At 46.9% G+C, this 57671-nt stretch carries 51 protein-coding genes, 2 tRNA genes, 2 rRNA genes, 1 other RNA gene and 1 riboswitch (2 of these 57 cut by a window edge); of the genes, 27 read left to right on the top strand and 29 right to left on the bottom strand.

Translation table 11 applies throughout. The features are described 5' to 3' along the window. From ACZ5LF_RS00545 to treP, 9 genes are all read right to left on the bottom strand, one after another. A 23S ribosomal RNA gene (locus ACZ5LF_RS00545) occupies positions 1 to 1594 on the bottom strand (it extends 1283 nt beyond the left edge of the window). A 262-nt stretch (positions 1595 to 1856) separates the two neighbouring features. Further along, positions 1857 to 3409 (bottom strand): 16S ribosomal RNA (locus ACZ5LF_RS00540). The 16S and 23S rRNA genes sit together here, the layout of an rRNA operon. A 316-nt stretch (positions 3410 to 3725) precedes the next feature. Continuing rightward, the gene (gene recR / locus ACZ5LF_RS00535) at positions 3726 to 4322 is read right to left on the bottom strand and encodes a recombination mediator RecR (RefSeq protein ID WP_344702021.1); all 597 of its coding nucleotides are present in this window, start codon (positions 4320 to 4322) and stop codon (positions 3726 to 3728) included. Continuing rightward, positions 4323 to 4646: a YbaB/EbfC family nucleoid-associated protein gene (locus ACZ5LF_RS00530; RefSeq protein ID WP_380569680.1), complete on the bottom strand. Its 324-nt coding sequence runs from the start codon at positions 4644 to 4646 to the stop codon at positions 4323 to 4325. A gap of 78 nt (positions 4647 to 4724) precedes the next feature. Next, on the bottom strand, positions 4725 to 6383 hold the full coding sequence (gene dnaX, locus ACZ5LF_RS00525) for a DNA polymerase III subunit gamma/tau (protein ID WP_380569679.1): 1659 nt from the start codon (positions 6381 to 6383) through the stop codon (positions 4725 to 4727). Positions 6384 to 6506: 123 nt separating this feature from the next. After that, positions 6507 to 6773: signal recognition particle sRNA large type (gene ffs, locus ACZ5LF_RS00520), an RNA gene on the bottom strand. A 45-nt stretch (positions 6774 to 6818) separates the two neighbouring features. Next, the gene (gene treR, locus ACZ5LF_RS00515) at positions 6819 to 7547 is read right to left on the bottom strand and encodes a trehalose operon repressor (protein WP_380569678.1); all 729 of its coding nucleotides are present in this window, start codon (positions 7545 to 7547) and stop codon (positions 6819 to 6821) included. Positions 7548 to 7602: 55 nt separating this feature from the next. Further along, entirely contained in the window at positions 7603 to 9246 is a 1644-nt protein-coding gene (gene treC, locus ACZ5LF_RS00510; RefSeq protein ID WP_380569677.1) for an alpha,alpha-phosphotrehalase, read from the bottom strand. A gap of 23 nt (positions 9247 to 9269) precedes the next feature. Next, positions 9270 to 10718 (bottom strand): PTS system trehalose-specific EIIBC component, encoded by a 1449-nt coding sequence (gene treP / locus ACZ5LF_RS00505; protein ID WP_380569676.1) that lies wholly within the window; start codon positions 10716 to 10718, stop codon positions 9270 to 9272. A 166-nt stretch (positions 10719 to 10884) separates the two neighbouring features. Between treP and ACZ5LF_RS00500 the strand changes: the two genes are divergently transcribed. Both ACZ5LF_RS00500 and ACZ5LF_RS00495 read left to right on the top strand, forming a co-directional pair. Further along, a complete protein-coding gene (locus ACZ5LF_RS00500) occupies positions 10885 to 11262 on the top strand; it encodes a cytochrome-c oxidase (protein ID WP_380569675.1) in 378 nt (125 codons plus the stop codon). Between the two features lie 23 nt (positions 11263 to 11285). After that, a complete protein-coding gene (locus ACZ5LF_RS00495) occupies positions 11286 to 11786 on the top strand; it encodes a flavin reductase family protein (RefSeq protein WP_380569674.1) in 501 nt (166 codons plus the stop codon). 201 nt (positions 11787 to 11987) lie between these two features. Here the strand turns inward: ACZ5LF_RS00495 and guaA are convergent, their stop codons facing one another. Beyond that, positions 11988 to 13538, bottom strand: a complete 1551-nt coding sequence (guaA, locus tag ACZ5LF_RS00490) for a glutamine-hydrolyzing GMP synthase (RefSeq protein ID WP_380569673.1) — start codon at positions 13536 to 13538, stop codon at positions 11988 to 11990. Between the two features lie 15 nt (positions 13539 to 13553). Further along, a complete protein-coding gene (gene guaB / locus ACZ5LF_RS00485) occupies positions 13554 to 15023 on the bottom strand; it encodes an IMP dehydrogenase (RefSeq protein WP_380569672.1) in 1470 nt (489 codons plus the stop codon). Between the two features lie 77 nt (positions 15024 to 15100). Then, a riboswitch (purine riboswitch) is annotated at positions 15101 to 15201 on the bottom strand. Positions 15202 to 15347: 146 nt separating this feature from the next. On the opposite strand from guaB, the gene ACZ5LF_RS00480 reads away from it, so the two are divergent. Then, positions 15348 to 15749 carry a hypothetical protein gene (locus ACZ5LF_RS00480; RefSeq protein WP_380569671.1) on the top strand — a complete coding sequence of 134 codons (402 nt, stop codon included), beginning with the start codon at positions 15348 to 15350 and terminating at the stop codon, positions 15747 to 15749. A gap of 41 nt (positions 15750 to 15790) precedes the next feature. On the opposite strand, the gene ACZ5LF_RS00475 is transcribed toward ACZ5LF_RS00480, so the two are convergent. Both ACZ5LF_RS00475 and ACZ5LF_RS00470 read right to left on the bottom strand, forming a co-directional pair. Beyond that, on the bottom strand, positions 15791 to 16414 hold the full coding sequence (locus ACZ5LF_RS00475) for a YfbU family protein (RefSeq protein ID WP_380709827.1): 624 nt from the start codon (positions 16412 to 16414) through the stop codon (positions 15791 to 15793). A 200-nt stretch (positions 16415 to 16614) separates the two neighbouring features. Next, positions 16615 to 17466, bottom strand: coding sequence for a helix-turn-helix domain-containing protein (locus tag ACZ5LF_RS00470; protein ID WP_380569669.1), 852 nt, complete (start codon positions 17464 to 17466; stop codon positions 16615 to 16617). A 200-nt stretch (positions 17467 to 17666) separates the two neighbouring features. Between ACZ5LF_RS00470 and ACZ5LF_RS00465 the strand changes: the two genes are divergently transcribed. The 3 genes from ACZ5LF_RS00465 (at position 17667) to ACZ5LF_RS00455 (ending at position 19615) form a co-directional block, all read left to right on the top strand. Beyond that, on the top strand, positions 17667 to 18458 hold the full coding sequence (locus ACZ5LF_RS00465; protein WP_380569668.1) for a general stress protein: 792 nt from the start codon (positions 17667 to 17669) through the stop codon (positions 18456 to 18458). Between the two features lie 130 nt (positions 18459 to 18588). Then, entirely contained in the window at positions 18589 to 19329 is a 741-nt protein-coding gene (locus ACZ5LF_RS00460) for an SDR family NAD(P)-dependent oxidoreductase (RefSeq protein WP_380569667.1), read from the top strand. A 58-nt stretch (positions 19330 to 19387) separates the two neighbouring features. Next, the gene (locus ACZ5LF_RS00455; RefSeq protein WP_380569666.1) at positions 19388 to 19615 is read left to right on the top strand and encodes a hypothetical protein; all 228 of its coding nucleotides are present in this window, start codon (positions 19388 to 19390) and stop codon (positions 19613 to 19615) included. Positions 19616 to 19847: 232 nt separating this feature from the next. Here ACZ5LF_RS00455 and rpsR read toward each other — a convergent pair whose 3' ends face one another. The 16 genes from rpsR to rpmH form a co-directional block, all read right to left on the bottom strand. Continuing rightward, positions 19848 to 20090 carry a 30S ribosomal protein S18 gene (gene rpsR / locus ACZ5LF_RS00450; protein WP_344702029.1) on the bottom strand — a complete coding sequence of 81 codons (243 nt, stop codon included), beginning with the start codon at positions 20088 to 20090 and terminating at the stop codon, positions 19848 to 19850. A 204-nt stretch (positions 20091 to 20294) separates the two neighbouring features. Beyond that, positions 20295 to 20975, bottom strand: a complete 681-nt coding sequence (gene modB, locus ACZ5LF_RS00445) for a molybdate ABC transporter permease subunit (RefSeq protein WP_380569665.1) — start codon at positions 20973 to 20975, stop codon at positions 20295 to 20297. Next, entirely contained in the window at positions 20956 to 21711 is a 756-nt protein-coding gene (gene modA / locus ACZ5LF_RS00440; protein ID WP_380569664.1) for a molybdate ABC transporter substrate-binding protein, read from the bottom strand. Before modA ends, modB begins: the two co-directional genes overlap by 20 nt. Before the next feature lie 202 nt (positions 21712 to 21913). Then, the gene (gene ssb, locus ACZ5LF_RS00435; RefSeq protein ID WP_380569663.1) at positions 21914 to 22408 is read right to left on the bottom strand and encodes a single-stranded DNA-binding protein; all 495 of its coding nucleotides are present in this window, start codon (positions 22406 to 22408) and stop codon (positions 21914 to 21916) included. Between the two features lie 21 nt (positions 22409 to 22429). Then, the gene (gene rpsF / locus ACZ5LF_RS00430; protein WP_344701983.1) at positions 22430 to 22729 is read right to left on the bottom strand and encodes a 30S ribosomal protein S6; all 300 of its coding nucleotides are present in this window, start codon (positions 22727 to 22729) and stop codon (positions 22430 to 22432) included. Between the two features lie 115 nt (positions 22730 to 22844). Next, the gene (gene ychF / locus ACZ5LF_RS00425; protein WP_380569662.1) at positions 22845 to 23945 is read right to left on the bottom strand and encodes a redox-regulated ATPase YchF; all 1101 of its coding nucleotides are present in this window, start codon (positions 23943 to 23945) and stop codon (positions 22845 to 22847) included. 12 nt (positions 23946 to 23957) lie between these two features. Next, on the bottom strand, positions 23958 to 24152 hold the full coding sequence (locus ACZ5LF_RS00420; protein WP_380569661.1) for a DUF951 domain-containing protein: 195 nt from the start codon (positions 24150 to 24152) through the stop codon (positions 23958 to 23960). Further along, positions 24136 to 25083 carry a mechanosensitive ion channel family protein gene (locus ACZ5LF_RS00415; RefSeq protein WP_380569660.1) on the bottom strand — a complete coding sequence of 316 codons (948 nt, stop codon included), beginning with the start codon at positions 25081 to 25083 and terminating at the stop codon, positions 24136 to 24138. The genes ACZ5LF_RS00420 and ACZ5LF_RS00415 overlap by 17 nt, the downstream gene beginning before the upstream one ends. A 24-nt stretch (positions 25084 to 25107) precedes the next feature. After that, positions 25108 to 25878 (bottom strand): ParB/RepB/Spo0J family partition protein, encoded by a 771-nt coding sequence (locus ACZ5LF_RS00410; RefSeq protein ID WP_380569659.1) that lies wholly within the window; start codon positions 25876 to 25878, stop codon positions 25108 to 25110. Positions 25879 to 26032: 154 nt separating this feature from the next. Further along, positions 26033 to 26845, bottom strand: a complete 813-nt coding sequence (locus tag ACZ5LF_RS00405; RefSeq protein WP_380569658.1) for a ParB/RepB/Spo0J family partition protein — start codon at positions 26843 to 26845, stop codon at positions 26033 to 26035. Between the two features lie 13 nt (positions 26846 to 26858). After that, complete coding sequence (gene rsmG / locus ACZ5LF_RS00400; RefSeq protein WP_380569657.1) at positions 26859 to 27575, bottom strand: 16S rRNA (guanine(527)-N(7))-methyltransferase RsmG; 717 nt, start codon at positions 27573 to 27575, stop codon at positions 26859 to 26861. Then, positions 27572 to 29455: a tRNA uridine-5-carboxymethylaminomethyl(34) synthesis enzyme MnmG gene (mnmG, locus tag ACZ5LF_RS00395; RefSeq protein WP_380569656.1), complete on the bottom strand. Its 1884-nt coding sequence runs from the start codon at positions 29453 to 29455 to the stop codon at positions 27572 to 27574. Before mnmG ends, rsmG begins: the two co-directional genes overlap by 4 nt. Positions 29456 to 29468: 13 nt before the next feature. Then, entirely contained in the window at positions 29469 to 30848 is a 1380-nt protein-coding gene (mnmE, locus tag ACZ5LF_RS00390; protein WP_380569655.1) for a tRNA uridine-5-carboxymethylaminomethyl(34) synthesis GTPase MnmE, read from the bottom strand. Between the two features lie 14 nt (positions 30849 to 30862). After that, on the bottom strand, positions 30863 to 31654 hold the full coding sequence (gene jag, locus ACZ5LF_RS00385; RefSeq protein ID WP_380569654.1) for an RNA-binding cell elongation regulator Jag/EloR: 792 nt from the start codon (positions 31652 to 31654) through the stop codon (positions 30863 to 30865). A gap of 16 nt (positions 31655 to 31670) precedes the next feature. Beyond that, positions 31671 to 32006, bottom strand: coding sequence for a ribonuclease P protein component (gene rnpA / locus ACZ5LF_RS00380; protein WP_344702027.1), 336 nt, complete (start codon positions 32004 to 32006; stop codon positions 31671 to 31673). Positions 32007 to 32119: 113 nt separating this feature from the next. Next, positions 32120 to 32257 carry a 50S ribosomal protein L34 gene (rpmH, locus tag ACZ5LF_RS00375; RefSeq protein ID WP_000240855.1) on the bottom strand — a complete coding sequence of 46 codons (138 nt, stop codon included), beginning with the start codon at positions 32255 to 32257 and terminating at the stop codon, positions 32120 to 32122. A gap of 447 nt (positions 32258 to 32704) precedes the next feature. Between rpmH and dnaA the strand changes: the two genes are divergently transcribed. From dnaA to ACZ5LF_RS00270, 21 genes are all read left to right on the top strand, one after another. Next, positions 32705 to 34027 carry a chromosomal replication initiator protein DnaA gene (dnaA, locus tag ACZ5LF_RS00370; protein WP_380569653.1) on the top strand — a complete coding sequence of 441 codons (1323 nt, stop codon included), beginning with the start codon at positions 32705 to 32707 and terminating at the stop codon, positions 34025 to 34027. Positions 34028 to 34188: 161 nt separating this feature from the next. Then, positions 34189 to 35322, top strand: coding sequence for a DNA polymerase III subunit beta (dnaN, locus tag ACZ5LF_RS00365; RefSeq protein ID WP_380569652.1), 1134 nt, complete (start codon positions 34189 to 34191; stop codon positions 35320 to 35322). Positions 35323 to 35520: 198 nt separating this feature from the next. After that, the gene (gene yaaA / locus ACZ5LF_RS00360; RefSeq protein WP_344701958.1) at positions 35521 to 35736 is read left to right on the top strand and encodes a S4 domain-containing protein YaaA; all 216 of its coding nucleotides are present in this window, start codon (positions 35521 to 35523) and stop codon (positions 35734 to 35736) included. After that, the gene (recF, locus tag ACZ5LF_RS00355; RefSeq protein WP_380569651.1) at positions 35733 to 36830 is read left to right on the top strand and encodes a DNA replication/repair protein RecF; all 1098 of its coding nucleotides are present in this window, start codon (positions 35733 to 35735) and stop codon (positions 36828 to 36830) included. Before yaaA ends, recF begins: the two co-directional genes overlap by 4 nt. Positions 36831 to 36844: 14 nt before the next feature. Next, complete coding sequence (gene gyrB / locus ACZ5LF_RS00350; protein ID WP_380569650.1) at positions 36845 to 38764, top strand: DNA topoisomerase (ATP-hydrolyzing) subunit B; 1920 nt, start codon at positions 36845 to 36847, stop codon at positions 38762 to 38764. A gap of 20 nt (positions 38765 to 38784) precedes the next feature. Further along, positions 38785 to 41286 carry a DNA gyrase subunit A gene (gyrA, locus tag ACZ5LF_RS00345; protein ID WP_380569649.1) on the top strand — a complete coding sequence of 834 codons (2502 nt, stop codon included), beginning with the start codon at positions 38785 to 38787 and terminating at the stop codon, positions 41284 to 41286. A 137-nt stretch (positions 41287 to 41423) separates the two neighbouring features. After that, positions 41424 to 41855 carry a hut operon transcriptional regulator HutP gene (gene hutP / locus ACZ5LF_RS00340; protein WP_380569648.1) on the top strand — a complete coding sequence of 144 codons (432 nt, stop codon included), beginning with the start codon at positions 41424 to 41426 and terminating at the stop codon, positions 41853 to 41855. Positions 41856 to 41953: 98 nt separating this feature from the next. Continuing rightward, positions 41954 to 43459, top strand: a complete 1506-nt coding sequence (gene hutH, locus ACZ5LF_RS00335; RefSeq protein WP_380569682.1) for a histidine ammonia-lyase — start codon at positions 41954 to 41956, stop codon at positions 43457 to 43459. Beyond that, positions 43452 to 45110: a urocanate hydratase gene (gene hutU, locus ACZ5LF_RS00330; protein WP_380569647.1), complete on the top strand. Its 1659-nt coding sequence runs from the start codon at positions 43452 to 43454 to the stop codon at positions 45108 to 45110. Before hutH ends, hutU begins: the two co-directional genes overlap by 8 nt. Beyond that, positions 45110 to 46345: an imidazolonepropionase gene (hutI, locus tag ACZ5LF_RS00325; RefSeq protein WP_380569646.1), complete on the top strand. Its 1236-nt coding sequence runs from the start codon at positions 45110 to 45112 to the stop codon at positions 46343 to 46345. The genes hutU and hutI overlap by 1 nt, the downstream gene beginning before the upstream one ends. Before the next feature lie 283 nt (positions 46346 to 46628). Continuing rightward, positions 46629 to 47906 (top strand): serine--tRNA ligase, encoded by a 1278-nt coding sequence (gene serS / locus ACZ5LF_RS00320; RefSeq protein ID WP_380569645.1) that lies wholly within the window; start codon positions 46629 to 46631, stop codon positions 47904 to 47906. A gap of 62 nt (positions 47907 to 47968) precedes the next feature. After that, the gene (locus ACZ5LF_RS00315) at positions 47969 to 48886 is read left to right on the top strand and encodes a DUF2232 domain-containing protein (RefSeq protein WP_380569644.1); all 918 of its coding nucleotides are present in this window, start codon (positions 47969 to 47971) and stop codon (positions 48884 to 48886) included. Positions 48887 to 48891: 5 nt separating this feature from the next. Beyond that, a complete protein-coding gene (locus tag ACZ5LF_RS00310; RefSeq protein ID WP_380569643.1) occupies positions 48892 to 50868 on the top strand; it encodes a DHH family phosphoesterase in 1977 nt (658 codons plus the stop codon). Next, positions 50865 to 51311: a 50S ribosomal protein L9 gene (rplI, locus tag ACZ5LF_RS00305; protein ID WP_380569642.1), complete on the top strand. Its 447-nt coding sequence runs from the start codon at positions 50865 to 50867 to the stop codon at positions 51309 to 51311. The genes ACZ5LF_RS00310 and rplI overlap by 4 nt, the downstream gene beginning before the upstream one ends. 39 nt (positions 51312 to 51350) lie before the next feature. Next, on the top strand, positions 51351 to 52721 hold the full coding sequence (gene dnaB, locus ACZ5LF_RS00300) for a replicative DNA helicase (RefSeq protein ID WP_380569681.1): 1371 nt from the start codon (positions 51351 to 51353) through the stop codon (positions 52719 to 52721). A gap of 113 nt (positions 52722 to 52834) precedes the next feature. Continuing rightward, complete coding sequence (locus ACZ5LF_RS00295) at positions 52835 to 54121, top strand: adenylosuccinate synthase (protein ID WP_380569641.1); 1287 nt, start codon at positions 52835 to 52837, stop codon at positions 54119 to 54121. A gap of 106 nt (positions 54122 to 54227) precedes the next feature. Then, positions 54228 to 54299 (top strand) — tRNA-Glu (locus ACZ5LF_RS00290). Between the two features lie 25 nt (positions 54300 to 54324). Then, positions 54325 to 54397 (top strand) — tRNA-Asp (locus ACZ5LF_RS00285). Between the two features lie 133 nt (positions 54398 to 54530). Beyond that, positions 54531 to 55241, top strand: coding sequence for a response regulator YycF (yycF, locus tag ACZ5LF_RS00280; protein WP_380569640.1), 711 nt, complete (start codon positions 54531 to 54533; stop codon positions 55239 to 55241). 6 nt (positions 55242 to 55247) lie between these two features. Then, positions 55248 to 57089: a cell wall metabolism sensor histidine kinase WalK gene (gene walK / locus ACZ5LF_RS00275; protein ID WP_380569639.1), complete on the top strand. Its 1842-nt coding sequence runs from the start codon at positions 55248 to 55250 to the stop codon at positions 57087 to 57089. Next, positions 57082 to 57671: the 5' portion of a YycH family regulatory protein gene (locus tag ACZ5LF_RS00270; protein WP_380569638.1), read on the top strand. It continues 724 nt past the right edge of the window; only the first 590 of its 1314 coding nucleotides appear in the window; its start codon is at positions 57082 to 57084; its stop codon lies off the right edge, out of view. The genes walK and ACZ5LF_RS00270 overlap by 8 nt, the downstream gene beginning before the upstream one ends.

The raw sequence follows: 57671 nt of genomic DNA, 5'->3' as shown, positions 1-57671 counted from the left end.
TTTTCTTGGCAGTGTGAACCCACAGCTTCGCCTACTATTTTCGGCTCCCCATCACACCTCGTCGTTACACAGGGCGGATTTGCCTACCCTGACGACTCGATGCTTGGACGTGCTCTTCCTTCCGCACGCTCTGCTTCTCCTCCTGCGTCACCACATCGCTCAAACACACATCACCGGTACAGGAATTTCTACCTGTTATCCATCGCCTACGCAGTTTCGCCTCGGCTTAGGTCCCGACTAACCCAGAGCGGACGAGCCTTCCTCTGGAAACCTTAGTCGTTCGGTGGACGGGATTCTCACCCGTCTTTCGCTACTCACACCGGCATTCTCACTTCCGATCGCTCCACATGTCCTCACGATCATGCTTCACTGCCACCGGAACGCTCTCCTACCATCAATATCATTGATCCACAGTTTCGGTAATATGTTTAGCCCCGGTACATTTTCGGCGCAGCGTCACTTGACTAGTGAGCTATTACGCACTCTTTAAATGATGGCTGCTTCTAAGCCAACATGCTAGTTGTCTGTGCAACGCCACATCCTTTTCCACTCAACATATATTTTGGGACCTTAACTGGTGGTCTGGGCTGTTTCCCTCTCGACAACGGACCTTATCACCCGCTGTCTGACTCCCGTGCATCACATAGGTGGCATTCGGAGTTTGTCTGAATTCGGTAACCCGGGATGGGCCCCTCGTCCAAACAGTGCTCTACCTCCACGATGCTAACACGAGGCTATACCTAAATATATTTCGGAGAGAACCAGCTATCTCCAGGTTCGATTGGAATTTCTCCGCTACCCACACCTCATCCGGTCACTTTTCAACGTAAGTCGGTTCGGCCCTCCATCCAGTGTTACCTGGACTTCAGCCTGGACATGGGTAGATCACCTGGTTTCGGGTCTGCAACCCCATACTAGACGCCCTATTCAGACTCGCTTTCGCTACGGCTCCACATTCGCTGCTTAACCTCGCATGCAATCGCAACTCGCCGGTTCATTCTACAAAAGGCACGCCATCACCCATTAACGGGCTCTGACTACTTGTAAGCACACGGTTTCAGGTTCTATTTCACTCCCCTTCCGGGGTGCTTTTCACCTTTCCCTCACGGTACTGGTTCACTATCGGTCACCAAGAAGTATTTAGCCTTGGGAGATGGTCCTCCCGGATTCCGACGGAATTTCTCGTGTTCCGCCGTACTCAGGATACACCGCCACGCCTCCTCGCTTCGCATACGGGACTGTTACCCCCTATGGTGCGACTTTCCAGTCGCTTCTGCTCGCTCGAAGCCGCTTTTTCGGTGTCCTACAACCCCAGTCAATGACTGGTTTGGGCTCTTCCCGTTTCGCTCGCCGCTACTCAGGGAATCGATCTTTCTTTCTCTTCCTCCGGGTACTAAGATGTTTCAGTTCCCCGGGTCTACCTCCCTCAGGCTATGTATTCACCTGAGAGTCGCACTAATGTGCGGGGTTCCCCCATTCGGAAATCTTTGGTTCAACGCTTACTTACAGCTCCCCAAAGCATATCGGTGTTGGTTCCGTCCTTCATCGGCTCTTGGTGCCAAGGCATCCACCGTGCGCCCTTCATTACTTAATCGCAATGAATTTGTGAGTGTGTCCCAGTCCAGCTGCAGTGGATGTCCACTTTCGCTTTCTTGCGACACAACGCGTGTTTTATGAACTCTTCAGTTCTCGGTTTCTACGCTTGATTTCGGTTAAAATCATTTTTCGCATTGCTTCTATACGGTTTTCAATGTGCAAGGGGTTGAATCGTCAATGAAGACCATTCAAAACTGAATACAATATGTCAAACGCCAATTCCGCCGCCCCAAAACGGGGCGTTCCGTTATATTCCTTAGAAAGGAGGTGATCCAGCCGCACCTTCCGATACGGCTACCTTGTTACGACTTCACCCCAGTCATCGGTCCCACCTTCGACGGCTGCCTCCATAAAGGTTGGCCCACCGGCTTCAGGTGTTACCGACTTCCGTGGTGTGACGGGCGGTGTGTACAAGACCCGGGAACGTATTCACCGTGGCATTCTGATCCACGATTACTAGCGATTCCAGCTTCATGGAGTCGAGTTGCAGACTCCAATCCGAACTGAGAACAGTTTTATGGGATTCGCTTGGCCTCGCGGCGTAGCTGCCCTTTGTAACCTGTCCATTGTAGCACGTGTGTAGCCCAAATCATAAGGGGCATGATGATTTGACGTCATCCCCACCTTCCTCCGGTTTGTCACCGGCAGTCTCATTAGAGTGCCCAACTGAATGCTGGCAACTAATGATAAGGGTTGCGCTCGTTGCGGGACTTAACCCAACATCTCACGACACGAGCTGACGACAACCATGCACCACCTGTCACTCTGCCCAAAAGGGAAGCCATGTCTCCATGGCGGTCAGAGGATGTCAAGATTTGGTAAGGTTCTTCGCGTTGCTTCGAATTAAACCACATGCTCCACCGCTTGTGCGGGTCCCCGTCAATTCCTTTGAGTTTCAGCCTTGCGGCCGTACTCCCCAGGCGGAGTGCTTAATGCGTTTGCTGCAGCACTAAGGGGCGGAAACCCCCTAACACTTAGCACTCATCGTTTACGGCGTGGACTACCAGGGTATCTAATCCTGTTTGATCCCCACGCTTTCGCACATCAGCGTCAGTTGCAGACCAGAGAGCCGCCTTCGCCACTGGTGTTCCTCCATATCTCTGCGCATTTCACCGCTACACATGGAATTCCACTCTCCTCTTCTGCACTCAAGTTCGCCAGTTTCCAATGACCCTCCCCGGTTGAGCCGGGGGCTTTCACATCAGACTTAACGAACCGCCTACGCGCGCTTTACGCCCAATAATTCCGGATAACGCTTGCCACCTACGTATTACCGCGGCTGCTGGCACGTAGTTAGCCGTGGCTTTCTGGTCAGGTACCGTCACCCGATGGACAGTTACTCCCACCGGCGTTCTTCCCTGACAACAGAGTTTTACGAGCCGAAACCCTTCTTCACTCACGCGGCGTTGCTCCGTCAGACTTGCGTCCATTGCGGAAGATTCCCTACTGCTGCCTCCCGTAGGAGTCTGGGCCGTGTCTCAGTCCCAGTGTGGCCGATCACCCTCTCAGGTCGGCTACGCATCGTCGCCTTGGTGGGCCCTTACCCCACCAACTAGCTAATGCGCCGCAGGCCCATCCATCAGTGGCAGTCAAAGACCGCCTTTCAACTCATCCCCCTGCGGGGATCAGGGTTATCCGGTATTAGCCACGGTTTCCCGCGGTTATCCCAGTCTGATGGGTAGGTTGCCTACGTGTTACTCACCCGTCCGCCACTCGCAGACCCCAGAGCAAGCTCCGGGGCTGCGCGTTCGACTTGCATGTATTAGGCACGCCGCCAGCGTTCATCCTGAGCCAGGATCAAACTCTCCATAATTGGAGTGCTCTGACTCGTTGCGGTTTTACTTGTCGCCCAAGTTGGATGGATTAACCATCCGGTTTATTGGAATTAACGTTGACATATTGTCATTCAGTTTTCAATGTTCTCTCGTTGACTGCTTTACTATTATAGCATGTCGCATTTTGGAATGCAACACTTATTTATATCTTTTTTAACTAAATAGTAACGTTTGTTGTGTCGGTATGTGTTTCGTCCGACAAGATATAACTATACAGGGTCTGTTCAATTAATGCAAGGGGTTTTTTTAAAAAAGTTCCAGGAGCTTCAAATTGTTTTGAAACCCCCGACCTTTCTACAGTTCCGTCCGGTATTCTATCGCCTTCGACAGTGTCACTTCATCTGCATACTCCAAGTCTCCGCCTACAGGAAGACCGTGGGCTAGACGCGTTATCCTAACCCCTATCGGTTTTACGAGTCGCGAGATGTACATCGCTGTCGACTCGCCTTCGATGTTCGGGTTCGTGGCCAGGATGATTTCTTTTATCTGTTCATCCTTCAAGCGTTCTATTAGCGTAGCTACATTGATATCTTCAGGGCCTATGCCATCCATTGGACTTATTGCCCCATGCAGGACATGGTACAACCCTTGATATTCACGCATCTTCTCCATAGCTATAACATCTTTCGTATCTTGAACGACACATACTATGGAACGATCCCTACTCTTATCTTGGCAGATGTAGCATGGATCTACATCGGTGATATGTCCACAGATAGAACAGAATTGGAGGTCTCTTTTCACCTCCATAAGGCTCCGCGAAAAATTGACTACGTCGTCTTCCTTCATATTAAGTACATAAAATGCCAGACGCTGGGCAGTCTTCGGCCCAATGCCCGGCAATTTCATGAAACTGTCTATCAGCTTGGATATTGGTTCTGGATAATGCATCTACATCATTCCCGGAATGTTCATGCCTTTAGTATGTTTTCCTAGACGCTCGCTTGTAAGTTCATCCGCTTTCGTCATTGCTTCGTTGGTTGCGGCTACGATCAGATCCTGGAGCATTTCGATGTCTTCAGGATCCACAACCTCTTCCTGCACCTCGACATCCAATACTTCTTTATGTCCGGAAACAGTCACTTTGACCATGCCGCCGCCAGCTGTACCTTCAATTTTTTCTTCTTTCAGTTTTTCCTGTTCTTCCTGCATCTTCTTTTGCATTTTCTGCATTTGCTTCATCATGCCTTGCATATTGTTCATTCCGCCAGCCATATATATTCTCCTCCAATTAGTTTTAAATTTCTTCTATAATAGTATATACGAAATGAAAGCTTTTATAAACAGATATCCTTAACGGGTCTCCACTATATCATCGCCGAATATCTCCTTGGCGACATCGGAAGGTTTCTTCTCTTTTGTTATAGAAGCTTCAGGTCCCTCTTTTTTCCGGTTCGATTTCTTCTCCTGGATATAATCATGTCTAACCTGCAGCCAGCTGGAGTCGGGGACGCCAACCACCTTTACATCCTTCCCTATAATGGAAGGAATGACTTCCTCCAACTCCTTCCTTTTCTTCTCATCCTTGTTTATCAGATCACTGTGCAGGTCGCTTTGAAACTTGAGCAATACATGTGTATCGCTCGCAGCAACGGGTTCTGAATCTTTAATGAGTGAGCGGAGCGCATGGTATCCCTTTTCCTCGACATGCTGATAGACCTTGGGCCAGTCATCTTTAAGTTTAACAAGATCGTCTTTATTGGCATGATCCAGCACTTTTTCTATCTGACGAAGCGAGAACCCTTTAGCCATTTGGTTTGATGTCTTTCTTGGTGGCTCTGCCGTTTGCGTTCTTGGTGTATCCTTTGGCTGATCCGCCAATTTTTTATCGATTTCAGCCAATCTCTGTTCAATGTGCGAAAGGTCGACTGCCTGAGGTACGTTCGCCTGGTCATTACGGTTGAGTACCTGAATCAGTTTAACGATGACTACTTCAAGATGTACACTGGTGTTGACGGAAAAGCGCATCATCACCATGGCATCATTGAGCACATCTATCATTTCATATAACATCTTATCCTCAGTGTGCACAAAGGCAGTATCCTCGTCGATATCGCCTTCATGCTTCATCAGGATAATATCCCTTATATAGTAGACCAATTCATGAACCAGCCGCGTAGGGTCCTTACCCTCTTCGATGAACTGATGGTATCTGATGAATGCCTGCCTTGAATCCCGCTGGTCAATCATTTTGAGCCAAGTGTTCAGCTCTTCGGATTTGATTCCGCCCGTGATCATGATGGCATCGTCCAACGTTATGACATCATTGCTGTAGGCGATGACCTGATCCATGATGCTCAACGCGTCCCGCATGCCCCCTTCTGAGGCGCGTGCAATATATTCGATTGCTTCTTCCTCGTACTCCAGCGTCTCGCTTTCAGCCACATACTTGAGTCGTTCTGTAATCTCCCTCATTTCAATTGACTTGAAATCAAAGCGTTGGGCTCGGGAAATGATGGTAGCTGGTATTTTATGGGGTTCAGTCGTCGCCAATATGAATATGGCGTGACCGGGTGGTTCTTCCAAAGTCTTCAAAAGGGCATTGAATGCACCCGTCGTCAGCATGTGCACCTCATCTATGATATATACTTTGTATCTTGTTTCAGAAGGTGCATACTTCACCTTTTCCCTGAGGTTCCGGATTTCATCTACACCGTTGTTGCTTGCAGCATCTATTTCAATGACATCGTTCGCACTGCCTTCTGTAATGCTCATGCATATATCACACTCGTTGCACGGTTCCCCATCAGTACCGAAGTTGCAGTTCAATGCTTTTGCAAATATTTTCGCAATGCTGGTCTTACCCGTGCCCCTCGGTCCGCTGAACAGATAGGCATGGGATTCCTTATTCCTGATTATTGCATTCTTCAAAGTTTTCGTTACGTGTTTCTGACCGACGACATCTTCGAATTTCTGCGGTCTGAATGCCCGATATAACGCCTGGTATTCCATTCAGCAGCACCTCCGTAATGATTCTTCCATGCCAATAATTATATCATATATAAACACTGTCCACCTTTAAAGGAAAACATTAAAAAATGACTGCATCATCAGATGCAGTCATACATTATGTAACCGTGCACCGCTTCCTTGAATTTTCGGCACAAGCGTTACTCAAAACATCAGCTCAACTCCGGCTGTCCTACGGCACATAGAATGGGCCACTTAATGCTGCTTCCTTCCGGACCTGACATAGTTCGTGACGTTCTATTGCATAGGACCGGAATCTCAACACTGATGATATTGAGGCAGTCCTCACACCGAATACCCTCAGAAGCGGAATTCAGTCCTGCTAGAGCGGATTGCAGGTACAGGGCACCGCTACCTCCCCACTTAGCACGGCACGTTATATAATATCAAAATCAACCATCGAATGCAAGATAAATGCTACTCTCCATGAAACCTGCGTGAAAAGTCGATGAACTTGAATTCATTGGCCAGATGCTTGGAGATATTATATTGAAATGGTTGGGCGTCACTCAAGTGAACGATGGAACGAACAGTCGCAGTATATCTGGGCAGAGCGTTTCCAAACAACTCGAGATCCCTTTCGTTCATCGGGTCGAAGGTGATTTCCTTATGGGAATAGGCGATTGTCAGCCCCAATTTACCTTCAATATATTCATAGATGGAGTCTTCTGCAATTTCCTTTGTAAGTCCGGGCATTATACCCACCATGAAGAAATCAGTATCAACGATGTGCGTCTTGCCGTTGAATTTGCGTTCCCGGATAAGCTGCCAAACCTTCTCATCAGGTTCAAGTTTTAACGCATCCATGACTTTCGGAAAATCTTGTGCAAGATATTGCTCCAATTCGACAACATTAGTAGAGTACTGGGTTGTCTTCAGGCTCTGTATTTCTTTAAAACTTGTGAGGTGGGAAACAGTGAAATCCATGGCAGGATTGAAGATGACGACTGAACCCTTCCCCTTCACTTTCTGGATATATCCATTTTCCCGAAGCAGATTGAGTGCTTTTCTCACTGTTTCGCGGGAGACCTCGAACATGCTGACAAGGGTGTGTTCTGAAGGCAGTACACTACCCACTTTATACTTACCTTCAGCGATGTCACTCGATAGCACCTGATATATATGATTATACTTGTTTATGTTCATTCTGTTCACCGGCCATTCCTAGGATGTATATAAATCATATACATATTAACTTTTTCTAGCTGTCTTGTCCATAAATCATCAACGCTTCGAAAGGCCTGAGCACATCTGCTGTCTTATCATAGTTGGAGATAAGCACTTCTCCTCCACGCTCAACATCTGGCGGGTACTCGACATCCCTATTACGGAAGTTGGCTATCACTGTAATGCGCTCGCCCTCATATAGGCGTTCGTACACAAATAGATCATCATCGCCCATGAGGTGTGGTCTGACATCACCATAGGTCAGAATATCTCTTTCATGCCTCAACTGAATTAGCTTCCTATAGGTATGGAGAATTGAATTTTCGTCTTCCAATGCTTTTTCTACATTAATGGTCCCATAATTATCAGCAACTTCTATCCAAGGATATCCTTCCGTGAAGCCAGCATGCTTCGAATCATTCCACTGCATCGGCGTGCGTGAATTATCCCTCGATTTTGAAGCGAGAATTTTCATGACAAGGTCAATGCTCATACCCTTTCCCCTCATTGATGTATATGCGTTCAAACTCTCGACGTCACAATATTGATCAATGCGGGTGAAGCCCGGGTTTGTCATGCCAATCTCTTCCCCCTGGTAAATGTAGGGAGTACCTTTCAGGCCATGCAGTGCAATCGCAAGCATCTTACCGCTGAGCACCCTATCTTCTTCAGTGGCGTCACTTCCGAATCGGGAGACGACCCGGGGCTGGTCATGGTTGCACCAGAAAATTGCATTCCATCCGCCTCCCTGGTCCATTGCTTCCTGCCACTCCATCAAGATCCGCTTCAGTTGCAGGAAATCGAAATCGGCCAAGGCCCACTTTTCTCCTCCCGGATAATCCACCTTCAAATGATGGAATGTAAACACCGAGTTCAACTCGTTTCTGTCTGGACGTGTATATTTCAGGCAATGTTCTATGGTCGTCGAAGACATTTCCCCGACCGTCATGATATCTTTGCCTCCGAATGTTTCCTGGTTCAACTCTTTTATATATTCATGAACTTTAGGGCCATCCGTATAAAATTCCTTGCCCGGCCCATCAGCATCTTGAAATTCGCCTTTGGAGATCAGATTGATGACATCGAAGCGGAACCCATCGACTCCAAAGTCTATCCAGTAGTTGATCATATCGTAGATTTTACGGCGTACTTCTTCATTTTCCCAATTCAAGTCTGCCTGGGTCACATCAAAGAGGCGCAGGTAATACTGGTTCGTATCATCGTCATAAGTCCATGCATTGCCGCCGAATTTAGATTCCCAGTTCGTAGGAGGGGCGTCGTAGGTGCCGTCTTTCCATATATAATAATCACGATATTCATTATCTCTGGATTTTTTTGATTCCACAAACCAATTATGGTGGGTGGAAGTGTGGTTGATGACGATATCCATCATAATCTTGATGCCTTTATCGTGGGCCCGAGCGAGGAGTTCCTTCAGATCTTCCTTGGTGCCAAACTCAGGATTGATTTCATAGTAGTCACTGATGTCATAACCATTATCATTCATCGGCGATTCATACACCGGCGTCAACCAGAGATAATCCACACCGAGAAACTTGAAATAATCAAGCTTCTCGATGATACCTCTGATATCCCCCCGACCACTTCCGGTCGTGTCATTGAATGATTTCGGGTAGATCTGATAAACGACCGATTTCCTCCAGTCTTTAGACGTCATTATAAAAACTCCTTTTAATTTTTTTATTCATCCACCATATCCTTGGTCTTCTCTTTGGCGAATCTTGAAAAGAGTAGGGTAAGCAGGAATGGTACGACAATCGCAATCAGCATGCCGATTGTAAACAGGAGCCAGAAACCTTCAGTAATTGAGATGACGCCTGGCACCCCGCCGACTCCGACACTCGCCGCCGTCAGACCATTCATGCCGAATATTCCGCCGACCACTGAAGTTGTCAGGATTGCTGCAAGGAATGGATATTTAAGGGGGAGGTTCACACCGAACATTGCGGGTTCAGTAACCCCAAGCCAGCCTGAGATGCCAGAAGTCATGGCCAGACCTTCTTCTTTTTTCTTCTTCTGTTGACGATAGATGACCCATGCGCCGAATGCTGCAGAACCTTGGGCGATATTGGAGATTGCGAGAATTGGCCATAGATAGGTCGCTCCAGTAGTTCCGATGAGCTGAAGGTCCATCGCAAGGAACATATGGTGAAGTCCTGTAATGACAAGTGGAGCATAGAACAATCCATATACTGCTCCGCCCAATATTCCTGCAGATTCAAACAACCATACGATGCTGTCTGAGATGATGCCGCTCAGGAATAACGTGACCGGTCCGATTAGTGTGAATGTAAGAATGCCGACAACAAGCAGCGCAATCGGTGCAACCAGAAGCAACTTGAACATATCATGGATACGTTTATCGAGGAAATTCTCCACTTTGGCAAGCAGCCATGCTGCGACCAGCACTGGGAGGACCTGCCCCTGATAGTTTAACTGTTCAATCTGAAGTCCAAAGAAGTTCCATGTGGGAATTTCAGCAAGCTCCCCTGCCTCCGCATCAAATAGACCGTACTGACTGGCAAGATCCGGGTGACACAGTGCGACACCTAAAGCAATCCCGAGCAGAGGATTGCCCCCAAACACCTTCATGGCCGACCAGCCGATCAGCACAGGCAGAAAGATGAATGGCGCGACTGCAATGAAGTTGATCATGCTTGCGATACCTTCGATGCCTGGGAATTGACTTATGACGGATTCATTTTCCCAAAACAAACCTTCTACTGTAAGTAGGTTGTTGACACCAAGAAGCAGACCCGCCGTTACGATGGCCGGCAGAATCGGGATGAAGATATCGCCAAGCACTTTGATGAAACGCTGAAGTGGGTTCATCTTCTGGGCAGCTGCAGCCTTCACTTCATCTTTAGAGCCGCCGCCTCTGCCAGTCTCCTCTTCAAAGATCTTGAAGGCCTCGTTCACTGTGCCCTGGCCAATAACTACCTGAAACTGGTTATTGGCCGCAAATGACCCTTTAACCAAATCTATGGAGTCGAGTTTTTCTTTATCCACTTTCGATTCATCTTCCAATGCAAGCCGCAAGCGTGTCACACAATGCGTAGCAGCATTAACGTTTTCCTTGCCGCCGATCGCTTCGATTATCGCTTTAACATCATCTCTGTTCACTGCCATCCTGTTCACTCTCCCCTTTATTATATTTCGGTGTAATTATATCATGTATAGACATGTTGTGTAAAGGCTTTCATAAGATGGTGGTATAAAAAAATGCATAGAAGTGTTAAATAAAATTTCAGCTACCGTGTCTAAAATGTAATTATAACTTAAGGAGTGCTTAAAATTGGGAATAAAACTTATTAAAATTTCAAGTTTATACTTTGTAATTGGTGTCGTATTAGGCATGGTTATGGGGATGGCAGGTTTGTATCAATTCGTCTCTACTCACGCACATGTCAATTTATTAGGTTGGGTTTCAATGACGTTATTTGGCTTAATTTATCAAGCTTTCCCTAATCTCACAGAAAACATTTTGGCTAAAACTCATTTTTGGCTTCACAATATTGGATTACCTATCATGTTAATTGGCTTAATTGCTTTTGGTCTTGGCAACAATGCTTTAGGAATTCCAGCAATGAGTGTTGGTGGTATCTTAATCGTTATTGCTACGATTATTTTTGCAATTAACTTGTGGAAAAACTTGCATCAAACTGCAATTTAATTTTTAGTTCAGGAGATAATAACATGCAAAATTATACTGAAAAAGTAAATTCATTTAAAGAAGCAATGTCTAATTATCCAACTGGTGTCAACGTTGTAACGACTGTTGATGAAAATGATGAACCCATCGGATTGACAGTGAATTCATTCGCCTCCGTCTCATTAGACCCGCTCCTTGTTTTATGGTCAATCGACAACGCTGTTTCAACTTTTGATAAGTTTATGGAAACTGATCAATTTGCAGTCAATATTTTAGCAAGCAACCAAACAGACATAGCTTCTACATTTGCTGGAAGTGAAGAAGACAGATTCAGCAAGTGTGAGTGGCGTTTATCTGAACAAGATTTGCCGATTATTTCTGATGTGATGGCTTCATTGCAATGTAAAGTTTTTAAAAAGGTGGAGGCTGGAGATCATGTCGTTTTAATCGGTGAAGTTTTTAATATTGATGTTCAAGATAAAGCACCTCTTTTATATCACAAAAGAAAACTCACTGGTTTTCCACAAAGCTTTCATGAAGAATAATTTTTTAAAATAAATCATATTAACTAAAAAGGAGCTAAATCCCATGGGATTTAGCTCCTTTTTCTTGTCTTTTAATTCCCTTATATTGGTCAAAAATTCACTTCGCAAGGGTAAATGGCAGGGAACTATTTGCTTAAACTTTCGCCTAAACAAACCAAATCCCTCTAAATCAAGCAAAGTCGCTCTTGATTCCTTACTCCTCTACTCCCACTCGATCGTGGCAGGTGGTTTACTTGTAATGTCATATACGACCCGGTTGATCTGCTCGCTCTCATTGACGAGGCGTTTGGATATGCGTTCGAGCACATCCCAATCGATCTTCGCGAATTCACTTGTCATACCGTCGATGCTTGTAACGGCCCGGATGCCGATGGTATGGTTGTATGTTCTGTAATCACCCATAACACCAACTGAACGGATGTCTGGAAGTACAGTGAAGTACTGCCATATTTCCCGATCGAGTCCTGCCTTGGCGATTTCATCGCGAAGAATCCAATCGCTTTCACGGACGATTTCAAGCTTCTCTTCGGTGATTTCACCTAGGACTCTGATGCCGAGGCCAGGACCTGGGAACGGCTGTCTCCATACAAGGTGTTCAGGAATCCCAAGCTCGATGCCGAGCTCGCGCACTTCGTCTTTGAATAATGTGTTGAGTGGCTCGAGCAGCTTGAACTGCATATCTTCAGGCAAGCCACCTACATTATGATGGGATTTGATGGTCGTGGCAGTTTCCGTACCGGATTCGATGATATCCGTATACAGTGTGCCTTGCGCCAAGAAGTCCACATCTTTAAGTTTGGATGCTTCATCATCAAATACATAGATGAACTCGTTGCCGATGATCTTGCGCTTTTGTTCTGGATCGCTGACGCCTTTAAGTTTGTTCATGAACCGGTCTTTCGCATCCACTTTGATGATGTTCATATTGAAACCTTCACCAAAGTGTTCCATAACCATTTCCGCTTCACCTTTTCTAAGGAGTCCATGATCGACGAAGATGCACGTGAGGTTATCGCCGATTGCCCTGTGCATCAATACTGCTGTAACGGAGGAATCGACTCCGCCACTCATGGCACAAAGCACTTTCCGATTGCCGACTGTTTCACGAATCTTTTCAATTTCGATATCGATGAAATTATCCATCGTCCACTCACCATGACATTTACAGATATCCCGGATGAAGTTTTTGATGAATGTATCTCCGTTCTCCGTGTGTTTGGACTCGGGATGGAACTGCACTCCGTAGATATCCTTATCTCTATGCTGAATACCAGCGTACTGGCAATTCGATGTTTCAGCTATCTTTGTATAGTCTTCAGGGATGCGGGTAACTTTATCACTGTGGCTCATAAGGACAGTCTCAACTTCATTGAGTCCTTTGAATAATGGAGATGCCACTTCAGAGTCTAAAGTGATATTGGTCGCACCAAACTCTCTTTCGTCAGAGGCTACGACTTCTCCACCATTAAGGTGTGTGATGAGCTGCATGCCATAACAGATGCCAAGCACAGGTATATCCAAATCGAATACCCCGGGATCGACGGTCCAGCCATTATCCGCATAGACGGACCGTGGTCCACCGGAGAGGACGATGCCGCGTGGGTTCAACTCTTTTATCTCTTCGAGTGTGATGCTCGGGTTATGGAGCTCACTATAGACGCCAAGATCCCTGATGCGTCGTGTAATGAGCTGGTTGTATTGGCTTCCGTAATCGATTACCAGGATCAGTTCTTGTTCTTTAGCCATTTCCATCTTTAAACAGTGCTCCTATCTAGAATAGTTTGGGGATTCTTTAGTAATCTGCACATCATGTGGATGACTTTCGACCATCCCGGCACCTGTGATTTTAATGAATTGGGATTCTTCCCTCAATTCCTGAAGGTTTGCAGATCCAGTATAACCCATGCCGGACCTGAGGCCACCCATCAGCTGATAGATTGTATCACTAAGTGGGCCTTTGTACTCTGTACGGCCTTCTATACCTTCTGGAACGAATTTCTTAGCTTCAGAATCCTCCTGGAAGTAACGGTCTTTTGAGCCCTGCTCCATCGCGCCGAGAGAACCCATACCGCGATAAGTCTTATATCTTCTGCCCTGGAATATTTCAGTATCACCTGGGGATTCGCTTGTGCCTGCCAGAAGACTTCCGAGCATTACAGCGTGGCCGCCTGCAGCGAGTGCTTTGACGATATCACCGGACAGTTTGATGCCGCCATCTGCGATTATGGCTTTACCGTGTTTACGCGCTTCCGTCGCAGCATCATAGATGGCTGTGATTTGAGGGACCCCGACACCTGAAACGACACGCGTTGTACAGATTGAACCTGGACCGATGCCTACTTTGACTACATCCACTCCTGCATTGATCAGTGCTTTCGTACCTTCGGCAGTCGCCACATTACCTGCAATAAGAGTGATGTCTGGGAACTTTTTGCGTATATCTGCAATTGAATTCAACACACCTTCTGAATGGCCATGGGCCGTATCGATGACGAGCGCGTCGACACCTGCTGAAATCAACTCTTCAGCGCGCTTGTCGGTTTCCCTTGCGATACCGATGGCTGCAGCCACCAATAGGCGCCCCTGGTCATCTTTTGCACCTTGGGGGAATTCTATAACCTTTTCGATATCTTTTATCGTGATGAGGCCTTTCAATGTGTTATCTTCATCAACTAGGGGCAGTTTTTCAATCCTGTAGTCTTGAAGGATCTGGGCTGCTTCCTTCAACGTTGTGCCAACACCGGCAGTGACAAGATTGTGCTTCGTCATGACGTCATCTATCGGCTTGGAGTAGTCCTCTATGAATCTAAGGTCACGGTTGGTGATGATGCCGATCAGTTTCTTTTCATCGGGATCATTTACTATAGGCACACCAGAAATTCTGTATTTTCCCATCAGATGTTCTGCCGCAAAGACTTGTTCCTCCTTAGTCAGGAAGAATGGATCGGTGATGACACCATTTTCTGAGCGTTTCACCTTTTGGACTTCGTCGCGTTGGCGTTCGATCGACATGTTTTTGTGGATGACACCGAGGCCGCCTTGGCGGGCCAAGGCAATAGCCATTGCAGATTCTGTGACGGTATCCATGCCTGCGCTCAATACTGGAATGTTGAGCTTGATCTTCTCCGAGAGTTGGACTGACAAGTCCACTCCTTTAGGCAGTACTTCTGAATGTGCCGGCATAAGCAGCACATCATCGAATGTCAAACCTTCTTTTTCGAACTTACTTTCCCACATTTTATTGCCTCCTATTTGAATTAGTGCACCTCAATAAAACACATATGATAGGAACAATGAAAAAACAGCCCCATTCGGACATTCACTTGATATTCCATAGTAGCTTCATTTAAGGTAAAGCATAGAAACTCATAATCCATATCATTATGATTATATGAAATAAAATATTTAATTATTTATGATAGCAAAAAGCAGCAACATAAACAATGCATTTGCTGATATGCGGAAAATACCGAAAATTTAAATAATAATCATTTAAGTTTACCAGTTCGCTACAAAGGGAAAACATCATAAAAAGCTAATAGAAGATATGAGGTGGCCGTTGTGAATTTTTTTGAACTCTACGATAGTCAAGAGTCGGTATTAGACCGGATTACACAGTTGAAAGCCGAAGACTACTATGAAGACGATATACATCTCCTCGGAAGGGATGATCTTGAGTTCGATGCACTCGAATATATGGAAGTCCACTTTCATATGCATGTGCCCGATGAGAGAGGGCTTAAGGAGATATTATCCAGAAATGAACCTGCCGAACGCTATCTCCATGATTTTGAATTGGACGAGGACGAAATTGAGAGGTACCTTTTCAAAATAAGCCAAGGCAACTATCTGCTCATCTATTCTGATCTTGAAAAGAAAGAGAGAGAAGAAGAAGACGAAAGGACAGAGAGTGCAGAGAGTGCAGAGGCTGATTTCAAGGACAGTACCAGAGACTTAGAATAAAAATACGATTCGGTTATGGACCGAATCGTACTTTTTATATTTTAATTATCGTGCAGGTATAATTCAGGTTCTTTTATGACATGCATACCATGGCCTACAGCTGCTTCTGAAAAATCGCGGTAGACGGGTCTCAAAACTTGTGACTCATCCCCTTTCTTCAGACATATGCGTTTTATCTGTTTCACAGAAAGAGTGTTGGAATGCATATATGGTTCATACTTTTTAATCATCCACCTATAGTGATGCAGTGAAAGATTGAAGGCATCACTCCTTTCTTCCCCACACACCTCCCCGTACCGCTTCAGAAAGTTAAAGTATGTATAATGCTGAATTTCCTTGTTATTGTCAGGATCAAAGCCATTGAAATGCACATGATATTTATCGGTTATGATTCTTTTTTGGCTTTTTTCCATGAAGTTGACTGCACTTTCAATCTTATTGAACATTTCAATCAGGAGATCGACTTCATCCGAAATTTCTGATTGCACTTCATCCCCTTCACTGCAGATGCACTCCAGAATATCAGGATAGTGTTTTATGATCCCTTCTGTAAGAATATCCATATAATATTTATAGGATTCCTTATTGGAAGGCTCAAGTATACTAAACAGTTTGAACTGATTAAAAATCAATAATCGAATGCTCTTATTATTCAATCCGTTCATCTAGAAGATACAATCCAGACATCTGTACCCATTCGCCCGGTCCCTTCTCGATTCTTGCACACACTTCTTTTTTAGATTATCCAGAACACATGACACAACAGAATTTTTCTGATGGACATCCTTCATGTTAATTCCCCCTTGTATTTAGATGCTTTAAGCATCCTATCCATATTTTAAGTCGCGCTTTATGAATAAGATAGCTAGTTACCTAAAATATTCTCTTCAGAATAATTATTCAATCTTTGCGCCATTTCCAACTTCCTTCCCATTCTGAATATATGTTTACTTTCATCAATGATTTTTAAAGCCTCTGTTTTATTACCCAATTGAAATTCGGCCATCGACCGGTTATAGAGCGTCTCACACATGAGATGAGTGGATTCATATCTGTTCAGAATTTCTATACTTTTATCCGAGTATTTCAGAACCTTGCCGTACTCCCCCTGCCTATAATACGCAGTGCTCAAATTATAGAGTATCTTCACGATTAACCTATAGGATTTCCGCCCTGACTTCTGATAGTAGTACTCAGCTTCCTTATAGAAATCAATACCTTCTTTCCCCATCAGATGGTGGATGTTCCCCTTAGCCAGATACATTTCCGCCACCGCTTCATACATCCATTCATTTGTCCTGTTCTTTTCTATTGCCCGGGAAATCTTCTCCTGTGCCACTTCTAGATGTCCTTTAGAATACTCCACCAAACCTTCATGCCAATGCCTATATCCTTCGAGATCAGGTGTCTGACTCCAGGTTTTTTGATTGTGCTTCTCCAATATACTTTTAATTTTGGTGAAATCCTGTCTCCTTCTTTCTGTATCCAAAGCTTCTTGTATCATTTTTGCAGGTGTCTTCTCCCCATTACAGAACACATCATGGAGGCTTAGATTCAATCGCTCCATTATACGCATCAATTTATCCAACGATATATCAAATTGATCATTTTCCAACCTTGAGATTACTGACTGGGAGACAATCCCTCTGCCTAAGGCAGTTTGGGACAATCCGATCATCTTTCTTCTCATCCTGATTCTACTTCCGATACTTTCCAATGAATGTCACCCCTTTTTGATATTATTCCACAGCATGAGGTTATGCGTCCATCAAATTACGAAGGTGAGTTTATGCCCTATTGTGCAGGGTATATGAATATTGTATGAAAAACCTACTAAATAGCAGGATATATTTCAGTCAATTTATATTCCAGTATAATTAGATGATGATTGAACCCAATAAGATGGAGGGATGGACGATGCGTAAGATTGAAACATTTTTGAACGAACAGGAATTGACAGGTAGAATCGAAGGGTTGAAGGAAGAAGGTATCAAAGAGAAGCAGATGACGGTGATTTCCAGCCAGAATATCGAAGGGGCTTCTGTAAATTACAACGATGTCAATTACAAGAATGCCGACGGGACCACTTGGGATAAAATCGTCGCCTGGTTCTCATCCGAAAGTCCTGAAGATCACGTAATGACTGAATTGAATCTCAGCACTGAAGAAGAAAAGGAATATAAAGAAGCACTGGATAGTGGAAAAATCCTGCTTTACGTTAGCGACGAAGAAAAAGGAGCCACGATTGATGCTCCAACAGACCCACTTCTCGAAACGGATGAAAACCGTGTCGATAAAGGGCACACGCCGAACATACCTGATTCGACTCCAGGCGCTGTCTATGCCACAAACAAGTTGGACGACAATGAGAATGAGAAAGATAAAACTCGTATCCTAGATGAAGAGATGACTGAAACACCTCGTAATCAAGATTTAGTCGACACCCATCATATGGAAGGTTCACTTGAAGAGGAATCATCGTCAAATCCGGATACTGACGAAAAAGACGGGGACCAGACTGGGACACAGGAAATGCACGTCAATAAAACTGTAGAACCTAATTCCCAAAAGACGTTCACAGGGCATAATGATAAAAATGCGACCGGTACACAAGAGGTACATGTCGACAAAACTGTGACACCAGATTCCCATGACGAATCTGTAGAACGTAGGCGCACAGACGAGAATGATAAGAGGAATGGATTTTAACGATTACCCCCCCTACGATGCCAAACCGTGGGGGGGTATTCATTCCCACTACCGATAGATGGGTATCGAAGAGGGTTTCAGATTCATTTAGAGATAATCAGATTTTAAAATAATCAAGGAGGAAAAAAGAATGGGAAGACTAGACGACAAAGTGGCTGTAGTCATAGGCGGTACATCAGGGCTTGGAGAAGCTACTGCTAAAATGTTTTCAAAAGAAGGTGCCAAGGTCGCTATAGTCGGAACCAATGAAGCGCACGGCCAGAGCCTCGTCACAGATATCGAAAAAGAAAACGGAGAAGCAATCTTCGTACAAATGGATATAACAAATACAGCTTCGGTTAAAGATGGTGTTGATAGAATAGTGAAGGAATACGGCACTATTGATGTACTGTATAACGGGGCAGGCATCCATGATGCCTACAATAACATCATTGAAACGGATGAAGCGGATTTTGATAAATTGATGGATGTAAACGTCAAAGGGCCATACCTTGTCACAAAAGCAATCATTCCCATACTTTTAGAAAAGGGCAAAGGTTCCATCATCAATATCGGATCGCAATCGACATTTGTCGCTGGTGCGGGTGGCAACACTTATGTAACGAGTAAACACGCAATCAGCGGCTTCACCAAACAATTGGCCTATGATTTCGGCCATAAAGGCATCAAATCCAATTTAATCGCTCCAGGTTTCATTGAGACACCTATGACTGAAGGCATCCAAGATGAAAGGCTAAAAGATATTCCTGCAGGCAGAGCCGGCAAGCCGGATGAAATAGCCGCCGCAGCAGTTTTTCTGGCTTCAGACGAATCAGACTATATGCAGGGAGCTGAAATTAAAGTAGACGGAGGCTGGACAGTCGGACGTTAAAAGAGAGGAAACCTTTTGATATCAATTGGTGCTCTTCTTAAAGGGAGGTGGTGATGACATGGAAAATGTTACAATCAAGTTTGATGAGTTAGTCCCTAAAGCAGCAGAACTGACTGTTAAAGAGACGAAAGATGATTTTAATCAGTTGGTATCTGAACAAGATTCAGATGTTTATGAGTTTATGAGAAAGAATACTGATACGTTCCTAGATCATTACGAAGAAGTGTTCCGAAAGAATCTACACGACCTTGTGATGATATCTGTTAATGATCAACTTAATGGATAGCATATTTTAAAATTACACTTTTCCCAACAAGAATTTTATTTGAGCTTCTTGCTTATCAGTAACTTGACTATAAACGACCGCCATTGTGATTAGGAATAGCGCTTATTGATAATCTCTGCGTTCATCGAGCATTAGTTTCGGAAGACTCTTTATTCACTTCACCTGAAAAAAATTCAAGCATGTAAAAACCCCTTGATGCCAATGGCATCAAGGGGTTTTTACTTAACTTATATTATTGTTCTTCCTTAACATATGGAAGCAATGCCATATGACGTGCGCGTTTGATTGCTTTTGTAAGCTGGCGCTGATACTTCGCAGAAGTACCTGTTACACGTCTTGGAAGAATTTTACCACGTTCTGAAATGAACTTTTTAAGGAGATCTACTTCTTTATAGTCAATGTGTGTAATTCCATTAGCTGTGAAATAGCAAACCTTTTTACGACGGCGACCGCCTCTTCTTGGACCTGCCATGATTTTTTCCTCCTCTACAGATTGAATGGATGACGCAGCAGTGTGTGGCTACCGCATTCATGAATTCACATCTATAATTTCGTTATTTCCTGATGAACGTGTGTAAGTGTATGTGCATGCTATATTGTACACACAATTGTTTCTTATGTCAATTGGTGGATTATATCATTTGACGAATATAATTACACGATTATGGGACGGGACGATTCACCGATTTCTGACCCTGACAAAATACATCATGATGAAAGAGATGATGACGATTGTAATGACCCACATCCATGCCAGCGTCATCTTCCCTGAATCGAGGGCGATGTATATTGCTGTCGGCACTGTCTGTGTACGCCCTGGGATGTTTCCTGCAAACATCAAGGTGGCGCCGAATTCACCCAAGGCCCTGGCAAAACTCAGTACGCCGCCTGCAAAAAGTGCTTTTGAAGCGAGTGGAACCGAAATATGGAAAAAGGTCTGGAAACGGCCCGCACCATCCACCTTAGCCGCTTCTTCTATATCATGATCCACATTCTCAAAACCAGCCTTTGCCGATTGGTACATGAGTGGAAACGCCACTACTGCACTGGCGATGACAGCAGCATACCAAGTAAAGATGACAGGCTGATCAAACAGCCAAATTATCCATGATCCGAGCAGCGCATCATTGCCAAAAATGACAATCAACAAAAAGCCAACGACTGTCGGCGGTAGCACGAGCGGCAACATGATGAGCGTTTCAATGATGGATTGTCCGGGAAGCGTGCGTGATGTCATCCACTTTGCCATAAGGGTGCCTGAAATGACTACTATGATAAAAGCAATCAGCGATACCCTTATAGAGAGTCTGATGGGATCGAAAAATGCCTCCCATGTTATGCTATTTAATAGTGAATCCATAGCTTTCAAACACCTTCAATGCTGCATCCGTCTGGAGAAATTCATAAAATTCCACTGCAGCTTCATAATTTGGGGCCTCTTTCAGGACACCAGCGGGATATTCTATCGTCGTGTGAGAAACAGCAGGGAATTCATGCACGATTTCCACCTCATCACTCACCAATGCATCGGTCCGGTAGACGATGCCAGCTGCCACATTACCTGTCTCTACATAAGATAACACTTGTTTGACATCTTTTGCATAGACGATATTATTTTCAACATCTTTAAGGATATCCATGCTCCTCAAGGCTTCTTCAGCATAACGGCCGGCTGGCACGGAATCCGGGGTGCCGATGGAGATCCTGCCCACCTGATCGAGGGAACTGATCGATACTTCTTCCCCTTCTGCAGGTACGACCAATACCAGAGAGTTTCCGAGCAATACCGTCTTGTTCTGTTCATCGATTTTACCCTCGTCCGTTAACAGCTGAAATTTATCCGACGCCGCCGAGATGAATAGATCTGCAGGCGCCCCTTTGGAAATCTGTTGCTGCAATGTCCCTGACCCACCGAAGTTGAATGAGATTTCAACGTCAGGATGTTGGTTCCCATAAAGTTTTTCCAGTTCTTCCATCGGAGCACTGAGACTCGCTGCCACTGAAATAGTAAGCGTGGTTTGAGACTTCTCCCCCCCACTACATGCGGCTGATAGAATTACAATCATGATGATCAAGACAAAAAAACGACGGCCCATAGAAAATCTCCTATCCTGACATATCCTTACTTGCCATTATAACCATTTATGATTGTGTATAGAATGCCCTACTCGGCAATATTGTGAAATAAAAAAGGCATCCCGGATTTCCGGAATGCCCCACGTATAGAATCCACACTATATTCTATACACACACACACTTCTCACACGTTAATCAGTCACCCGTTGAATCGGGCACTTTTTAGAATGGTAGGTCATCATCACTGATGTCGACCGGGCCATCTGCATTGGCAAATGGATTTTCCTCAACCGAATCCTGACGGGAACGTTGAGCAGGTCTTGAACCAGTGGACTGATTTCCATACGCATTCTGATAGCTGTCTGCTGAGTTATTATTTTGTTGATTACTGCCTTGCCCTTTAGGTTCCAGGAACTGTACACTATCACACACTACTTCAGTCACATATACTCTCTGTCCTTCCTTATTCTCATAGGAACGGCTCTGCAACCTGCCGTCAACTCCTGCTAGGCTGCCTTTTTTAAGATACTGGTTGACGTTTTCTGCTTGCTTACGGAAAACGACGCAGTTTATGAAATCAGCGCCACGCTCGCCATTCGCATTTGTGAATGGGCGGTTGACTGCTAAAGTAAAGGTTGCTACAGAGATATTATTCTGACTGACTTTCAGTTCAGGGTCTTTTGTAAGACGCCCGACCAGTACAACACGGTTCAGCATGTAATCAACTCCATTGTATTATTACTTTTTTTCTGCTTGTTCGTCGCGGACAATGATATGACGGATGATATCATTGTTGATTTTGGCCAAACGTTCGAATTCATCTGTTGCTTCCACATCTGCATTTACTTTGATGATGTGGTAAAGCCCTTCAGTGAAATCTTCGATCTCATATTCGAGACGACGTTTACCCCACTCTTTTGATTCGACGATTTCCGCACCTTGTGAAGTCAAAACGTTATCAAAACGCTCAACAAGCGCTTGTTTCGCATCATCTTCAATGTTCGGGCGGATCACATATAGAATTTCATATGCTTTCATCTTCTACACCTCCTTATGGTCTTTAGCGGCCTATTTCCTTGGAAATAGGCAAGGAATAATTTTCATTACTCACAATCTGAAATTATACCAGTCATCGACTCATTTTACAATCTTTTTAAACGTTAAATCTGAAATGGACGACGTCGCCATCCTTCATGATGTACTCTTTACCTTCCAGGCGCACTCTGCCCGCTTCCTTGGCCTTTGCCATATTGCCGTTTTCGACAAGGTCATCATAGCTTACCGTCTCCGCACGGATGAAGCCTTTTTGGAAATCGGTGTGGATGATGCCTGCACATTCCGGTGCAGACATTCCCTCCCTGAATGTCCAGGCGCGCACTTCTTCGACTCCAGCCGTGAAATACGTAGCCAGCCCAAGCAGGTCATAAGTTGCTTTAATGAGCTTATCCAGACCGGATTCCTCTATGCCCAATTCCTCCAGGAACATCTCTTTCTCGTCTTCCTCAAGTACCGCTATCTCCTCTTCCACCTTCGCTGAGATGACGATGACTTCAGACCCTTCCCTACTTGCGTATTCACGGATTTTTTTCAGGTTATCATTCTCTTCCAGTCCACCAAGATCCTCTTCGGAGACATTGGCGACGTAGAGCATCGGCTTTTGTGTCAGAAGGTGGAGCGTCTTGACCATTTGCGCCTCTTCTTCCGTAAAATCCAATGCACGGACCGGCTGGTCATTCTCCAATCCTTCTTTGATCTTGCTCAGAAGATCGCGCTCTGCCATCGCATCCTTGTCTTTTTGACGGGCCATCTTCTCCAGTCTTGGCAGTCTTTTCTCTATACTTTCAAGATCTGCAAATATGAGCTCCATATTGATGATTTCAATATCATCGATCGGATCCACTTTTCCGGACACATGGGTGACATTATCGTCATCGAATGCCCGCACCACCTGACAGATGGCATCCACTTCGCGGATATGGGCCAAGAATTTGTTGCCGAGGCCTTCGCCTTTTGAAGCCCCTTTTACTATCCCTGCAATATCCGTAAACTCGAATGCTGTCGGAACAGTCTTTTTAGGTTCGACCATTTCCGTCAAAACGTTCAATCTTTCATCTGGTACTTCCACGATGCCGACATTGGGATCGATTGTAGCGAATGGATAGTTTGCCGCGAGTGCACCTGCTTTAGTTATTGCGTTGAATAATGTGGATTTGCCGACATTCGGCAATCCGACTATACCTGCTGTCAGAGCCATCTGATATCACCTTTACGATTCATATTTTTTTCTTACCATTTTCATTCTCTTCTCGAAGTCGCGGCGCGTCATCATGATGACCCGTCCGCATTCATTGCATTTGATTTTTATATCTGCACCCATCCGCGTAATAGAAAAGAGTCTACTGCCGCAGGGGTGCGGTTTCTTCATTTCAACGATATCATTCAGATCATAATTCTTTGCCATACCTGTCACCTTCATCTTTAGCCATTTTACCATCATAATCCTGTATGTCCATTTTAGGTACTGAAATGTAGATGCCTTTACTTTCGAGATGATTTTTGAGCGACTTCCTCACACGTCGCGTCACACCGAAATGTTCCATAGGCTGGGTCTCAAGCATTACACGTATAATCGCTTCACCGCTCTCTATGCCTTGTAGACCTAACAATTCTGGCTGGGCCACAAGCATTTCTTCTTCCTCCCAATGCTCGGCAAAATATGTCTCAAGTATTCGTTCCACCCGATCGAGATCTTCTGAAACGGATACATTGATATCGAGCATCGATATCGCATTATATCTAGAAAAATTCACAACTTCATTGATGGTACTGTTCGGCAGGTTGATGAGTTCACCTTCCCAGCCTTGAATCCTCGTGGCACGCAGTCCGAGAGAAATGACTTCTCCCTCCGCAACAGTCGTGCCTGATGTATTCACCCGTACGAAGTCGCCTTTATCGAACTGATTCTCCAAGAGGATGAAGAAGCCGGTTATCATATCCTTCACCAAACTCTGCGCCCCAAAACCTATGGCGAGACCAACGACTCCGGCACCGGCAAGGAGGGTGCGCACCGGAAGGTTGAACGTTTCAAATATCATCATGACAATGACGAACCATATGAAGACGGTTGCTACATTCTCCAATACGTTGATCAATGTCTGGTTGCGTTTTTCATTGCCCTTCAAGCGGGATTTTGACTTCACTTTAAAAAAGTTTTCAATTGTCCGATTGATGATTCTGATCAGAATCATTGCTACGATAACTAGAACGATCGACCAAATGACCTTCGAAGCGAGATCCGTCCATATATCTGGATCTTTGATTGTTGCCATGATTTCTTCGATGAATGTGAGTGGATCTTTTTCTGTTGTTGTCATCAATATATTGCCGAACACTGTTTCCACCTTCACTTTCTTTTTTTATTTTTTCTCTAAAAGTGCGATGATCCTTCTGTATTCTTCTTCATTTTTAAACTCGAATGAAATCGTCCCTTTTTTGCGGGATTTCTTGATTTCCACCGTGGTACCAAAGCGTTCCTTCAAGGAATTCTCCTGTTTCTCGATGAAACGCGGCTTACTGTTTTCTCTTTTTTGCTTTACGGGCTTTCGTTGAAGACTTTTTACGTAGGATTCAAGTGCCCGCACACTCATCTTCTCTTTGACGGCATGATGCGCTGCCTGTTCCATCTGCAAAGCGTCGTTCAGAGCAAGCAGTGTCCGACCATGCGCACCTGAGAGTTTTTCATCATTGATCAACATCTTCACTGTATGCGGAAGGTTGAGCAGCCGCAACATATTTGCTATGTAGGGTCTTGACCTCCCCAGTCTTTCGGCCACTGCATTTTGGGTGATGTCGAGGGCTGTCATCAGTTCCCTGTAGCTCATAGCTTCTTCCAAGGGATTCAAATTTTCTCGCTGCAGATTTTCTATGATGGCAAGTTCCATCATCTCCGCGTCCGTCATCTCTTTAACTATTGCCGGAATCGTTTCCCGGCCAAGCATTCGACTGGCTCGATAACGCCGTTCTCCAGCGACGATATCATATCCTTTGATGGATTTCCTGAGTATGATTGGTTGTATTACGCCATGCGACCTGATGGAATCCGCCAGCTCACTTAATTTCTCTTCATCGAATTCCATGCGAGGCTGATAAGGGTTACGTCTGATATCGGAAATCTTGATTTCTTCCATTTTCATTTCGCCCCCGTAATCTAAAAAAAATTGTTGCTGTCCGACACACTTGCTTATATGTCACAGTCACTGAATGATGAAGTTCCCGTCCAGGATGCCTCTCACTCGGATGTGATAATTAAAACGTGAGAAAGACACCCACATATGTGAGTGTCTATTTATATATTCTGATTGTCATCTCTTTAAAATCGGCAGTATCAGAAGTTTCGCAGGAAACATCCACTCCCTTATTCTTAAGGCGTTCCACTTCACGGTTCAGGCCATTGAGGGCGAATGAGGCATCCTGATTGAAGTCCATCTCATCATTAGCCGGCTGAATCTTCTTTTTCACCGCCATTTCAGTATCTTTTACGGTCCACTTACGGGCTCTGATGTCTTCTAGCACCTCGCCTTGCTGGTCATCTTCTAGACTCAGCAACGAGCGTGCGTGCCTCTCTGTGATTTCCTGCCTTTGGAGCGCTTCGATGACTGGTTCGGACAGTTTCAGCAGCCTGAGCTTATTCGCAATGAAGGATTGGCTTTTGCCCAAGTTTTGAGCAAGGTTCTTCTGGGTGATCCCATCCATCTTGAGCAGTTTTTTGTAGGCTCTGGCTTCTTCTATACTGGAGAGGTTCTCCCGCTGGATATTTTCAATCAGGGCGATTGCTGCAGACTCAGTATCCGTCAAATATTTGACGATCACTTCCGCCTCTTCACGGTTCAGCATCTTCAGTGCCCGAAATCTGCGCTCCCCTGCAATGATTTCATACATACCTTCTTCGATTGGGCGTACGGTTATCGGCTGCAGCAGCCCATGTTCTTCAATGGAGTCAGCCAGTTCCCGTATTCTATCCCGATCGAATTCAGTCCGCGGTTGATACCGGTTCGGGACAATATTTTCCATAGGCAGATGTTGGAGTGAGACCTCCTCCTGCTGGTTTTCACTTTTATCCATCAGACCGAAAAGTCTTGAAAATGGTTTTTTCACACATGTCACCTGCCTATTTCTTTAATGGAGATTTATTTGGAGTCCCTGGTTTACGGGGATATTTCCTGGGTGATTTCCTCTTTTTCTTGATGTCGATGATATAACGCTCACTGTCTTCTTCAGGCAGCGTGAAATTATGGGTTTCCATAATTTCACCCCCCAGCAGCTCTAACGCAAAATCGCTGTCCTCGAGCTCTTCCATCCCTTTTTTACCTTTAAGGACCAGGAAATGCCCACCTGTTCTGACAAGGGGCAGACACAATTCTGCAAGGACGTTCAGCTGGGCTACAGCCCGGGCAGTCACAATATCGAACATATGGCGCTGAGAGCCTTGGCCGAACGTTTCCGCCCGGTCATGGACCAGGTGAATCTTATCAAGTTCGAGCTCTGCAGTCAGTTCATTCAAAAAGATGATGCGTTTATTCAAAGAATCCACGATGGTCACCTTTAAGTCTGGTCTGACTATCTTTAGCGGGATGCTTGGAAATCCTGCACCTGCCCCCACATCACATATACTTGCCTCTTCAGCTATGGTGATATGGAACAGAGGGGTCAATGAATCATAGAAGTGCTTCAGATATACCCCTGCTTCATCCGTCACTGCAGTCAGGTTCACCTTATCATTCCATTCGACCAGCATATTGAAATACCTTCTGAACTGGTTGATCTGGACATCGCTCAACTCTATGCCTTGTTGTTTCAATGCATCTATGAATTCCCGCTCGTTCATGCGTGCACCCGCTTGATGTTGCCTTGTTCTATATAGACGAGCAGAATCGAAATATCCGCCGGGTTGACTCCTGAAATTCTCGACGCCTGAGCGATATCGAGCGGTTTGACCGTCTTCAGTTTATGGCGCGCTTCAGTGGCCAGGGAGTGTATCGCGTCATAGTCGATATCAGCAGGTATCTTTTTCTTCTCCATTCGTTTCACTTTATCCACCTGCATAAGCGATTTCTTGATGTAGCCGTCATATTTCAGCTGTATCTCAACCTGTTCATATTCTTCCTGGCTGATTGAATGCGCTTCTCCAAGAATCTCCATGATGGATGCATAATCCATCTCAGGACGCCTCAGCAGATCGACGGCGAGGATGCCGTCTTTCAAAGGTGTGCCGCCTCTTTTTTCAATAACAGATTGCGTGTGTGCATTCGGTTTTATCCTGATGTTCTTCAAACGTTCCAGTTCATCTTCTATATTCTGCTTCTTCTCCTTGAAGACCGCGTATCTCTCATCTGAAATCAGGCCGATGTCATGACCGATTTCAGTCAGGCGCATATCCGCGTTATCATGCCTCAACAAAAGACGGTGCTCTGCACGCGAAGTCAGCAGTCTATACGGTTCATTCGTGCCCTTCGTCACAAGGTCGTCGATCAGTACGCCGATGTAGGCGTCAGAACGGCTCAGCACCAATTCTTCTTCACCGAGCAGTTTGCTTGCGGCGTTAATGCCCGCTATAAGCCCTTGGCCCGCCGCTTCTTCATAACCGCTTGTACCGTTTATCTGTCCTGCCGTGTAGAGGTTTTTGATTTTCTTCGTCTCAAGTGTCGGCCATAATTGCGTCGGCACAAGCGCATCGTATTCGATGGCATAGCCGGCACGCATCATTCTGGCGTTTTCAAGTCCTGGTACGGACGACAGCATTTCGCGCTGGACATTCTCGGGCATGCTTGTGGAAAGTCCCTGCACATAGACCTCTTTCGTAGAACGGCCTTCTGGTTCGAGGAATATCTGATGACGTGGCTTATCGTTGAAGCGTACCACTTTGTCCTCTATGGATGGACAGTAGCGTGGGCCAGTACCCTTCACCATTCCGGAATACATTGCGGAAAGATGAAGATTGTCGTTGATGATGAGATGGGTATCCTCCGATGTATAAGTCAACCAGCACGGCAGCTGGTCCATGATGAACTCGGTCGTGTCGAAACTGAAGGCGCGGGGAACATCGTCCCCAGGCTGTATTTCCGTTTTGGAGTAGTCGATGGAATCCGAGTTGACGCGTGGCGGTGTACCGGTTTTAAATCGTACAATTTCAAATCCAAGGTCCTTCAACTGGTCTGCAAGCGGAATTGACGGCATCTGGTGGTTGGGGCCACTGGAATATTTCAAGTCCCCGAGAATGATTTCGCCGCGCAGGAAGGTGCCGGTCGTCACGATGACCGAATCTGCATCGTAGACTGTACCGATATTTGTCCTGACCCCTTTTACAACATCATCTTCAACGATGATCTCGTCCACCATTCCTTGCAGGATGTCGAGGTTCGGCTCGTTTTCCAGCACTTGTTTCATCTCTTGCTGATAGAGCACTTTGTCCGCCTGTGCGCGTAGCGCCCGGACGGCTGGCCCCTTGCCTGTATTCAACATGCGCATCTGTATATGGGTTTTGTCGATCACTTTGGCCATCTGACCACCCAGTGCATCCACTTCTCGGACGACGATCCCTTTTGCCGGTCCACCAACTGAAGGGTTGCATGGCATGAAAGCGATGCTATCCAAGTTGATGGTCAGCATCAGCGTACGCAGCCCTTTTCTGGCAGAAGCGAGCCCCGCTTCTACACCTGCATGGCCTGCACCGATGACGACAACATCATATTTCACATTATGTGGCATAATTTTCCTCCTTTTATTTTCCAAGACAGAACTGGCTGAAGAGCTGGTCGATCAGCTGCTCGCTGACATCTTCCCCGATAACTTCTCCAAGCAGTTCCCACGTTTTGACGAGATCGATCTGGACAATATCGATCGGCACATCCATGTCTGCCGATTCTATCGCATCCGAAATGACAGCCTTCGCCTGTTCAAGCAGATGGATATGACGGTTATTCGATACATAGGTGGAATCAGCCGACTGAATATCACCTTCGAAGAATAAAGTGGCAATCCTATCTTCCAAATCATCCACTCCGGTGCCTTCGACGATTGATGTTCTGACGATCGGCATCTCGGGATACCTGGAGTGAAGGGTGCTCGTGTCAAGTTTCGCTTCCAGATCCAGCTTGTTCACGATGATGATGACGTTCTGGTCTGCCAAGGAATCCAATATTTCGAGATCCTCTGCAGTCAAAGGTTCGTTGTTGTTCAATACATAAAGGATCAGTTCTGCTTCCTTCAGAGCCTGTCTGCTGCGTTCGACCCCGATTTTTTCGACGATATCATCCGTATCGCGGATTCCTGCCGTATCAATCAGTTTGAGCGGAATACCGTTGACATTGACGTATTCTTCCAATATATCCCGGGTGGTCCCGGCCACTTCCGTAACAATCGCCTTATTGTCCTGGATGAGATAATTCAGCAGGGAACTCTTCCCGACGTTCGGCTTGCCGACAATGGCAGTGCTGAGCCCTTCCCTCAATATCTTGCCCTGAGCGCTGGTCTTCAGCAACTTCTCAATTTCCGCTTCTATTTTGGCGGATTCTTCTTTCAAGAAGGCAGTTGTCGCCTCTTCCACATCATCGTATTCAGGATAGTCGATGTTCACTTCGACCTGGGCCAGAACCGTAAGGATCCTCTGACGCAATCCTTCTATATAGGTTTTCAGCCTGCCCTGCATCTGCTGATTGGCCACTTTTGACGCTTCAGTCGTCTTCGAGCGGATGAAGTCCATCACACCCTCGGCCTGGGACAGGTCGATACGTCCATTCAGGAAGGCACGTTTAGTGAATTCGCCAGGCTCGGCCATTCTGGAGCCGTTCTTCAAAGTCAGTTGCAGGACACGATTGACGGTGTGTATGCCGCCATGGCAATTGATCTCTACAATATCTTCACGTGTATAGGTGCGGGGAGCCCTCATAACAGCGACCATCACTTCTTCAACCGTCTCATTCGTATCTGGATCTACTATATGACCATAATTGATTGTATGGGACGCGACTTCATCCAACTTTTTCGCACCTTTATAGAGGTGATCTGCGATTTCAACTGCATCCGCCCCCGACAGACGCACGATTGCGATTGCACCTTCACCAACCGGAGTCGATATGCTGGATATGGTTTCTAATTGCATGATGCAATGCTCCTTTACTTCTTTTCTATAACAATGTAACGCCTCGGCTCAGTGCCTTCGGAATACGTATTGATTTCCTTCTCCTGGCTCAAGACGTTATGCATGATTTTTCGTTCTGAGGAAGGCATCGGTTCCAGCCGGACCGGCTGTCCGCTGCGCAATGCCTTTTTTGACATGTTCACAGCCAGATTCTCCAAGGTTTCACGGCGTTTTTCCCTATAGCCTTCAACGTCCACTACTATGGCCCCGTAACTTTTGTATATCGTATTGAAGAATTGTTGTGCAACCTCCTGCAGGGCATTGAGTGTATTGCCTCTTTTGCCGATGAGTTTCGCGGCCATGGGAGAAGTCAGTTCAATGGCTACTTCATTCTGTGCCACGCTCACGCTGCTCTCTGCATCGATGTTCATTTCCTTGATTACCTGCATGATGTAATCCTGCGTGAGCAAAGCAGCTTCTTCCTTAGTGCACGCCTCTTCTGTTTTTCTGTCATCTTCAGCCTGTCCTTCATCCATTTCTTCGGCAGGGACATGAGCCTCGACAGGCGATTCTTCAGATAAAGCCGTGACCTCAGTGTCTTTTGGTCCCAAGTCTCTCGCTATTAAGGATTCGATGGAACCGTACATCTTCAACTCGGGATTGATGACTGTCAATTTGATGACCGCCTCCCTCTTCCCGAAGCCAAAAAGCCCTTTCCTTCCTTCATCTTCCACATCAATCCGCACATCATCCTCAGATACCTTCAACTCTTCGAGGCCCTCAGCAATTGCGCGTGCAACAGTTTCACCCTCATAGATTTTAAACATGGTGGCAACCCCCGTCTTATTTTATGCATTTGGCGATCTTCAACACATGCACCAAGGACTTCTCCATCTCATGATAGTCCATGTTGCTCACAGGCTGTCTGGCGATGACCACATATTCCTTTGGCTCGAGCCTATCCTGGTGCTTCTGGAAAAAAACACGGATACGCCTTTTGATTTTGTTGCGTTTAACTGCATTCCCCAGGCGTTTGGAGACACTGATGCCCACCCTCATATGATTTGTTTTCGGATGATCTGACAAGTAGATGACAAATTGTCTATTGGCAAAAGACTTCCTTTTCTTGAAGACAAGTTGGAAGTCATGTTCTTTTTTTATTCGGAATCGTTTTTTCATCACTGATTACGCTCACTTACATATGATATTTTATTATACAAAATACACCTTTTTTCATAAAATAGCACGCCATATGCACAAAAAAAGATCACCTTTTAGATGATCTTGAGGATTTAGGCTGAAAGAACTTTTCTGCCTTTTCTTCTGCGACGGGCTAAAACTTTACGTCCGTTCTTTGTACTCATTCTTTTACGGAAACCGTGCACTTTGCTGTGTTTACGTTTATTTGGCTGGTAAGTACGTTTTACCATATTAAATACACCTCCATAATGCTATTGCCTGTGGATTGCTTCTAAAATTGTAACTATTAAAGAATAACAGATGGACAGTCATATTTCAATACATTTTTCACCACGGAAGGTCAGAAAGCGTGCTGGGGATAACGGTTTTGTTGATAGGGAGTGTGGATAACTTCCTTGTGGATATTTATGTCCACACACTTATTCCACAGTTATCCCCAGGTTCACACATGTTGCTAATTAACTTGTGGATAACTGTGGAGATTGTGGGTATCTTATTATAAATGTTGATATCATCTCAATTATTCGTTATAATCTTGAATATGATTTTGTGGAAAAATTGTCCTGTCAATTGTACTTGTCCACAGTCTGTGTGTAACTTGTGGATAGTTGTTCAAGACTGTGGAATACGTTATCCACACGCTGTGATTATGTGAATAGGAAAAGAGGACAGAATGTATGAGTAGTATAAAAGAAATCTGGTCAAATACGCTGAAGGGGATAAAGGGTACGATTGCCAATGCCAGCTACCAAACCTGGTTTCAGGAAACGAGCATGGTCCACCTCGACAACGAGAAGGCGGTCATCAAGGCAGATACCCAGTTCCAAAGGGACTGGCTTGAAAAGAACTACAGTGGACTGATCCAGGAGCAACTGTATGAAGTCATGGGGGAGAAACCAGAAATCCGGATCACAACCGAAGAGGAAGAAACCCCGATGCAGACTGTAACTGAGAAGAAGCCTGAGCCCGAAGTCCCAGTCCACACCCAGTTGAATGTCAACAATACTTTTGAAACATTCGTCATCGGCAACGGCAACCGTTTCAGCCATGCCGCTTCACTCGCCGTTGCCGAAGCACCGGCTAAGGCGTACAACCCATTATTCATATATGGGGGCGTCGGGCTTGGAAAAACCCATCTGATGCACGCCATCGGGCATTATGTTCTGGAGCATCGTCCAAATGCCAAAGTCGCCTACTTGTCGAGTGAAAAATTCACCAATGAATTCATCAACTCGATTCGTGACAATAAGACCGAGGAATTCAGGAACCGCTATCGCAATGTTGATGTGCTGCTGATCGACGATATACAGTTCCTTGCCGGCAAAGAGTCCACCCAAGAGGAATTCTTCCATACCTTCAACGCCCTACATGAAGACAATAAGCAGATCGTCATCTCAAGTGACCGCACACCAAAGGAAATCCCGACCTTGGAAGACCGGCTGCGATCCCGCTTTGAATGGGGACTGATCACCGACATTACACCACCTGATCTTGAAACGCGCATTGCCATATTGCGTAAAAAATGCGAAGAAGAAAAAGTTGAAATCCCAAATGAAGCGATGATCTATATCGCCAATCACATCCATACGAACATCCGTGAACTAGAAGGCGCACTGACCCGAGTAGCAGCATACTCGAAGCTCGTCAATCAGCCGTTGACGCCAGAAATGGTCTCTGAAGCTTTGAAAGATCTTGTCACTCAATCGAAGTCAAAGAAAATCACCATTTCCGATATCCAAGAGGCCGTGGCTTCATTCTATGATATCCAGATTGAAGCCTTCGAATCCAAAAAACGGACCAAATCAATTGCTTTCCCCCGTCAGATCGCTATGTATCTGGCCAGGGAGCTGACGGATTACTCCCTCCCTAAAATCGGAGAAGTTTTTGGGGGCCGTGACCACTCGACAGTCATCCACGCCCATGAGAAGATATCAAAGATGGTGAGTGAAGATGAAACCTTCAAGCAGGAACTCGAGGAAATAGAAAATAGGATCAGCTAGACCTGTGCAGAATGTGGATGGATGTTACATTCCAGCCCACAGCTTATCAACATGTGGATAACTTGCACATCAAGGGGTCATGATACTTATCCACAAACCCACAGGGCCTATTACTGTTATTACTTAAATTATTACTAAATATATATAAGGAGCCTATACTCATGAAAATCAGCATCAACCGCCAATATTTCATCGAACAGTTGAACCACTGTCTTAAAGCAATCTCTCCACGTACCACCCTACCTATCCTGAATGGCATCAAAATGGAAGTGAAAGAAGAATCACTTATATTGACAGGCAGTGATTCGGAGATTTCCATAGAAATCACCATACCGACTGAAATTGATAATGAGGAAATACTTGAAATCGAAGAACCGGGTACTGTCGTACTGTCCGGCAGATTCTTTGTGGACATCATCAAGAAATTATCTGGAGATTTTGTAGCGCTTGAAACCAATGATCAGTTCCAGACGAAGATTACTGCTTCGCAGTCCGAGTTCAATCTAAGCGGTAATGATCCAGACCAGTATCCATTGCTGCCTGAAGTGAATGATGAGGAAAGTGTCGTACTCCCTTCTGCAGTATTGAAGACGATCATCACCCAGACCAATTTTGCAGTATCATTGTCTGAAACACGTCCCGTACTGACAGGCATCAACTGGCAATTCAGTGAAGATGGCATCAAATTCACAGCTACAGACTCGCACAGGCTTGCTTTAAGGAAACTTCAGGGCGAGCAGTTCAATATGGAGAATATGAATGCAATCATCCCAGGCAAGTCGTTGACGGAACTCAACAAGATCATCACCGACTCTGATGAGGAAGTGGAAATACATTTTTCCCAAAACCAGGTACTGTTCAGCTACGGCAATATGCGTTTCATCTCCAGGTTGTTAGAAGGCAACTACCCGGATACTTCCAGACTCTTCCCGGAGAACTATGAAACGAAGGTGACAGTGAAGAACAGTGAGTTCTATCACGCCATCGACCGCGTCTCCCTACTTGCAAGGGAAGGCGGCAATAATGTCATACGCATGACGGTTGAAAACGGCAGCGTCGCACTCTCCTCCAATTCGCCGGAAGTCGGTACGGTGCACGAGGCCATCAATACCGGTAAAGTTGAAGGGGAAGATTTGAAGATATCCTTCAACTCGAAATATATGATGGATGCGCTGAAGGCCATCAACGATGACGAAGTCTCCATCGAGTTCTTCGGGACGATGCGCCCATTCACGCTGGAAGCGGCTGAATCAGATGAAGTTGTGCAGCTGATCTTGCCGATCAGGACATATTAAATTAAAGAATTATAGCTTGAAATTTGCGACTGAGGCCCAGAATTTAAAAAAACGGGCTTCTCAGTCGCCTTTTTGTTTTTATGTAGGAAAACCCTAAATGCATGATAAAACTCTCAAATCGCTTTATTTGGGCCTCTGGAGTGAAAATAAAGTTAAAATGTAGTATAATATAGAGGTGAGATTAAGGAGGATGAGTGTATGAAAAGCATCCGGTTCGATGAACTGATAACATTGGGAAAATTTCTCAAGCATGAAGGGATCATAGGCACGGGCGGAGAAGCCAAATGGTTCCTGCAGGAGAATGAAGTGCTGTTGAATGGAGAACCTGAAAACCGCAGAGGCAAAAAGCTCCATGATGGCGATACGCTGGATCTTGGCGAACACGGCCAGTTCAGGATCGAATACACCAAATGATCCTGAAGCGCCTCAATCTCGGGGATTACAGGAATTATGAAAAATTGGATCTTGTCTTCCATTCGAAATTGAATGTATTTATAGGACAAAACGCCCAAGGGAAGACGAATCTGTTGGAAGCGATCCATTTTTTGGCGTTGGCCAAGAGCCACCGCACTTCAAAAGATAAGGAGCTCATCCGTTTCGGAGAGGAAGAAGCGTACCTCAATGGACAGATTACGACTTCCTACAGCACATTCCCGCTTTCGTTGAGTGTCAGCAAAAAGGGCAAACGTGCTAAGGTGAATCATATGGAAGTCTCCAAATTGAGCGACTATATCGGACATTTGAATGTGGTCCTCTTTGCCCCGGAAGATCTGAATATCGTCAAAGGCTCCCCGCAGATCAGACGGAAGTTCATCAATATGGAATGCGGCCAGATTTCAAAGGTCTACATCAGCATGTTGAGCGGTTACCAGAAGGTACTCCTCCAAAAGAACAATTATTTGAAGAAGAGGGATGCCGACCGGGTTATGGTCGACGTATTGAATGAACAACTTGCATATTATGCAAGTTTAATTATTTTAAAAAGGCAACAGTTCGTGGAGACGATCGAGAAGCATGCCCGGAGGATTCATGGAGATATATCGAACGGTCGGGAAGTGCTCTCTGTGGAATATAAGCCGAACGTCAAGTATCAGGAGACGGAAAGGGAAGCGCTGGAAGCAGAATTGAAGCAGATATTCACGGATATGCTTGAACGGGAAATCGAACGGGGACAGTCCCTGGTCGGTCCACACCGTGACGACATCGCTTTCTACATCAATGACTTTGATGTTCAGACCTACGGCTCCCAAGGCCAGCAGAGAACGACAGCCCTATCGGTGAAATTAGCGGAGCTTGAACTCATCAGGGAAGAAATCGGCGAGTATCCGATTCTTCTGCTCGATGATGTGCTGAGTGAGCTGGATGAAACGAGGCAATCCCATCTGTTGACTTCGATACGGGATAAGGTACAGACATTTGTCACTACAACATCAATCAGCGATATCAACCATGAGATCATGGACGATATGGAAGCGTTCGGAATAAAAGACGGCAAGGTGAAAGTTTAATGGAGGATGATAATATGGCTGAGAAGAACATGGACACATATGGTGCCAGTCAGATACAGGTATTGGAAGGATTGGAAGCAGTCCGTAAGCGTCCAGGGATGTATATTGGATCTACAGCTGCAAAAGGGCTCCACCATCTAGTATGGGAAATAGTGGATAACAGTATCGATGAGGCGATGGCAGGACATGCCAATCGCGTCAACATCACGGTTGAAGAAGATAACTGGGTACGGGTGACCGATAACGGCCGCGGCATCCCGGTGGATATCCAGGAGAAGATGGGCAGACCAGCAGTAGAGGTCATACTGACCGTCCTCCATGCCGGCGGTAAGTTCGGCGGCGGTGGATACAAGGTTTCAGGTGGCTTGCACGGCGTCGGTTCATCCGTGGTCAATGCGCTGAGTGAAACACTTGAAGTGTATGTGCACCGCGACGGTAAGATTCATCACCAGAGCTATACAAGGGGGGTCCCTGATTTTGACCTCAAAGTCATTGGAGAGACCGATAAGACAGGTACGGAAATCCGGTTCAAGGCGGATGGTCAGATCTTTACGGAAACATTGGAATATGACCTCGAAGTACTCCAGAAGCGGACTAAAGAACTGGCGTTCCTGAACAAAGGCCTTGAGATCAATTTGACGGATGAGCGCGGCGAAGAGGATATCTCCTATCAGTATTACTTCGAAGGCGGCATCATGTCCTATGTGGAACAGATGAATGAAACGCGCGATGTGCTCCATGATGAAGTGATATATATGCACAGCGAAAGGGACGAAGTGGAAGTGGAGATTGCCCTCCAGTACAACAATGGGTACAACACCACACTGCTGTCCTACGCCAACAACATCCATACGTACGAAGGCGGTACGCATGAAGACGGATTCAAACGTGCCTTGACGAAAGTGATCAATAATTACGGCTTCAAAAATCGCATCATCAAAGAAGGCGAAGACCGTTTGAGCGGGGAAGACGTCCGCGAAGGCTTGACCGCTGTCGTCTCCATCAAGCATACGGATCCTCAGTTCGAGGGTCAGACAAAGACCAAGTTCGGCAACTCGGAAGCTAGGCTGATCACCGACCAGCTGTTCAGCGAGGGATTTGAGCGCTTCCTGCTCGAGAATCCCGGCCCAGCCAAAATCATCGTCGAAAAAGGTCTGACAGCCCAGCGTGCCCGTGTGGCTGCTAAGAAAGCACGCGAAATGACACGCAGAAAATCAGCGCTTGAAGTATCCAGCCTGCCCGGCAAGCTCGCCGACTGTTCAAGCAAGGATCCTTCAGAGAGCGAACTGTTCATCGTGGAGGGGGATTCGGCTGGCGGCTCCGCCAAATCAGGCAGGAACTCAACCACTCAGGCGATTCTGCCGCTCCGCGGTAAAATATTGAACGTGGAGAAGGCCCGCCTCGACAGGATTCTGAACAATAACGAAATCCGTGCCATGATCACTGCACTCGGTACAGGCATCGGAGAGGAATTCGACTTGTCGAAGGCCCGTTACCACAAAATCGTGATCATGACCGATGCGGACGTCGACGGGGCACACATCCGTACGCTGCTCCTCACATTCTTCTACCGGTTCATGCAGCCGCTGATTGAAGCGGGATATGTGTATATCGCACAGCCACCACTCTACAAAGTGGAACAGGGCAAGAACAAACACTATGTCTTTGACGACAGGGAACTTGTGGAACTCAGGAAAGAATTGAAGGAAACTCCTAAAATATCACTTTCGAGATATAAAGGTCTGGGTGAAATGAATGCGGATCAGTTATGGGAGACCACAATGGATCCGGAATTCAGAACCATGTTGCAGGTGACTTTGGATGATGCGGTATTGGCCGACCAGACATTTGAGATGCTGATGGGCGACATCGTCGAAAACCGTCGCAACTTCATCGAAGATAATGCATTGTACGTACAGAATCTAGACGTCTAAACAGTGGAGGGTATTTTTGAATGAGCAGAGTGACAGAAATCAATATAAGCAAAGAAATGCGTACCTCATTCCTTGACTATGCCATGAGTGTCATAGTGTCAAGGGCATTGCCGGACGTCCGGGATGGCATGAAGCCAGTGCACCGCAGGATAATGTACGGCATGCATGACAACGGTATGACTTCTGAAAAACCATATAAGAAATCAGCCAGAATCGTCGGGGATGTCATGGGTAAATACCATCCCCACGGCGACTCCTCAATCTATGAAGCGATGGTGCGTATGGCGCAGGACTTCAGCTACCGCTATCCGTTGGTCGATGGCCAGGGCAACTTCGGTTCGATGGACGGGGACGGTGCAGCGGCGATGCGTTACACCGAAGCCAGAATGAGCAAAATTTCCATGGAGATGATGCGTGACATCAATAAGGATACGGTCGATTTCCAGGATAACTATGACGGCAATGAACGCGAACCTGTCGTGCTGCCGTCACGCTTTCCAAATCTGCTCGTCAATGGAACGAGCGGTATAGCGGTTGGCATGGCGACCAACATCCCCCCGCACAACTTGACGGAAGTCATCAATGCCGTCCTCGCCTACTCAAAGGATGGGGAAATTACACTTCCTGAGCTGATGGAATACGTCAAGGGACCGGATTTTCCGACAGCTGGACTGGTCGTCGGAAAAAGCGGCATCAGACGGGCATATGAGACCGGCCGTGGCTCGGTCATCATGCGTGCGCGCTGTGAAATAGAAATGATGAAAAACGGCAAGGAGCGCATCGTGGTTTCGGAGATCCCCTACCAGGTGAACAAGTCGCGTCTCGTGGAAAAAATTGCGGAACTGGCACGCGATAAGAAGATTGAAGGCATTACCGATCTGCGCGATGAGACGAGCTTGAAAGAAGGCGTCAAGATCATCATCGAAATCCGCAAGGACAGAAATGCGAACGTCATCTTGAACAACCTCTATAAGCAGACCCCGCTCCAGACCAGTTTTGGGATCAATACGCTTGCCCTAGTCAATGGCCAGCCGAAGATACTCAGCCTCAAGGAAGTGCTTGCACATTATCTGGAGCACCAGAAAGTCATCGTCACCAGACGCACGAAGTTCGACCTGAAACGTGCTGAAGACCGCGCGCATATTCTGGAAGGACTCCAGATTGCGCTCGACAACATCGATGAGATCATCACACTGATTCGGGAAGCTGCGAATGACGAAGCGGCCAAGACCGGTCTGATGGAACGCTTCAACCTCTCTGAACGGCAGTCTCAGGCGATCTTGGATATGCGTCTAAGACGTCTCACCGGGCTTGAGAGAAGCAAGATCGAAAATGAGTACAATGAAGTCCAGAAGACCATTGAATATTTGAAGACGATTCTTGCAGATGATGAGAAACTGCTAAGCATCATTCGGGAAGAGTTGATTGAAACAAGGGATAAATACGGTGATGAACGCAGAACTGAAATTACCCTCGGCAATCTATCCGACATCGAGGACGAGGATCTCATACCGGAAGAACAAATTGTAGTCACGCTCAGCAACAGCAACTACATCAAACAGCTGCCCTCTTCCACCTATCGCGCCCAGCACCGCGGCGGCCGTGGGGTCCAGGGCATGAATACGGTTGAAGATGATTTCGTCAGCCAGATCGTGACGATGAGCACGCACGACTACATCCTGTTCTTCACAAACAAAGGACGGGTCTATCGCCTGAAGGGCTATGAGATACCTGAGATGTCCCGTCAATCCAAAGGTATACCGATCGTCAACATGCTTGAGATCGATAAGGATGAAGTAATCAGTACCATGATCAGCGTAAAGGATGAGGATACCGCGGATAAATACCTCGTCTTTGCGACCCGCAACGGGCTCGTAAAGCGTTCTCCACTCGATAATTTCGAACGGATCAACAGAAACGGTAAAATCGCCATTTCATTCCGTGGAGATGATGAACTGCTTGCGGTACGTCTGACAGATGGTTCCAAGGAGATCATCCTAGGTACGCGTCAGGCCAACCTGATCCGTTTCCCTGAAGATCAGATCCGTTCCATGGGACGGACTGCAGCCGGTGTAAAAGGGATCAATCTGCGTGAGGGCGATTATCTTGTGGGACTTGATGTATTGGCAGAAGATCAGTCGATCCTTGTCGTAACGGATAATGGCTACGGTAAATTGACTCTGGAAACCGAGTATCGTGTGACACGGCGTGGCGGCATGGGCGTCAAAACATCCAATCTGACTGAACGCATCGGCGAATTGGTCTATATTGCTGCAGTCGATGGTGATGAAGACTTGATGATCGTCACGGATCATGGTGTACTCATCCGCCTGTTGATGGAGCAAGTATCGACTACAGGCCGCAATACCCAAGGTGTCAGACTGATCCGGATGGCCGAAGGCCAGAAAGTGGCGACCGTCGCCAAAGTGAAGGAAGAAATAGAAGATGAAGAACTTGAAGCACAAGATGAAGGCTCAGAAGAAACAGACTCAACAGAAATAGAAACAGATGATGGGCAATAGCTCCAGCCTATCCCCCCTGCCATATGGCAGGAGGGATTTTTATATGCAGAATTGCACTCTGTGAATGGAAGCGCTATAATGAAGTCAGTTATCAGAGAATTTAGTGAACCACCATAAATGAAATGAAGAGGTATAAAATGCAACAGTCATTCGGTAAATACGCTACACTCACTGCTTTAGTGGATCAGGAAACAGCCCAGCAGCTGATGCCGGAATATGCATCTTTTCAGGTGACTACCGGGAAAGTCGGCTCAATGGATCTCAAGAAAGTCATCTCTTCCGTTGAAACTGCAGCGAAACGCAATGGCATCATCAACGGAGAAGTCTATCGTGAGACCCATGCGCTCTATCACGCCATCATTGAAGCGGCAGAAGGGGTCACGCGCGGAAAGCTGAGCGTCGGCGAAATCATGCGCACAGTCGGGTTGACCTTCTCGATAGTGAGGGGCCGTCCCTATACTGAGGACGCTGAAGGCGAGTGGATTGCCGTATGTTTCTATGGCACGATCGGTGCGCCGATCAAAGGCAAGGAGCATGAGACCCTCGGACTTGGCATCAACCATATATAAGATCGAATATTTGTCATAGACAATAGACATTAGAGACACTAACCATCCAAATGGGATGATTGTGTCTTTTTTTATTGCTAAAAGGAGGCAGCATTATGATAGTTTTAACATTGGACGGAAATGGACTGACCATCGAAAAGATGAAGACATTTCTGAGGGATGACCACAGCACAGTCGAAATTTCGGATGAGGCGTATCAGAATGTCAGAGCATCCAGGAAGACCGTGGAGCGCATCATCGAGGAGGAAAAGACCATTTACGGCATCACGACGGGGTTTGGCCTATTTTGCGATGTCAGAGTTTCAAAGGATAAAACGACCGACCTTCAAGTCAACCTGATCCGCTCCCATGCCTGCAGCATGGGAAAACCATTTGCTGAAAAGACAGTGCTCGCCATGATGGTCCTCAGGTTGAATACTCTCCTAAAAGGATACTCCGGCGTTACCGTTGAGTTGGTGGACCAATTAAAAGCTTTCATCAATCAGCGCATCATTCCGGAAGTGCCTGAGCAGGGCTCCCTTGGTGCTTCTGGAGACCTTGCCCCCCTTTCCCACCTCGCTCTCGCCCTGATTGGGGAAGGCGAAGCTTTCTACCGGGGAACCCTCAGACCATCATCAGAAATACTCGCAGAAACTGGCCTAACCCCCCTCACCTTGCAGGCGAAGGAAGGGTTGGCACTTATCAATGGCACACAGCCGATGACGGCCCAAGGACTCATCAATTACATCGAAGCGGAAAAGATCATGGACGACAGCCTATGGATATCCGCTCTGACTTTGCAGGCGTTGAATGGCATTACAGATGCATTCAATGAGAAGGTGCACCGTTCACGTGGCTATAAGGAACAAACCGATGCCGCAGCACGTATGCGGGGCCTGCTCGAAGGTTCCCGACTGACGACGCGTCAAGGCGAAGTGCGTGTACAGGATGGCTATTCGCTGCGTTGCATCCCGCAAGTACATGGTGCTTCCCTGCAGACCTTGGTTTATGTAAAAGAAAAGATTGAGATAGAAATGAATGCGGCAAACGACAACCCGTTGATTTTTGGAGAAGAGGAAGTCATCTCTGGCGGGAATTTCCATGGTCAGCCGATTGCGATTGCGATGGACCTGCTCAAAATCGGCGTCAGTGAAATCGCCAATATTTCTGAAAGACGCATTGAACGGCTCGTCAACCCTGCATTGAATGGCGATCTCCCTGCCTTTTTGAGTCCAGAAGAAGGGCTGCAGTCGGGGGCGATGATCCTTCAGTACGCAGCAGCAAGCCTAGTATCCGAAAATAAGACACTCGCCCACCCGGCAAGCGTCGACTCCATCCCCTCCTCGGCCAATCAGGAAGATCATGTGTCGATGGGTACGATAGGCGCCCGGCATGCCAGAGATATCATCGATAACGTACGGAACGTCATCGCAATCGAACTGTTCATCGCATTGACGGCCGTTGAAATTAAAGGGCACGATAAACTGTCGCCGAAAACACGCGAAAAATTTGATGAATACCGCAGCCATGCCGCATTCATCGATCAGGACCGCAATTTCAGTAAGGATATTAAAGTATTGTCTGAAGAACTTAAACAAATCAAAGGGGTGGCGGAATATGTCTAGAAAAATAACTGCAAAAAAAGGTCTGGAAATCGAATGTAAGGGATGGGAGCAGGAGGCCGCTTTACGCATGTTGTACAACAACCTCGATCCTGAAGTGGCGGAGCGTCCTGAGGATCTGGTCGTCTACGGCGGCATCGGCAAGGCGGCGCGGAACTGGGAAGCCTTTGAAGCGATTGAACGCACGTTGCGTAATCTGGAGAAGGATGAAACGATGCTGGTCCAGTCGGGCAAGCCAGTGGCCGTATTCAAGACACATGAAGAAGCGCCGCGCGTCCTCATGTCAAATTCTGTACTAGTGCCGAAATGGGCGACATGGGACCATTTCCATGAGCTCGATAAAAAAGGCCTTATGATGTACGGTCAAATGACGGCGGGAAGTTGGATATACATCGGCTCCCAAGGCATTGTCCAGGGTACATATGAAACGTTTGCCGAACTGGCGAATCAGAACTATGGCGGTACGATGCGTGGCACAATCACTCTGACCGCAGGCCTTGGTGGCATGGGAGGTGCCCAACCGCTTGCTGTCACGATGAATGAAGGGGTAGCCATTTGTGTGGAAGTGGATGAGACGCGTATTGATAAGCGGCTGGATACCCGTTATCTCGATAAAAAGACCTCTTCTCTCGATGAGACACTTCAAATGGCTGAAGCGGCGAAGAATAAGGGGGAGGCGTTATCGATCGGCCTGCTCGGCAATGCTGCTGAAATCCATCATGAAATTTTAAGGCGGGGCTTCAAGATAGATATAGTGACCGATCAGACTTCTGCCCATGATCCTTTGAACGGGTATGTGCCGGAAGGTTACAGCCTGGAAGCGGCAGCTGAGTTGAGGCATGCAGACCCTAAGGAATATGTGAGGCTCTCATCCGCTTCGATGGCGGCCCATGTACAGGCCATGCTGGAATTCCAGAAAAAAGGTGCCATCGTCTTCGACTACGGCAACAATATCCGCCAAGTGGCGTATGATGCAGGCGTTGAAGATGCATTCGACTTTCCGGGATTCGTCCCAGCCTACATCCGTCCCCTGTTCTGTGAAGGCAAAGGGCCTTTCCGCTTTGCAGCACTGAGCGGTGATCCGAAAGATATTAAAGCCGCGGACGACAAGATGCGCGAACTGTTCCCGGATAACGAAAAACTGTTGAGGTGGCTGGATATGGCCCAGGAGAAGATCGCCTTCCAGGGTCTGCCTTCCAGAATTGCCTGGTTAGGATATGGGGAGCGGGCGAAAATGGGTCTGGCGTTGAATGAAATGGTCGCAAATGGTGAGATATCAGCACCTGTAGTCATCGGACGGGACCATCTGGACAGTGGATCTGTGGCCAGCCCCAACCGGGAAACGGAGAGTATGAAGGATGGCAGTGATGCCGTCGGTGACTGGGCGATACTGAATGCCCTGGTAAATACAGCAGCAGGTGGATCATGGATCAGCGTCCACCACGGCGGCGGCGTAGGCATGGGCTACTCGCTCCATGCTGGGATGGTGGTTGTTGCAGATGGCACTGAAAATGCAAAAAGACGGCTCGAGCGCGTGTTGACGAGCGATCCTGGCATGGGTGTCGCACGTCATGTTGATGCAGGGTATGACATTGCGGTGGATACTGCGCAAGAGAAAGGTGTACAAATACCGATGTTGGAGGAGAATGAATAATGAATGATATCATCATCAAAAATATAAAATCACTGTTGTTGCCGAAGAAGAGCGCCGGACCATTAAAAGGCAAAGAGATGGATGAACTTGAAATCATCGACCAGGCAATGATTGTCATCAAAGATGATAAGGTGGTCTACCGTGGTGCAGAAACGGACGACTATCAAGCATCTGAAACAATCGATGCTTCAGGTATGATCGCCTCCCCTGCCCTTGTCGATCCCCACACCCATGTGGTGCATGGCGGTTCCCGCGAACATGAGATGGCCCTAAAACGCCAGGGAGTGGATTACCTGACCATCCTGGAACAAGGCGGCGGCATCCTCAATACGGTCGAACAGACAAAAAAGGCAACGCATCAGGAATTGTTCGATAAAGCTTCAAAGAATATCATCCGTATGATCCAGTACGGGGTGTTGACTGTAGAAAGTAAGAGCGGATATGGCCTTGACCGGGAAAACGAATTGAAGCAGCTGGAAGTTTCCCGGGAAATAGCTGAAAAATTCCCGTTGACGATGCGCCACACATTCCTCGGACCGCACGCCATCCCTAAAGGAGCGAATAGTGATGCCTTCCTGGATGAAATGATCGATCTGCTGGATGAAGTGAAAGACTACGCGGATTTTGCAGATATCTTCTGTGAAACGGGCGTCTTCACCATCGACCAGTCGAGGAAGTACATGGAAACGGCAAATGAAAAAGGCATGAGGGTCAAAATACATGCTGATGAAATCGACCCGCTTGGGGGTCTGGAACTCGCCATCGAGCAGAATGCAATCAGCGCAGATCATCTGGTCGCAGCGAGTGATGAAGGCAAAAGACAGCTTGGTAACAGTGATACCGTAGCGGTGCTGCTGCCGGGTACGACATTCTACCTCGGCAAGGAGGAATATGCAGATGCGCGCGGCATGATAGAAAACGGCGGTGCCGTAAGTCTGGCCACCGATTATAACCCGGGAAGCTGCGTAACCGACAACCTGCAGATGATCATGGCGATCGCAAGCCTCAAACTGAAGATGACACCCAACGAAATATGGAATGCGGTAACTGTCAATGCGGCCCACGCGATTGATGTGGACAAAGGGACACTCGAAGTGGGGGATGACGCTGATATCGTCCTATGGGACGCACCGAACCATGAATATATCCCCTATCACTATGGGGTCAACCATGCCCGTACCGTCCTCGCTAAAGGTCAGGTGGTCTACAGGCAGCCGGGACTCCTTACGAATTGATGGACTTGCATTTACGCCCTGTTCATAATAGAATGAAGAAAAGTTGAATAGCAGTCACTTGCAAGGAAGCAGTAGTGTATAGCTTGTTCACAGAGAAGTCATGGTTGGTGAAAATGACTGCAGGCGAACATGAATTTCCGTCCTTGGCTAAAGAGTGGCCGGTATCCTGTACCGTTAAATGTTCAAGATGATGCACAGCATCAAATTAGGGTGGCAACGCGTATACCACGTCCCTTTCCGGGGCGTGGTTTCTTTTATTTCAAAATAGATGGAGGTCAAACTTATGCTTGATATCAAATTGATCCGTAATGAAACGGAACGTGTGAAGGAAAAGACGAGGAAACGTGGCGAAGATCCTGCAATCATAGATGAGATATTGGAGTTGGATGACTCCCGCAGGGCACTTATCCAGAAGACCGAAGAGTTGAAGGGCAAGCGCAATAAAGCATCTGAAGAAATTGCGCTGAAGAAGCGGAATAAAGAAAACGCAGATGATGCCATCCAGGCCATGCGCGATGTCGGTGAGGAGATCAAAGACATCGATGAGCGGCTTAAGGCCGTCAAAGCAAGCTTCAATGATAAGATGAGCCGGGTGCCGAATCTCATCCACGATGATGTGCCTGAAGGACAGGATGACACAGAAAACGTGGAAATCCGCAAGACGGGGACGCCCCGCAAATTCGATTTTGAACCGAAGGCGCACTGGGATCTGCTGACTGACCTGGAACTGGCGGACTTCGAGCGTGCCGCAAAGGTTTCCGGGGCGCGCTTCGTCTACCATACTGGAGACGGTGCAAGGCTGGAGCGTGCATTGATGAACTTCATGCTGGATGTGCATAATAAAAATGGCTACCGGGAAATGATGACGCCGCAGATTATTCGCGCAGAAGCCATGTACGCGACCGGACAGCTACCGAAGTTCGGAGATGACCTGTTCAAGATAGAAGACATGGAAATGTATACAATCCCGACTTCAGAAGTCACTTTAACGAATTTCTACAAGGATGAAACGTTGTCTGATGAACAGCTGCCCACTAAATTCACTGCCCAGACAGCTTGCTTCAGGAGTGAGGCAGGATCTGCCGGAAGGGATACCCGCGGCCTCATCCGCCTGCATCAGTTCAATAAGGTCGAAATGGTGCGCATAGAACGCCCTGAAGATTCCTGGGAGGCACTTGAAGAGATGACCGCGCATGCAGAGAATATATTGAATTTGTTGGAGATTCCGCACCGTACTGTGCTACTCTGTACGGGAGACATCGGATTCGGCTCTTCGAAAACCTACGATGTCGAAGTATGGCTGCCGAGTTATGAGGACTACAAAGAAATCAGCTCAGTCTCCAACATGACCGATTTCCAGGCGCGCCGTGGCAATATCAAGTTCAAGCGCGAAAAAGGAACTAAAGCCGAGTTCCTGCATACGTTGAATGGCAGTGGACTTGCGGTCGGACGAACGATGGCTGCACTTTTGGAAAATTATCAGAATGAAGATGGTTCGGTTACGATTCCAGAAATACTCAGACCGTATATGAATGGTCAGGAGAAACTTGAAGCGTTATAATAGTACTAATGGATGCTCCTATTCGTTTAGGGGCTTTATTTTATTTTTGGAGGCGCAGAAATTTGAATAGACAAGTATCGATGCTTCAACTTATGCTGGTGCTGTTCACTGTCTTTGTGTTCATCACCCTCACAGACATCAGCCTGCTTTTTGGAGCAGTCCTGCTGCCATTCGCAGCTTTTTTCCTAGTCAGGTTGAAACGTCAGTCCAATTACCATTTTTGGCTGACCTTCATCAGTTTCCTGATACCTGCCATCCTACTGCTTTCGCCAGATTCTTGGCTGTGGTTTGTGGTATTATATATAGTGGCAACAGTCCTCCATAGGACTTTGAAAAATGAAGATTCGCAGGAAGTCACACTTTTCTATTTGACGGCTGCACTTATGATCAGTACGATCGGGGGATTGAATCTTCTCCAGGGGCTTGGGTATATCCAGCCACTGTCAGAAACCTATCTGAATATCCGTAACTGGTACATTGAACAAGTTGAGATGTATGGTTCCATCGCATCATCCGCACTTGATAGCGGCCTCATCCAGAGTACGATGGACCAGTTGTTCATCAATCTGCCCGCGCATATCACCATACTGTCGTTCCTGATTGCGCTCTACACCGTTCTGATGCAACGTGTCCTCCACGCTTCGACAGATGTGAAGCTGTGGAAATACCGTTCCTTCAAGGAATGGATATTCCCAAGGTTCGTGCTGCATTTATTTTTGATACTGTTTATAGTATCATTCTTTACAACTGAAGGTGCAGCGCAATCGACTATCGGAAACGTAATGGTTGTGATGGAATGGGCCCTGTTTCTCCATGGACTAAGCTTCCTCTATTTCTTTTTCAGGGAAAAGAAGCTTAACAAGGTTCTATCGATTGGATTGTTGGTGCCGTTTGCCATACTCAGGCCAATTACGCTGCTTATCGGCATATTTGAAATGATCTTCAGGTTCAGGAAACTATTACTGGCAAAAAGGAAGTGATGGGAATGTACAATGTGCTGGACAAGAGAATGGTATTCATACCATTCGCCATAGCAGCGTTCCATATACTGGTCATGAATATATTTGTCCTGACCAACCATTTCAGGACCGGTCTGCTTTTTCTGATCGTAAGCGCCATTCTCCTGACACTTCTCAGCCTGTACCTCTACCGATCGGTCATCCTCAACGAAACCCGCTTCCGACAGATGGTGGTGGATATCGCAGGCAGCAAGCAGTATGCGATCGATGAATTGCCGATGGGGCTGATCATACTGAATGATGAAGATGAGATCGAGTGGATGAATGACTACATGTACAAGGAAATCTCGAAAGAGAACTTGAATGTACCGATCAACCGCCTGTTCCCGAACGTCATGACCACATTGAAGGCAAATAATATACAGACGACGGAATCGACCTATAATGATAAGCACTACAAGATCTATTGGGACGAAAAGTTTCAGGCCCTCCATCTGATCGACATCACCAATCAGCGTCGTAGGGAGGTGGAACTTGAGGAGAAGCAGCCCGTCATCGGTATACTTTTCCTCGACAACTACGACGAGGTCACCCAGAACATGAGCGAGGCCCTAAAGAGTGAATTGAACAACAATATCACGAACATAATCAACGATTGGGCCAATCATCACCATATCTACATCAGACGGTTTTCACAGGATCGCTTCATCGTGCTGCTGAATTCAAAAAGTCTGAACGAAATGGAAGATACGCGCTTCAACCTATTGGATGAAGTGCGTGACCGTACACAGGAACTGGGTGCACAGATCACATTGAGCATCGGCATCGGCGAAGGTTCCGATGATTATATCGAAGTCGGCGAACTCGCCCAGTCGAGCCTTGACCTCGCATTGGGGCGTGGTGGGGACCAGGTCGCCATCAAGACGATGAACGGCAACGCCAGGTTCTACGGCGGCAAGACGGATCCTATGGAGAAGCGGACACGGGTCAAGGCGCGCGTCATATCGCATGCCCTACGTGACCTTCTCCTCGAAGGTGACAACGTGCTCATCATGGGGCACAAGCATCCGGACATGGATTCGCTCGGCTCTGCAATCGGCGTGGCCAAACTGGCTTCCATGAATGGCATAGAAGCGAACATCGTGCTCAATGATGAAGATATCGATGAAACACTCCAGAGGATGATGAATGAACTCGAGAAGCGGGAAGATCTGATGGAGATTTTCGTGACCTCTGAAGAGGCGTGGGAAAAGATGAATTCGAAGACGACGGTTGTGGTCGTCGATACCCACCGGCCGAGCATGGTGCTGGATGAAGTGCTCCTCAACAAGGCGACACGGAAAGTGATCATCGACCACCACCGGCGCTCCGATGATTTCATCTCAAATCCGCTCCTTGTGTATATGGAACCTTATGCATCGAGTGCGAGTGAACTGGTTGCGGAGATGCTGGAGTACCAGAATAAGGAGCAGAAGCTGTCCCGTCTGGAAGCGACGGTCATGCTGACCGGCATCATTGTAGATACAAGGAACTATACGCTACGTACCGGTTCGCGGACATTCGATGCGGCGAGCTTCCTGAGGAGCCAAGGCGCAGATCCTGTACTGGCGCAGACCTTCCTGAAGGACGATATAGACACCTATATTGCGCGGAGCGACCTCATCAAGTCCGCTGAAATCAGGGACAATGGCATCGCCATAGTCAAAGCCGATCCATCGATGACCTATCATCCGGTCACAGTCGCCCAGGCTGCCGACCAGCTTCTGCAGATCGAAGGCGTCCAGGCTTCATTCGTCATGGCGATAAGGGAAGACGAGTCGATCGGCATATCTGCGCGCTCGTTCGGGGAAGTCAACGTCCAGCTGGTCATGGAGGCCCTGGGCGGAGGTGGACACTTGTCCAACGCCGCAACACGCGTCACAGATAAAACGATGGATGAACTTTACGAAGAACTGATAGAAACAATAGACGATATACTTTATAACGGGAGTGAAGAAGAATGAAAGTGATCTTTCTGAGCGATGTAAAGAATAAAGGTAAAAAAGGTGAAGTGAAGGAAGTGGCGACAGGCTATGCCCAAAACTACCTTCTTAAAAAAGGATTGGCTGAAGAAGCCACACCTGGCAACTTGGCAAAACTAGAAGCAGAAAAAGAAGCCAAAGCCGAAAAAGCCAGGCAGGAATTGGAAGATGCGAAAGCATTGAAGGAAGAACTGGAAGAAAAAGAAGTCGAAGTCAAGACTAAGGCCGGCGAAGACGGCCGCCTGTTCGGTTCAATCAGTTCAAAACAGGTGAAGGAAGCCTATGAGAAGCAGCACGGCATAAAACTGGATAAAAGGAAACTCGATATGTCACAGCCATTGAAGAGCCTTGGCTACCACAAGATGAATGTAAAACTCCACCAGGAAGTCTCTGCTGAAATCAAAGTGCATGTCGTCGAAGAATAATCAGCCGGGGAGGCATTGATATTGGATATACATCAGCAGATGCCCCATAACATGGAGGCGGAACAATCTGTCCTCGGTGCGATATTGATCAATCCGGAAATCTTCATTTCTACTGCGGAGACACTGGATCCCGAAGATTTCTACCGTTCGGAACACCGGCATATCTATCAGGCTATGGGCATACTGAGTGAAAACCATCAGAATATCGATGTCGTCACCCTGATCGATCAATTGAAAAGCATGGAAGTGCTCAATTCCGTCGGTGGCCCGCGCTATCTTGCGGAATTATCCAATGTGGTGCCCACAAGCCGCAATGCGGCCTTCTATGTTGATATCGTTGCGAAATATGCCCTCAAAAGAAAATTGATCCAGACAGCTGAAGAAATCGCCAATGAAGGGTTTTCGGAGGATGCAGAGATAGAAGATCTGCTGACTGAAGCCGAGTCGAGGATCATGTCGATATCTGAAAGCCGGCGGAATGAAGGCTTCAAGTCGATGAAGTCAGTCGTCCACGAAGTCTACGAGCAGGTCGAGGCCAGAGCGGGCCAGACGGATACTACAACCGGTATCCCGACCGGCTACCGGGACCTTGACTTCATGACATCAGGATTCAACCGCAATGATCTGATCATCCTCGCCGCCCGCCCTTCCATGGGTAAGACGGCCTTCGCCTTGAATATCGCAGGCCATGCCGGCACTTCGGCCGAGAACTATACTGTGGCGATATTCTCACTCGAAATGGGAGCCGATCAGCTTGTTTCAAGGATGATCTCAAGCCAGGGCATGATTGATGCGACGAAGCTGCGTCAAGGGAATCTCGGACATGATGATTGGGATAATTTCACGACTGCGATAAGCAGTCTCGCAGAATCGAAGATCTTCATAGATGATTCACCAGGGATACGTGTCAACGATATCCGGTCGAAATGCATGCGTCTGAAGCAGGAACATGGTCTGGATATGGTGATCATCGATTACCTTCAGCTGATCCAAGGGTCGAGCAGTAAGCGCAGCGATAACCGCCAGCAGGAAGTATCGGAGATTTCACGTATGCTGAAGGCATTGGCACGCGAGATGGAATGTCCGGTCATAGCACTGAGCCAACTCTCCCGTAGTGTGGAGACGCGGCAGGACAAGCGGCCGATGATGAGTGACTTGCGTGAATCCGGTTCAATTGAGCAGGATGCCGACATCGTCGCCTTCCTGTACAGGGAGGATTACTATACGCGGGGCGATGGTGAAGAGGAGGCTGAAGGCGCGCAAAAGGAACAGGACGAGATTGAAATCATCCTGGCCAAGCACCGTAACGGACCAACGGGTACCGTCAAGCTGATCTTCAATAAATCCTACAGCAGTTTCTTCGACCAAGACAATAGAGGTTATGATGACGGCTATATCCCGCCGAACTAATTACGAATGTTTTTATAGGCACCCTATAAAAACGTTCGTATTTTTAATTGCATTATGTTCAGCTTATTGTTAGAATAAGTACGGTATATCAATGATAAATTGGAGGCAAACTTATGTCTGGAACAGTAGTAGTCGGAACCCAATGGGGCGACGAAGGAAAAGGTAAAATTACAGATTTCCTGTCTGAAGAAGCGCATATCATCGCACGTTTCTCCGGAGGGAACAACGCAGGCCACACGATTCAATTCGGTAGCGAAACGTATAAGCTCCACCTCGTGCCCTCCGGAATATTCTATAAAGATAAAATCTCCCTGATCGGTAACGGCGTCGTCATCGACCCCCTTTCCATAATCAAGGAACTCGACGGCTTAATCGAACGCGGCATTTCAGTGGACAACCTCAGGATTTCAAACCGTGCCCAAGTCATCCTGCCCTACCATCTGCTTCAGGACGAGCTTGAAGAAGAAGCACGCGGAGCGAATAAGATCGGCACGACCAAAAGGGGCATCGGCCCGTGTTATGTAGATAAGGCGCAGCGTATCGGCATACGTATGGCTGACCTGATAGATGAAGAGACTTTCAGCAAAAGGTTGAAAGAGAACCTCGGGATTAAGAACCACATGTTCAAGGCACTCTATGGACGTGAAGGCTATACATTCGATGAAATATTCGAACCTTACCGTAAAGCGGCAGAACGCCTCGCGCCTTACGTCACTGATACTGCCAAAATACTCGATGATGCATTTGAGAATGGTCAAAACGTCCTGTTTGAAGGTGCGCAAGGTGTCATGCTCGATATCGATCACGGTACATACCCATTCGTCACTTCAAGCAACCCCGTTGCAGGTAATGTCACGGTTGGCTGCGGCGTCGGCCCAACTTCTCTGAAGAACATAGTGGGTGTGTGCAAAGCCTATACTTCACGCGTTGGAGACGGCCCCTTCCCTACTGAACTGTTTGATGACAACGCAGAACATATCCGTGAAATAGGACGGGAATACGGTACTACAACAGGTCGCCCGAGACGTGTCGGATGGTTCGACAGCGTCGTTGTCCGCCATGCACGCCGTGTCAGTGGCATCACCGACCTGTCGCTCAATTCCATAGATGTGCTGAGTGGCCTGGAATCAGTCAAGATATGTACAGCCTACGAAATAGACGGAGTGGAAATGACTGAGTATCCGGCTACACTGAAGGAATTGGAACATGCAAAACCAATCTTCAAAACACTGCCGGGATGGAAAGAAGACATTACAGGCATCAAACGCCTGGAAGATCTGCCGGATAACGCCAGACACTATCTGGAGGAGATTTCACGCCTTACAGGAGTGAATATCTCAATCTTCTCTGTAGGACCAGACCGCAACCAGACGAACCTCCTCAAGAATTTCTGGCAATAGAACTGATCCCGCGGTATGACCGCGGGATATTCTTTTGAAAATATGAAAATTTGAGTTGAAAAGTAAATTTGCCTCATGGTATAATAATGTTTGTGTTAAAACATATGGCCCGTTGGTCAAGCGGTTAAGACACCGCCCTTTCACGGCGGTAACACGGGTTCGAGTCCCGTACGGGTCACTTATATTATATTTCACATAGTCCTGGTCCCGTGGTGTAGCGGTTAACATGCCTGCCTGTCACGCAGGAGATCGCGGGTTCGATTCCCGTCGGGACCGTCCATCTGAGCTGTCAGCGCTTCTTGCTGATGGCTTTTTTGCTATGGTTGATGGAAATGCGTTCGAAAAAGTGATACATTTAGTTTGGATACGAGTGTGTTTATAAACCTTGTAATGAAAGCGGGGGAAAGAAATGCCCAAGAAGATTGTTGTAGTAGATGACGAAAGACCGATTGCGGATATTCTGGAATTCAACCTTGAAAAAGAAGGATATGAAGTGCATTGTGCCTATGACGGCAACGATGCTTTGGAATTGATTTTGGACGTGGTGCCGGATATAGTACTTTTGGACATCATGCTCCCAGGCATGGATGGCATGGAAGTGTGCAGGGAAGTGCGCAAGAAGCACGATATGCCGATCATCATGTTGACCGCAAAAGATTCCGAAATAGATAAAGTGCTCGGATTGGAACTCGGTGCGGATGATTATGTGACGAAACCCTTCTCTACCCGTGAACTCATCGCCCGGGTGAAGGCGAACTTGAGGCGTAACGTCGAAACGGCTTCAAAAGAAAAAGAACCGGAATCCAATAATATCCAGATCAGGGACATTACAGTCATACCGGAAGCCTTCGCAATAAAGAAATACGATAAAGATATCGACTTGACCCACAGGGAATTCGAACTGTTTAATTATCTTGCCCAGCATCTATCCCAAGTCATGACGCGGGAGCACCTGCTTGAGACGGTATGGGGTTATGATTATTTTGGAGATGTACGTACAGTCGACGTGACCGTCAGACGACTCAGGGAAAAAGTGGAGGATGATCCGTCGCACCCTGAGTATCTCATGACACGACGCGGTGTCGGTTACTATATCCAAGGTGATGAAAAAAGGAGTTAACATTTAATGAAGCAGTTTTTCAAAAATCTGCAGTCCCTCCATATTAAACTTGTCATCATCTATGTGCTTTTGATCATCATCGGCATGCAGATCATCGGACTGTACTTCACCAACACGCTCGAGAAGGAACTGATCGGCAATTTCCAGGAAAACATCGAAACGCAGGTGAGTCTCATTGACACGAGAATCAACGAGCTGCATAGGGAATATGGAGACGATAGTACCCAGTTCCAGGAAGAGGTGCAGACCTTGCTTGCCGATTACGGCAACCGCTCGGAAATAGAGGAGATCAGATATGTCAATTCGGATAATGTCCTTATCGCAACAAGCCGGATCTCAAATGAACTGAGTGTCGGTACAAGGATCGATGCGCCCCTGACTGAGGAATCCATCACCACCGGTACACGCAACGAGGAAATCTACGTCAACGTGGACCAGGACAACCAGCGCGTTTGGCTGTTGAATCAGCCAGTCATCCAGGAAGGCCAGATACTCGGGGCGATATATACCTCGTCCAATATAGAGGAAGTATACAAACAGCTGCAGGCCATCAACAATACATTCATCATCGCCACAATGATCTCCCTCATCATCACGAGCATCCTTGGCATCTTCATCGCGCGCACAATCACCCGTCCGATTACGGATATGCGCAATCAGGCGCTCCTCATGTCAGAAGGGGACTATACATCGCGTGTAAAGATATACAGCAGTGATGAAATCGGTGAATTGGCAGGTTCATTCAACATGTTATCGAAACGTGTTCAAGAAGCCCAGGCCAATACGGAAAGTGAGAAAAAGCGCCTGGACTCTGTCATTACTCATATGTCCGACGGCATCATCGCTACGGACCGGCGGGGCCGCATACGCGTCGTCAATGAGATGGCGCTCGATATGATCGGGGAGACAGCGGAAAATACGCGTGGAGAGGATATGCTTGCTGTATTGAAACTGGACGATGAAATGATGCTTGAAGAGATCCAGGAGATGGATGAGAGTCAGCTCCTCTTCTTCAATCATGATGATGAAGAGACGACCATCCGTGTGAATTTCTCGACCATCGTCAAGGATACAGGATTCATCAACGGTTACATCGCTGTGCTCCATGACGTTACGGAGCAGGAGCGTGTGGATACTGAGCGTCGTGAATTCGTAGCAAATGTCTCCCACGAGCTCAGGACGCCGCTTACATCCATGCGGAGCTATATAGAAGCCCTACAGGGCGGCGCTTGGCAAAATGAAACGCTCGCCCCCAAATTCCTTGGTGTGACCCGTGAAGAGACAGACCGTATGATCCGTCTGGTCGAAGATCTACTGCAACTTTCCAGAATGGATAATGAAGCAGAAGAGCTGTCCAAGGAAATTGTAGATTTCAACCTGTTCCTAAACCGCATCATCGACCGCTTCGAAATGACCCATAAGGATGAAGTCGAATTCGTGCGCGATATCCCGGATACCGCCGTCTTTACAGAGATTGCGGTGGATAAGATGGGTCAGGTACTCGATAACGTCATATCGAATGCCATCAAGTATTCAAGCAAGGAAAACAAGAAAGTCGAGTTTCATGTGAAACAGAACCGTCTGTACAACCGTCTGACCGTGCGGATAAAAGATAACGGACTGGGTATACCCGCAAGCAAAGTGGATCGTATATTCGAGAGGTTCTACCGGGTCGATAAAGGCCGTGCCCGAAAAATGGGCGGGACAGGACTCGGGTTAGCCATATCAAAAGAAATCGTCGAAGCGCATGATGGTAGGATATGGGCAAACAGCGTGGAGAACCATGGTACAACAATCTTCATCAACCTGCCGTGTGAAACGCTGGAGGAGGCGGATTGGGATGAATAGGGAAAGACTCAAATCCACAATCCTATTCCTTCTCGTCATCAGCAGTGCCATCCTCACCTATATGGTCTGGAGCTACCAGCCCGAATTTTCGCAAGTCGATACATCGATCGAGTCGACCTCCAACATCGGTCAGGGGGAATCACTGGAATTCGGCAGCGTCATGCGGGCCTATCAATTGATATGGGTCGACGGCAATACAGTGAAAGGTACGATTAAAGAAGATGCGGTTGTCGGCGTACGGGAGTTTCTGAAGGATACAGAAATTGAGAATATTGATATATACAATAATATAAATCGCCTGACGCCTGATGTTAAGGAAGACGGGGATGAAGAATTCCTGATTGTGGACTACCCATCCGAGATGCCATCCAAATCACTTTTCCAAGTGCTTGGGTTCTCCTACGAAGGTGCCCTACCCGACTACAGTTTTGATCGGATTATAGTAGACATTGCTTCTCCAAAAGTCACTTTCTATATGTTGAATGAAGCATTGGAACAAGTAGCCGTCGCCGAGACGGACATCGATAGCAGCTACCTGTTGTCGATCGTGGAGGAATATGAAGATTCCTTCGAAGATTACGT

It is taken from the genome of Salinicoccus siamensis (assembly GCF_055391965.1).
The sequence above is the reverse complement of the archived record's forward strand: the minus strand, read 5'-3'. Positions and strand labels throughout refer to the sequence as shown.

Bases quoted from the DNA above. Each gene is read 5' to 3' on its own strand.
- recR (WP_344702021.1), bottom strand. From the start codon at position 4,322: ATGCATTATCCAGAACCAATATCCAAGCTGATAGACAGTTTCATGAAA.
- ACZ5LF_RS00530 (WP_380569680.1), bottom strand. From the start codon at position 4,646: ATGGCTGGCGGAATGAACAATATGCAAGGCATGATGAAGCAAATGCAG.
- dnaX (WP_380569679.1), bottom strand. From the start codon at position 6,383: ATGGAATACCAGGCGTTATATCGGGCATTCAGACCGCAGAAATTCGAA.
- treR (WP_380569678.1), bottom strand. From the start codon at position 7,547: ATGAACATAAACAAGTATAATCATATATATCAGGTGCTATCGAGTGAC.
- treC (WP_380569677.1), bottom strand. From the start codon at position 9,246: ATGACGTCTAAAGACTGGAGGAAATCGGTCGTTTATCAGATCTACCCG.
- treP (WP_380569676.1), bottom strand. From the start codon at position 10,718: ATGGCAGTGAACAGAGATGATGTTAAAGCGATAATCGAAGCGATCGGC.
- ACZ5LF_RS00495 (WP_380569674.1), top strand. From the start codon at position 11,286: ATGCAAAATTATACTGAAAAAGTAAATTCATTTAAAGAAGCAATGTCT.
- guaA (WP_380569673.1), bottom strand. From the start codon at position 13,538: ATGGAAATGGCTAAAGAACAAGAACTGATCCTGGTAATCGATTACGGA.
- guaB (WP_380569672.1), bottom strand. From the start codon at position 15,023: ATGTGGGAAAGTAAGTTCGAAAAAGAAGGTTTGACATTCGATGATGTG.
- ACZ5LF_RS00475 (WP_380709827.1), bottom strand. From the start codon at position 16,414: ATGAACGGATTGAATAATAAGAGCATTCGATTATTGATTTTTAATCAG.
- ACZ5LF_RS00465 (WP_380569668.1), top strand. From the start codon at position 17,667: ATGCGTAAGATTGAAACATTTTTGAACGAACAGGAATTGACAGGTAGA.
- ACZ5LF_RS00460 (WP_380569667.1), top strand. From the start codon at position 18,589: ATGGGAAGACTAGACGACAAAGTGGCTGTAGTCATAGGCGGTACATCA.
- ACZ5LF_RS00455 (WP_380569666.1), top strand. From the start codon at position 19,388: ATGGAAAATGTTACAATCAAGTTTGATGAGTTAGTCCCTAAAGCAGCA.
- modB (WP_380569665.1), bottom strand. From the start codon at position 20,975: ATGGATTCACTATTAAATAGCATAACATGGGAGGCATTTTTCGATCCC.
- modA (WP_380569664.1), bottom strand. From the start codon at position 21,711: ATGGGCCGTCGTTTTTTTGTCTTGATCATCATGATTGTAATTCTATCA.
- ssb (WP_380569663.1), bottom strand. From the start codon at position 22,408: ATGCTGAACCGTGTTGTACTGGTCGGGCGTCTTACAAAAGACCCTGAA.
- rpsF (WP_344701983.1), bottom strand. From the start codon at position 22,729: ATGAAAGCATATGAAATTCTATATGTGATCCGCCCGAACATTGAAGAT.
- ychF (WP_380569662.1), bottom strand. From the start codon at position 23,945: ATGGCTCTGACAGCAGGTATAGTCGGATTGCCGAATGTCGGCAAATCC.
- ACZ5LF_RS00420 (WP_380569661.1), bottom strand. From the start codon at position 24,152: ATGGCAAAGAATTATGATCTGAATGATATCGTTGAAATGAAGAAACCG.
- ACZ5LF_RS00410 (WP_380569659.1), bottom strand. From the start codon at position 25,878: ATGGAAGAAATCAAGATTTCCGATATCAGACGTAACCCTTATCAGCCT.
- rsmG (WP_380569657.1), bottom strand. From the start codon at position 27,575: ATGAACGAGCGGGAATTCATAGATGCATTGAAACAACAAGGCATAGAG.
- mnmG (WP_380569656.1), bottom strand. From the start codon at position 29,455: ATGCCACATAATGTGAAATATGATGTTGTCGTCATCGGTGCAGGCCAT.
- mnmE (WP_380569655.1), bottom strand. From the start codon at position 30,848: ATGCAATTAGAAACCATATCCAGCATATCGACTCCGGTTGGTGAAGGT.
- jag (WP_380569654.1), bottom strand. From the start codon at position 31,654: ATGTTTAAAATCTATGAGGGTGAAACTGTTGCACGCGCAATTGCTGAG.
- rnpA (WP_344702027.1), bottom strand. From the start codon at position 32,006: ATGAAAAAACGATTCCGAATAAAAAAAGAACATGACTTCCAACTTGTC.
- rpmH (WP_000240855.1), bottom strand. From the start codon at position 32,257: ATGGTAAAACGTACTTACCAGCCAAATAAACGTAAACACAGCAAAGTG.
- dnaA (WP_380569653.1), top strand. From the start codon at position 32,705: ATGAGTAGTATAAAAGAAATCTGGTCAAATACGCTGAAGGGGATAAAG.
- dnaN (WP_380569652.1), top strand. From the start codon at position 34,189: ATGAAAATCAGCATCAACCGCCAATATTTCATCGAACAGTTGAACCAC.
- yaaA (WP_344701958.1), top strand. From the start codon at position 35,521: ATGAAAAGCATCCGGTTCGATGAACTGATAACATTGGGAAAATTTCTC.
- recF (WP_380569651.1), top strand. From the start codon at position 35,733: ATGATCCTGAAGCGCCTCAATCTCGGGGATTACAGGAATTATGAAAAA.
- gyrB (WP_380569650.1), top strand. From the start codon at position 36,845: ATGGCTGAGAAGAACATGGACACATATGGTGCCAGTCAGATACAGGTA.
- gyrA (WP_380569649.1), top strand. From the start codon at position 38,785: ATGAGCAGAGTGACAGAAATCAATATAAGCAAAGAAATGCGTACCTCA.
- hutP (WP_380569648.1), top strand. From the start codon at position 41,424: ATGCAACAGTCATTCGGTAAATACGCTACACTCACTGCTTTAGTGGAT.
- hutU (WP_380569647.1), top strand. From the start codon at position 43,452: ATGTCTAGAAAAATAACTGCAAAAAAAGGTCTGGAAATCGAATGTAAG.
- hutI (WP_380569646.1), top strand. From the start codon at position 45,110: ATGAATGATATCATCATCAAAAATATAAAATCACTGTTGTTGCCGAAG.
- serS (WP_380569645.1), top strand. From the start codon at position 46,629: ATGCTTGATATCAAATTGATCCGTAATGAAACGGAACGTGTGAAGGAA.
- ACZ5LF_RS00310 (WP_380569643.1), top strand. From the start codon at position 48,892: ATGTACAATGTGCTGGACAAGAGAATGGTATTCATACCATTCGCCATA.
- rplI (WP_380569642.1), top strand. From the start codon at position 50,865: ATGAAAGTGATCTTTCTGAGCGATGTAAAGAATAAAGGTAAAAAAGGT.
- dnaB (WP_380569681.1), top strand. From the start codon at position 51,351: ATGCCCCATAACATGGAGGCGGAACAATCTGTCCTCGGTGCGATATTG.
- ACZ5LF_RS00295 (WP_380569641.1), top strand. From the start codon at position 52,835: ATGTCTGGAACAGTAGTAGTCGGAACCCAATGGGGCGACGAAGGAAAA.
- yycF (WP_380569640.1), top strand. From the start codon at position 54,531: ATGCCCAAGAAGATTGTTGTAGTAGATGACGAAAGACCGATTGCGGAT.
- walK (WP_380569639.1), top strand. From the start codon at position 55,248: ATGAAGCAGTTTTTCAAAAATCTGCAGTCCCTCCATATTAAACTTGTC.